Origin of the sequence: Serratia sp. CY55921 (assembly GCF_052167655.1) — a bacterium.
In the GTDB taxonomy this organism is placed as follows: Bacteria; Pseudomonadota; Gammaproteobacteria; order Enterobacterales; family Enterobacteriaceae; genus Serratia; species Serratia ureilytica.
Genome location: NZ_JBJNMU010000003.1, coordinates 1 through 57,434 on the forward strand (window position 1 = coordinate 1; position 57,434 = coordinate 57,434).

Below are 57,434 nucleotides of genomic sequence, written 5' to 3' on the forward strand. Positions count from 1 at the left end.
CGCCACAGGACTTCGGCGATGTCCGCCATGCCCATAGGGGCCCCCGGGTGGCCGGAATTTGCTTTTTGTACGGCGTCCATGCTGAGTGCGCGGATGGCGTTGGCAAGCTCTTTACGAGAGGACATGTTTTACTCCAGGTCGGATAAAAAAAGCAGTCAAGTTCCCTATTTTCTCAGACTCCACATCACAACGGCAATCCCTAATGCCAAATGAGAGCGAGTTCACCACTTATTAGCACGATTGGACGCTTTTTCGGAATAACACTATTCTCGCCCCGTCTGGCGTACACTAGGCTCTTGCGGCAAGATAGCCTCAAAGCAAAATGACTCTTTTACCTTGTTACCTTCACAGGAAGATGGCGTTATGAAGATCCGTACCTCTTTGATTGCGTTGGGCATTGCCACCTTGGCAACCGGCTGTCAAAACCTGAATACCGAAACCCTGATGCAGTCCGGCGCGCAGGCGTTCCAGGCGGCGACCCTGAGCAACAACGACGTTAAGGCCCTGAGTGATAAATCCTGCGCCGAGATGGACAGCAAGGCACAAATCGCGCCGGCCGACAGCACCTATGCCAAGCGTCTCAACAAAATCGCTGCGGCGCTGGGCGACAACATCAACGGCACCCCGGCCAACTACAAGGTCTACGTGACCAAAGACGTCAACGCCTGGGCGATGGCCAACGGCTGTATCCGCGTTTACAGCGGCCTGATGGACATCATGAACGACAACGAAGTGGAAGGCGTGCTGGGCCACGAAATGGGCCACGTGGCGCTGGGCCACACCCGTAAAGCGATGCAGGTGGCTTACGGCACCGTGGCGCTGCGCACCGCGGCGTCCTCCGCCGGCGGCGTTATCGGCTCGCTGTCGCAGTCGCAGCTGGCGGACATCGGCGAGAAGCTGGTCAGCGCCCAGTTCTCGCAGAAGCAGGAAAGCGAAGCGGATGATTACTCGTTCGATCTGCTGAAAAAGCGCGGCATCGATCCGAACGGCCTGGCCACCAGCTTCGAAAAACTGGCCCAAATGGAAGCCGGCCGTCAGAGCAGCATGTTCGACGATCACCCGTCTTCCCAAGCGCGCGCGCAGCACATTCGCGATCGCATCGCGGCAGAGAAGTAACAACGAGAACGCCCGGCAACCGCCGGGCGTTTTTTATCGTATCAATACAGGGTTTTCTGCGGCGGCCCGGCGAAGGTCAGCGGCCCGACCTGCTTCATGTCCACCTCAACCACCGACGGCCCCGGGTAGTTGATCGCTTCGGCCAGCACGCCGTTGAACTGCGCCGCCGCCTCGACCTTCCAGGCTTTCAGCCCCATCGCTTCGGCTATTTGAGTAAAGGCCGGCGTATGCAGCTCGTTGTAATACTGGCGCCCGGCGAAATACTTGTCCTGAATGCCGCGCATCACGCCATAGCCGCCGTCGTTCATGATCAGCAGGGTGATGTTCACCTGTTCCTGCGCCATGGTCGCCAGTTCCCCAAGGCCCAGCGCCAAACCGCCATCGCCCACCAGCCCCACCACCTTGCGCTGCGGGTTGGCGATCGCGGTGCCGATCGCCATCGGCAGCCCCATGCCGATAGCACCGGCCAGCGAGTGAATGTTGCACAGCGGCGAGATCGCGCGGAACAAACGGCTGCCCCAGACGCTGCCGGATACGGTGATATCGCGCACCAGCAATCCGTCCTGCGGCAGCGCGGCGTCGATGGCGTCGTTGAGTTTGGCGTATTCACCGGACTGCTGACGCAACGCGCTCTCCGCCTGCTGCACCGCCCCCGCGATCTCGACATCCCACTCGGCGTTGACCTTCTCGCCGGGGCTCAGCCGCGCCGCCAGCGCGGCCAGCAGCGCCGCACAGTCGCCATTGATCTGCTCATCGGCCAGGTAGTTGCGGTTGGCCGCCGCCGGATCGATATCAATCTGCACCAGCGGGCGCGGCAGCGGCAGCGTCCAGGTGCGGGTCTCATTACTGCGCAGCCGTGAACCGGCCACCAGCGTCAGGTCGCACTGCGTCAGGATAGCCTCGATGCTCGGCGAGTTGTGGAACGCCCGCAGGCTGCGCGGATGGCTGTCCGGCAGAATGCCACGCCCGTGGGTGCTGGAGATCACCGCCACGCCGGCGTCCGCCAGCTTGCGCACCGCATCGCCGCAGGCCAACGCGCCGCCGCCCAGCCACAGCAACGGGCGCTTGGCCTGTTTCAGCCGCTGATGCAGCCGCTCCACCGCCGCATCGTCCGCCTTCGGCAGCGGCGCCGGCGCCAACGCTTCGGTCAGCACCGAGCGGGAAACCAGGCTGCTTTGGATATCGATCGGGATCTCGACCGCCACCGGGCCGCAGGGCACGGTTTGCGCATCCAGGATCGCTCGCTGGATCACCGCCACCGCCTGTTCCGGCGAATTGACCCGGTAGGCGCGCTTGGAGCAGGCGCGCAGAAAACCGAGCTGATCCCGGGTTTCATGAATAAACCCGGCGTCGGCGTCCAGATAGGCTTTTTCTACCTGGCCGGTGATATGCAACAGCGGCGTGTTGGCGTTAAGCGCTTCAATCATCGCCCCCACCGCGTTGCCCGCGCCGGCGCCGGTGCTGGTCAACGCAACGCCCAGGCCGGAGAAGCGCCCATGCGCATCGGCCATGGTGACCGCGCCCGCTTCGCCGCGCGCCGGCACGAAACGAATTTTATCGCGCTGCCCCACCGCATCGGCGATCGGCAGATTATGAATCGAAATGATGCCGTACATCGCCGACACCGCGTACTGTTCCAGAGTCCGGGCTATCGCCTCGCCAACCGTGATTTTATCGCTCATCATCTGCCTTCTTAGGGTAGTCGTTATTAGGGTTATGCGTAGAGGTGTCGGCCTAGTCGCTCCAGCGGTTCACCTGATGGCTCAGCGCCAGATACACGCTTTTCTGCTGCATGTAGGCCTTGATGCCGTTCAGGCCCTTTTCGCGGCCCAGCCCGCTTTCCTTGAAACCGCCGAACGGCGTGGAAATCGAGAACGTTTTGTAGGTGTTGACCCAGACGGTGCCGGTTTCCAGCCGCTCCGCCAGCGCCATCGCCCGTGGGAAATCGCGGCTCCAGATGCCGGCCGCCAGGCCGTACACCGAGTCGTTGGCCTGTTCGATCAGCTGTCGCTCGTCGTCGAACGGCAGCGCCACCAGCACCGGCCCGAAGATCTCCTCTTGGCAGACGCGGGCGTCGTTGTTCAAACCTTCAATAATGGTCGGCAGGTAATAGCTGCCGCTCGCCAGTTGCGGATCGGCCGGCGCTTCACCGCCGATGACCACCCGGCCGCCCTCCTGCCGCGCCAGCGCCACGTAGTCCGCCACGCTTTGCCGATGTTTGGCGCTGATCAGCGGGCCGAGATGCACGCCCGGCACCAGCGGGTTGCCGATGCGCAGCCCCGCCGTCAGTTCGGTCAAGCGTGCCAGCAGCGGCTGATACAGCGAACGATGCACGAACAGCCGCGAACCGGCGATGCACGCCTGGCCGGCGGAGCTGAAAATGCCGTAGCAGATGCCGCGCGCCGCCTGCTCCAGATCGGCGTCCTCCAGCACGATGGTCGGCGATTTACCGCCCAGCTCCAGCGAGGTGGGGATCAGCTTGTCGGCGGCGATGTGCGCCAAATGGCGCCCGGTGCTGGTTCCGCCGGTAAAGGCGATCTTTTTCACCAACGGATGGCGTGCCAACGCCTCGCCGATCACCGAACCTTTGCCCGGCAGCACGCTGAGCAGCCCGGCAGGAAGCCCCGCCTGTTCGAACAGCTCGGCCAGCTTCAGCGCCATCAGCGGCGTGGCTTCGGCCGGTTTGAGCACCACCGCGTTGCCCGCCGCCAGCGCCGGCGCCACCTTCTGCATTTCGCTGGCGATCGGTGAGTTCCACGGCGTAATGGCGGCGATCACCCCCATCGGTTGATATTGGCTGAGCGTCATCACTTCGGCGCTGCGCGGGGTCGGCAGCTCGCCCTCCAGCACTTCGCAAGTGGCGGCGAAGTAACGCGCGGTCGCCGCCGCGCTGGCCACCAGCCCGCGGGTCTCCGCCAGCGGCTTGCCGTTGTCGCGCGTCTGCAGCTCAGCCAGCTCTTCCTGCTGCGCCAGGATCAGGTTGCTCACGCGGTAGAGAATTGAGGCGCGTTGGTGCGGCACCAGCCCACGCCATTCCGGCGCGCGCCAGGCTTTTTCCGCCGCCTCAACCGCCTCGTTGACATCCTCGACGTTAGCGGCGCGCAGCCGCGCGTTGACGCTGCCGTCGGCCGGGAATACCGAAGCCATCTCTTCGCCGCGCCCTTCACGCCAGCGCCCGGCGACAAAAATATTCAATCGTTCCATGCTCCGCTCCTGCCGTTCAGGCAATAAAACCGCCGTCCACCAGACGGCGGCAGGCTTGTACCGCGCTCAGCGCCGCCAGGGTTGATGTTTTGGGATTGCTCGCCAGCGGGGTGCCGCTCAGCTCGATGTGAAACTCGCCAAAGTCGCCGCACACCTGCAGGCGATGGGTATTGCGTCGGGTGGCGGGATCGACCTGCAGGCGTACCCGAGTGGCGTCCATCCCCAGGCCGTTGAGAGCAATGGTGGCCGCCACGTTGGCGTTGGCCGGGAATAAACGCGCCGCTTCACGCGCCGACCCTTCAAAAAATACCTGCGCTTCGCTCACCGCATCGAGATCTATCAACTGTTCCGCCGGGCTGCCGCGCCAGCTGGCCGGACTTTTGCTGGCCTGATAGGTCACGCTCTCCAGCCCGCCTTCGCGCGCCGACGCCAGCCCGTCCATGCCCGCCACCGCGCCGGACAGCACGATCAGTTGCCCGTGATGGCTGCGGCAGGCCTGCTGCAACCGCTGTTGCAATGCGGCGTCCGCCAGCGCGCCGGTCGAGATCAGCGCCAGCGGCCAGCCGCGCTGCAGCACCGCTTCGCCAAACTCCGCCACCGCCTGCTGGCTGGCGCACTCCAGCACCAGATCCGGCCGCTGCGAACACTGCTCCGGATGGGTCAGTGCCTGCACGCGCCCAGCAAAAGCCTCATCGATCGCCGCATGATGAGCTGCGCGCGCCAGGATCCAGCCGACCTCCACGCCTTCAGGCAAACGGGCGATCACTTCCTTCGCCATCGCGCCATAGCCAATCATCATGATCTTCTTCATCTTTTTCGGCCCCTGCTACACATGGCGGTTAAAGCCGCCGGAAACGTCCAGCGCCGCGCCGGTGGTAAAGGAAGCCAGCGGCGAAGCGAGGAACAGCAGCGCCTGCGCCGGTTCCTGCGGCTTGCCGAGGCGCTTCATCGGGATGCCGCGGCGTTCGGCGATCGCCGCCGTCCACTGCTCCCAGCTTTGATCTTTATCGCTGCGATCGTCGAAACGGCGGCGCCATTGGCCCGACTCCACCATCCCCAGCAAGATCGAGTTAACCCGAATGCCTTTGCCCACCAGCTCTTTCGACAGCGTCAACGTCATATTGAGCAGCGCGGCGCGCGCCGCCGAGGTGGCGATCATGTGTTCTTCCGGCTGCAGCGCCAGCAGCGAGTTCACGCAGGTGATAGACGCGATATCCGATCGTTCCAGCGCCGGTAAAAACGCCTGCACCGGGTTGATCACGCCGAACAGCTTCAGCTCTGCCTCATGCAGCCAGGCTTCGCGCGGCGTCTGGTCAAAGTGGGCGACGAAGCCCTGACCGGCGTTGTTGATCAGCAGATCCACGCCGCCGAAACGCGCCGTCACCTGAGCGGCGAACTGCGCCACCTGCTGCGCATCCAGCACGTCGCAGCGCAGCGCCAGGATCTCCGCCTGCGGGAAGTCCGCGCGCAGGCTGGCCTCCGCGCCGGCCAGTTTGTCCGGATCGCGGCCGCAGAACGCCACCTTCGCCCCTTCGGCCAGCAGCAGTTTCAGGGTTTCGAAACCGATGCCCGATGAGCCGCCGGTCACCACCGCCACCCGATCCTCAAGCTGAAAATTCATCGTTGGATTGCTCCCGTAAAATCCCGCAGATAGCGGTTGAAACACGCCGGCGCATCGAGGTAGCTGGCGTGACCGGCGGCGGCAATCAGGCGCAGCGTCGCGTCTTGCTCACGCGCCAGCTCGGCCGCCTTCTCCGGCGGCGTAATGCGATCCTGTTCACCGCACCACACTTCCAGCGGGCCGCGATAGCGCGCCAGATAGCGGCCAATATCATCGTTGGCCAGCATCCAGGCGGCACTCAGAAAACCGTCGGGATCGAGCTGCTGCATGCCGTTACGCACCCAGGCGATATCCTGCGGATCCGCACCTTCGCGCAGCAAGGCCGCCGCCCGCTGCTCGCCGTAGCCCACCGGCCCCAGCGTCTCCATCATCTGTTGGCGCTGGCCGTACACCTGTCGGCGTTTTTCCTCCGGCGCCGCGGCATAGCCCTGCGCCGGATCCGCCAACACCAGCCCACATAGCCCGTCCGGATAGCCGGCGGCGTAGGCGCTGCCGATCAGCGCTCCCAGCGAATGGCCGACGATCAGCGGCTGCGCCAGCTGCAGTTCATCAATCAGCGCCGCCAACGCCGCCGCATAACCGGCGGCGTCAGCCTGCGGATCCGCCAACGGCAGGCTGCCGCCGTAGCCCGGCGCGTCCCACGCCAACAGACGATGACCGTCCGTCAGGCCGCTGTCGTTAAACTGCTTGATCCACGAGGCGGATCCGGAACTGATGCCATGCAGCAACACCACCGGCCGCCCCTGCCCGGCCTCGCGCCAGCTCAGGGTATACGCCCCGCAGCGCGCCCGTTGGCGTTGCGACAGGCCGCTCATCAGTTACGCTTCACTTTAGACAGCGGGTGGTCCGCCGGATAAGTCGGGATCTCCGGTTTGGCGGTGCCGAGCATCACGCACATCAGCGCCTCTTCCTCGCCGTGGTTGAACAGGCCGCGATACACGCCCGCCGGCACCGAGATCAAATCGCGCTCTTTCAGCCTGGTTTCGTAATACTCTTCGCCATCCTGGATCATCAGCGTGATGCTGCCTTTCAGCATGAAGAACACTTCTTCCACGTCGTCGTGCAGGTGCAACGGGCCCTCGCACTTCGACGGCAACACCATGGTGGAGAAGGTGAAATTGCCCGCCGGAATGGTGTTGGCGTCGCTGGCCACGCCGGTGGCGCCGGTGCCGATGTAGCGCATCTGCGCGCGGCGGTATTTCGGGTCGAAATCGGCCTGGAATTTCAGCGCGTTCCAGTCGTATTTGCGGCCTTCGAAACGGGCGATGCGCGACTCCACCCAGTTTTCCATCGACAGATCCTGCGGCTTGACGCCGGCTTTGTTCTCAACCTGAGACATGTTGTCACTCCTCTGTTGAATCAAATGGTTATCCCCTTCGTCTTTCACGCTGTGGCGTTGTTGGCTGCATTCGTTCGCACCAGTCACTTACCGCAGTAAGCTCCTGGAGACTCACGAACTTGCCGCCTAGCCACAGCATGAAATCCATTGGGCTTAGCAATTGTTAATTCAGTACTTTCTCAGCAACGGCAGCAGAATGAGGCAGCCGACGAACGCCATCACCACCAGGAACAGCAGGCCGTTATCCATATTGCCGGTGGCGGCGATCAACGCCCCCATCAGCACCGGCGCCAGCGCGCCGGCAAAATTGCCCAGTCCATTGAAAATGCCGCCGGCGGTGGCGCTGACCTTGCTGCTGGTCGCCTTCGCCAACAACGCGAAAATATTCGGCGCGCCGGCGCCCCACATAAAGGTGCTGAAAGCCATGGCGGCGATCACGCTGTAAGTGCCCTGCAGGTGCAGCACCACCGCCAGGCCAAGGCCGGCGCCGCACAGCGACAGGAAGCAGGCCAGCGCACGCCGATCCAGCTTGTCCGACAGCCAGGCGCCCAGCACTTCACCGAGCAGCATGGCGATGAACGGCAGCGAAGAGAGGTAACCGGCATGTTCCAGATGAATGCCTTTGCCCTTGATCAGATAGCTCGGCAACCAGCCGTTCATGCCCCACAGGTAGGTCAGGAAGGCGATATTGAACAGGCAAATCATCCAGAAATGCGGGCTGCGCAACAGCTCGCGGCGATGCTGTTGGCGTTCGGACACCGCCGGCTTGGCCGCCGCCGCCGGACGCGACACGTTCAGGTGGCGCATGCCGAACAGCACCAGCAACATCACCGGCAGTGTCAGAAACGCCATAAAGAAGAAGGTGGCCTGCCAGTCGAAGGTATTGAGGATGTACAGGGTGACCGGGAAGCCGAGCGCGGCCCCGAGCGGCGTGCCGAGCAGCCACAGCATGGTGGCGCGCGCCTGCAGCTGCGGCGGGAAGGCCTGACGAATAATGGCGTAGGCCATCGGCAGCAGCGGCCCTTCGGCGATGCCGAGCAGAATGCGCAGCGTCATCATGGCGTGATAGGAGCGCACCAGCCCCATCAACACCATCAGCACGCCCCACACCACCATCATGCCAATCAATACTTTGACCGGATTAAGCCGATCGCCGATGCCGCTGAGCAGCATCGAGGAGATGCCGTAGGAGAACAGAAACGCGCTCATCAGCAACCCCAGCCGCGCCGGGTCAAAACCGATGCCCAGCGCCTGCTGAAACTCGGCGTCGGAAAACAGCGCCGCGATGCTGATTTTGTCGAAAAACGCCAGCAGCACGCAGGCGAACAGCGCGATCGGTACCGACCAGCGCACCCGCTGCTGCGGATTTTCGGCAACGGTTTCCCCCGCCCGTCCAGCGCGGGCGTCAATGTCTTGCGTAGTCATAAAACGCTCCCGAGGTTCGGGCGTTATTTCAACGCCATCAAAGAAAACTCCGCATCCGCCAGCTGCTGCGGATCCAGCACCCGGCCGCTCGCCAGCCAACGCTTGCCGAGTTTGATGGTGCGCGCGTCGTTGAACGCCACCATCTGCACCAGTTGCCGATCGGCGTTCAGCGTGAAGAACACCTGCGACTGCGGCGTGCGGCGCACCACATGGTGCACGCCGCCGCTCGGCACGCCGAGGATCTGGATATTGACGTCGTATTGATCCGACCAAAGCCAGGCCACGTCGTCATACGGAGCGGCGAAGGCGTCGAGCATTGCGCAGGCGGTGCTGATGGCCTGATTTTGCGCGTAGGCCCAGGACTGCAGGCACAGGCCGAGCGTCGGGTGGCGCGCCACATCGCCGGCGGCGAAGATTGCCGGATGGCTGGTGCGCCCCTGGCCGTCGACCACGATGCCGGACTCGATAGCCAGCCCGGCGCTGCGCGCCAGTTCGAGATTCAGCTCGACGCCGATCCCCACCACCACCAGATCGAAGGCCTGCGGATCGCTGACTTCGCTGCCGATCCAGGCGGCGCCGTCGCGATCTTCCAGCGAGATCTCGCCGCAGCCGCACAACACCGTCACGCCCTGCCGGCGATGCAGTTCGAGCAACGCCTGTGAGACATCGGCGCCGACGCTGCGCATGCACAGCGCAGGCTGGCGCTCAAACACCGTCACCTCAACGCCGAGACGGCGCGCAGAAGCGGCGATCTCCAGCCCGATCCAACCGCCGCCGACGATCGCCAGGCGACGGCAACTCTGCAGGCCCTGCCGCAACCGGGCCGCATCATCCCAGGAACGCAGCGTCATCACGCGCGGGTGCTGCGCCCAGGCGGCGCCCGGCAAACGCGGCCGCCCGCCGGTGGCGATCAGCAACTGCTCGAACTGCAGCCGTCGCCCGTCGCTGAGCGTGACGATTTGCTGTTCGGCGTCGATAGACTCGGCGCGCAGCGGGCGACGCCAGTCGATGTTCAGCTCCGCCACCGCCTGTTCGCTGAACAGCCGGCTCAGGGGAGCCGCGGCATCCAGCAGCGCCGCTTTCGACAGCGGCGGCCGCTCGTAAAAATCGTAGGGTTCGTCGCTTATCACCGTCAGCCGGCCGCTGTAACCCCGGTCACGCAGCGTCTTGGCCGCCCAACCGCCGGCCTGGCCGCCGCCGACGATGACAATGCCCGCCTGTTCCGGCCGGTTCATAACGCCTCCGCCTTTTTATGCTGGCGGCGCGTATCGTGATCGATGCCGCCTTCTACCGCCCATTCGGTGAAGGAGACCAGCGAATGTTCCAGCTCGCGCGGCTGCCAGTTTTCCGTCAGATAATCGTCGTTGGTGTAGTACTCGAACGCGCCGCCGGTCGGGCTGTTGACGTACCAGAAATACGCCGAGGAAATCGGGTGGCGGCCAGGGCCGATGAAGGTGCTCCACTGCTCTTTGTTCATGGCGATGCCGCCGCCGATCACTTCATGGATATCGCGCACGGTGAACGCCACATGGTTCAGGCCGCGTGGGCGGTTAGGCAGCTTCAGCAGGAACAGATTATGGTGGCCGCCGCGCGCCTGGGTGCGCAGGAAGACGGCGCGATCGATATAGCGATCGGAAACCTGGAAATCCAACAGCTCGCGGTAGAAACGCTCGGTCGCCGCCAGATCGTCAACGAAGAACACCACGTGGCCGATATTGATCGGCTGCGCCTGCGAGTAGACCGGGCTGGGTTGATCGATGCGGCGCACGTCGCCCCACTGGTTGATCGGCGTGACCGGCACTTCGACCGCCTGCTGGCGGCTGACGACGAAGCGCAGCGTCATGCCGTTGGGATCGCGGCATTCCAGCTCTTCCCCCACCTGACGAAAGCCGGGCATCAACGCCAAACGCGGCTGCAGACGCGCCAGATCCGCGGGCGATGCCACGCCCCAGGTCATGCGGCGCAGGGTGGAACCGCCTTCAAACGCCGCAGGCAGCGCCGCGCTTTGCAACGGGTGCAGAACGACCCGCGCCCCGCTCAGGGTAGTGAATTCGCGCTGCGGTTCGCCCCAATGTTGCGTGGCGGGCTGCAGGCCAAAGTCATGCATGAATTTTTCGCAGGTTGGCAGATCTTCGACGCCAAACTCCAGTTTTTCGATTCCGATTACGCTCATTGCTCAGCCTCACGTTCTCGCTGTATACGGTTTTCAGGCATGACTGAACCCCGGCCCCTGTTTGCTGTGGGCCTTATCCCTGCCTGAGTGAAAGAGTCGGTCCTGTCGGTTAGCCGACGTTGGCCTGCGGCGGCGCGCCGAGGAAGCCGGAAATTTTCTCCGCCGCATCGCGCACTTCCATGCGCAGCCGCTCGCGATCCGCTTTCGGGATCTCATCGGACGGCACCATGATGCTGACCACCGCCTCGACCCGCTGCTCACGGTTGAAGATCGGGTAGACGATCGAGGAGATGCCGTGGCGGAAGAATGATTCGCCGATCACATAGCCGCGCGCCTTGTCTTGCTGCACCATCTGCCACAGCGTTTCGCGATCCGCCGGGGTGCCCGGCGCGTTGCCCGGCAGCTGCTCGTCCGGATAGAGTTGTTCGAACTCGCTGCGGGTGGCGCTGGTCAACAACATGCGGCCAAGCGAGGTTTGGTGCACCGGCAAACGGGTGCCGACGCTGACCTGATTGATCTGAGAACCGGCGGCGCTGACGCGGGCGATATAGATCACGTCGCGCCCGTCGCGGATCGCCAGATGGCTGCTGCACTGGCTGCGATCGCGCAGCTGTTCGATCACCGGCTGGCCGGCCTGCGCGACGTCCAGCGACGCGATGTATTCGAAGCCGAGACGCAGCACCTTGATGCCCAGCGCGAAGGTATTGGTGCGCGGATTGCGCTCCAGAAAGCCCAGGTGCTCGAGCGTCTGCACCACGCGGTAGGCGGTGGCCTTCGGCATATCGACCAGGCGATGCAACTCGGCAAAGGTCATTTCCTTATGCTGCTCGCCAAACGCCAGCAGCAACTGCAATCCGCGATCCAGTCCCGGGATCAGATACTTACATGCTTGCTCGTCCGCCATCTTTCGCTCCTGCGCTGTGCGCCTGCCCTGCGGGCCGTCAGTTGAATACGAAGCCGCCGTTGACCGGCAGCAGTTGGCCGGTGACGAAATCCGCCAGCGGCGACAGCAGATAAAGCACCGTGCCGTTCACATCGTCCGGATGCTGCGCCCCGGCCAGCGCGCGCCCCTGCTCATACAGCTGATGGCGCTCGGCGGGCACATACTCGGTGGCTTCCACCCGCGTCAGGCCCGGCGCAATAGCGTTGACGCAGATGCCCTGCGGGCCCAGCTCGCGCGCCATCGATCTCGTCATCGCGATCACCGCGCCTTTGCTGGCGACATAGGCCATCAGGCGCGGCGCGCCCCACAGCGCGGTGTCCGACGCCACGTTGACGATCTTGGCGTGCGGGTTGCGCGCCAGCAGCGGCACCGCCGCCTGGCTCACCAACCAGGTGCCGCGCACGTTGACCTGCATTACCCGATCCCACAGATCGATGTCGTATTCCATCATGGTTTTACCGCCGACGCCGGTCGCCAGCGCCGCGTTGTTCACCAGCCCGTCGATCCCGCCGCCTGTGGCGATCTTCTCGAACGCCGAACGGATCGAATCCGGTGAGGCCAGATCGATGATTTGCGTTTCCACCTGAGCGCCCTGCTCACGCAGCGCAGCGCCGCTCGCCGCCAGCTCATCCGCCAAAATGTCGCACATCACCACCTGCGCGCCGGCAGCGGCAATGGCGGCGGCGAAGCTGTAGCCCAGACCGCGCGCCGCGCCGGTGACCATGATGCGCTTGCCGTTCAGCAGACCGTTCACTGCGCCGCCTCCCGCTCGTGCAGCGTCGCCAGCTGTTTCTGCGCCTCTTTCTGCATCAGGCGGCGCAGGCGCGACAGACCGACGTCGTGCTGGTACAGGTATTCGCGGCCACGGGCGTTAGGCGCCATGTTTTCAAGCACGATGCGATCCTGCTCGAGGACGTCCCAATGCAATGATTCCAAGCGATTGCGATACATGAAGCGCCACATGTCGCGCTGCCAGTCTTTGACCTTACGGATGCGCCAGAAGAATACCCGGCAGTGATCCTTGTCTTCCGGCACCACCATGCCGATGATCCAGAAGTGGCCGCCCGGCCCGAAACGTTTTTTGTACGGGATCGACAGACGCATCCAATACGCGCCGCTGTTGCCGAACTCCACCCAGTCGAAGTTGACGCCGATCTGGCCGTTTTTCTTGAAGATAAACCCGCTGTCGGTCGGCTCCAGCCCCATGTCCGCCTTGCGATCCCCTTCCGCCATCGAGTGCGAGGAAGAGTGCAGGTAGGTGCCGTGCATCGGATCCATCACGTTTTCCAGGGCGTATTGGTAGTTGCAGTTCCAACTGGCGGTACACAAGAAGTGGCTGTACGACGCTTCGTCCGCCAGCTCTTGCGGGAAAGTCAGCTCCGCCGGCGCTTCATCCGCCGTCACGCCAAAATAGAGGAACACCGCGCCGTAGGCTTCTTTGGCCGGGTAAGCGCGCAGGCATTTTTGCCCCACCAGCGGGCAGCGATCCACCGCCGGCACGTCTTTCACCGTCCCGTCGCCGCCGACTTCCACCCCGTGATACCAACAGGCGATGCGATCGCCGAGGTTCCACCCCATGGAAAGCCGCGCGCCGCGGTGCGGGCAGCGATCTTCCAACGCGTGTATCTGGCCTTCACCGTCGCGCCACACCACGATTTGTTGCTCAAGGCGGGTGATGCCGACCGGGTTGTTGCCTACTTCCCAACTGGCCAGCACCGGATACCACATGCCGCGCAGCCCCTGGTCAAGATAGTCCTGCAAGCTCTGTTCGGAGGATGTTGTGTTTGCTGTCATTGTCTTCTCCCGGGTGTCGATCAGAAACCGTTAACGTGAAGGAATTCGCGGAACGTCGCCTCATTCCACGGCTGGCCGCTGCGATCGAACAGGCGGCGCTGATTCAACGCGCTGACGATCTGTTCCAGCTCTTCCGCGCCCTGATCGAAAATCGTTTCCAGCGCCGCCACCAGCGCGGTTTCGAAACCGTCCGGCACCCGGGCACGGTTTTGCCACACAACGTTGCGGAACTGGCCCGGCTGATGGATTTGACCGTTGCCGCCTTCGCGGGCCGGCGTCACCTGTTGGGTGTCCGGCAGCCAGGGATTGAAATCGGTGATGTGCTGCATGATTACTCCTCCGCGATAAAGGTGATCTGGATTTGGTTGTCGACCACCCGGGTGGGATAGGTTTGCAGATCGCGGCCGCCCGGCTCGCGCAGGCACTGGCCGGTGCGCACGTCAAACAGCGCTTCGTGCAGTGGGCACTCAACCTTGCCGTCGTCTACAAACCCCTGGCTGAGCAAGGCGTAAGCATGCGGACAGACGTCTTCCAGCGCATAGTAGTTACCGTCGAGCAGGTAAACCCCGATCTCTTTGCCTTCCACTTTGCCGGAGAAAGGAAAATCTTCTTTCACCTGAGACACTTCGCACACATTCTTCCAGCTCATTGCTTTTATCCTCTATCTGATTGTTTCATATATGAAACTCAGTTTCTTATTTAATACAGTCACTATAAGTCTGGCGAAACTTTCGTCAAGCGAGCGGCGCGGCAAATGTTAATGAAAGGTTGTTTAAAAATGACAAATGCGGGAAGGATCACGAAATAATTCACCGATATGAAAAACCTATGTCAGTTGTGCGCTCTTCAGCTAATTTATGGCAAAAATTGCGTTGATCCTGGCGGCGCATTGCGCGTAAAAGAGTGCTCTCGCTGTCTTTTACACCCAATTTTATAACAATAAATTTACATAAATCGGCCTCATCCCCGCGTTTGCGCGTAATGGCATCCGCAGGTGAGTTTACTGCTGCCTGAATTCGTCAACCGCTCGCACTGAGGAACGCGCCGTGCAACAACGTCAACGCTGGTTTGGGGTGATTGCCCTGTTGTTTCTGATCGTTATCGCCTATGCGGATCGGGTTAATATCGCCGTGATGTTGGTCAATCCCGACTTCCTGCAACACTTTCAACTCGGCGGTGACCGCGCCCATCAGGGCACGCTGATGACGGTGTTTTTACTCGGTTACGGCCTGTCCGCCATGTTGCTGACACCGTTTCTGGAAACGCTGATGGGTTACCGCCGCGCGCTGACGCTGAGCGTCGTGCTGTGGGCGCTGTTCACCGCCGCGTCGCCGCTGGCGGGATCGCTGCTGTTGCTGTGCGCGGTGCGCGCGCTGCTTGGCGTCAGCGAAGGACCGCTGTTCTCGCTCAAGACCATGTACATCAGCGATCATTTCGCCGCCGACGAACGCGGCAAACCCAACGCGGTCAGCGCGCTGGGCGTCTCGTTGGGGCTGGTGATCGGCTTTCCGCTGGTGAGTTTTCTGATGGCGCACTTCGGGTGGGCGATGTCGTTTCACCTGCTGGCGCTGCTCAACCTGCTGTTGGGCCTGGCGCTGGTGCGGCTGTTCGTTCATCCGCTAGCCTTATCCTCATCTTCACGCCCCGCCGATCCTCAGCCGGTGTTGAGCCGCGTCTGGCATACCTTCGCGCTGGCCTGGCGCACGCCGATGCTCGGTTGGATCCTGCTGATCGAGATCGCCACGCTCAGCTATCTGTGGGGGTCCAGCGCCTGGTTGCCGGCCTACCTGACCGATGAAAAAGGATTCTCCATCAAGCAGATGGGATGGATGGCCGCACTGCCTTTCATCGTCAGCATCGCCTCAAAATACCTCGGCGGCGTGCTGCTCGATCGTATCCGCCCCTATCAGGCGCCGCTGATCTTCGTCTTTGGCGGCGCGGCGACCGCGCTGTGCATCTATGGCGTAATGAACAGCCATCAGCTTGGCTGGATCGCGTTCTTCCTGCTGGCGGCCAACGCCTGTTGGGGCGCGCAAGGCGCGGCGATCCCCACGCTGCTGCAGCATTATGCGCGGCCGGAGGCGGTCGGCAGCGCCTATGGGCTGATCAACGGCATCGGCAATCTGTTCTCGGCGTTCGTGCCGATGGCGATGGGCATGGTGATGGCCAGCCAGGGCAAGGTATCCTCGGGCTTTGCGGTACTGATCGCCTCGCAGCTGCTGACGCTGCTGGCGGGCGGCGCACTGTTTGGCCGCATGTTGCTGGCGCGCCAGGTGAAGCGGGCATAGCCTGTTCCCGCACCGTTGCGGCAGAGAAAGCCAATGGCCTTGAGAGGGTGCTCATGGATCTGGACGCCAACAACCAGCAGACGGGGGACATCCCCCGTCGCCGGGTTGCCTTACCGTTCGGATTCGTAAGCCAAAATGGCCGCAACCTCCGTAGTGCCCGATCGGATCCGCAGCTCGCACAGCGTGCTACGGGTTATCCATGCCAGTGATATTACCGTGGCACAAATAACCACCAGTTTTAACAGGCTCCGTTTGTTCGGCATCATGCCTTCTTCTCCTTGCCTCGCGGCGGGTAAGAGGCTAACTTAACGTTGCTGGCGTTAGAGTAGGCCTCGGGTTGATGAATATCGACTCGGGGCTTTTCTCTTTGTACCTTTCACGCAGGCTCCAGATACAAAGATCCAGAGCACCCGCCCGCAGTATATTCATCCTCTCCATTGTCCCGGTTCCTTTTCTCCGACTCAGTTTCATTTCTGCGCAAAATTGCGCAAAGGCGTTGCAACAGACTGAAAATCACAGTGCGGATGGCGACAAATGAAATAAAAAAAGCGGCCCCCATACAATGGAAGCCGCTTTTTCAGCGAGGCGTGGTCTGGCGTCAGGCGTGTTTCTTGGCCGCCTGCAGGTACAGCATCTCCAGGCCCAGGGTCGCCGCGGCCAGCGCGGTGATCTCGGACTGGTCATAGGCCGGCGCCACTTCCACTACGTCCATGCCGACGATGTTCAGCGACTGCATGCCGCGCACCAGTTTCAGCGCGCGATCGGAAGTCAGACCGCCGATCACCGGCGTGCCGGTGCCCGGTGCGAACGCCGGATCCAGGCAGTCGATGTCGAAGGTCAGGTACACCGGCATATCGCCGACGATGCCTTTGATCTGGGTCAGCAGGTCGTCCACGCTGCGATCGTTCACCTGCGCGGCGTCCAGTACGGTAAAGCCATTGTCGTGATCGAACTCGGTGCGAATGCCGATCTGCACCGAGTGGTGCGGATCGATCAGGCCTTCGTTCGGCGCATGATAGAACATGGTGCCGTGGTCGAACTTGCTGCCGTTGGCGTAGGTATCGGTATGGGCGTCAAAGTGCACCAGCGCCAGCTTGCCGAAATGCTTGGCGTGCGCACGCAGCAGCGGCAGGGTGACGAAGTGGTCGCCGCCGAACGAGAGCATGCGCTTACCGGCCTTCAGCAGTTTCTCCGCGTGCGCCTGCAGCTTGTCGCTCATGTCCTGCGCATCGCCGAAGTTGAACACGATGTCGCCGCAGTCAACCACGTTCAGGCGATCGCGCAGATCGAAGCTCCACGGCCAACGGTTGCCTTCCCAGGCCAGGTTGGTGGACACCTGGCGGATGGCCGCCGGGCCGTGACGGCCGCCGGCGCGACCGGAGGTCGCCATGTCAAACGGAATGCCGGTGATGACCCACTCTGCATCGCTGTCGTAAGGCATGAAGTTCAGCGGAAAGCGCAGGAAACCAAAGGCGTTGGACACTAATGAATTATCGGACTGATGGCCTAAGGTGCTCATAGTAAACCCTCGTAGTTCAACAAGTTGCCGGGCGCAGACGCCGGGCCGTGACAAAAAAAAATCCCTCCCGCGTCGTTAGCCCGACGAGAAAGGGATTTATTCGATGTGTGTTTCGGTGCTACCGATACGGCAGATTATGGCCGCATTTTGTTCATGCTTCAAGGGGGCCGATATCGCCCCCCTGAAGAAGGCGGTTACTCGTCTTCCAGATACGTGTAGCCGTACAAGCCAGCTTCAAACTCTTCCAGGAACTGCGCCTGCAGCTCGCTGTCCAGATCGGTTTCTTTGACTTGATCGCGGAACTTGGACAGCAGCGCGCTCGGATCGAGCTGCACGTACTCCAGCATGTCCGCCACGGTATCGCCCTCGTCGGACAGCTCGGTCTCGACGCTGCCGTCCGGGAACACGTACACGTCAACCGAGGCGGTGTCGCCGAACAGGTTGTGCATGTTGCCGAGGATCTCCTGGTACGCACCGACCATGAAGAAGCCCAACGCCGGCGGGTTCTCCGGATCGTATGGCGGCATCGGCATGGTGGTCGCCACGCCGTCGCCGTCGACGTAATGGTCGATGGTGCCGTCGGAATCGCAGGTGATGTCGAGCAGCACCGCACGGCCTTCCGGCGGCTTATCCAACCCTTCCAGCGGCAGCACCGGGAACAGCTGATCGATGCCCCAGGCATCCGGCATCGACTGGAACAGCGAGAAGTTGACGTAGAACTTGTCCGCCATGCGCTCTTGCAGTTCGTCGATGATAGGACGGTGCGCGCGGTTGCTCGGATCGAGCTGCTGCTGGATCTTGTTGCAGATGTTCAGATACAGCTGCTCGGCCCAGGCGCGCTTGGTCAGGTCCAGCATGCCGTGCGCGTATTGGGTATGCACGTCGTGCAGATCCATCTGGCTGTCGTGCAGCCATTCGCGCAGCGAGCGGCGGTTTTCCGGCTCGTTCATTTCCAGCCAGGTTTCCCACATGCTTTCCAGCGCGCGCGGCGCGTCGGCTTCCGGCGGCTGCGGTTCGCTGAACTCGTTGCGCTCTACGCCGATCACGTTGGAGACCAGCACCGTGTGGTGCGCGGTCACGGCGCGACCGGACTCGGTGATCACCGTCGGGTGCGGCAGGCCGTGTTCGTTACAGGCGTCGCCGATGCCCCAAATCACGTTGTTGGCGTATTCGTTCAGGCCGTAGTTGACCGAGCAATCGGACTGCGAACGGGTGCCTTCGTAGTCGACGCCCAAGCCGCCGCCCACGTCGAAGCACTGAATGTTGACGCCCAGCTTGTGCAGCTCAACGTAGAAGCGCGCCGATTCGCGTACACCGGTGGCGATGTCGCGAATATTGGCCAGCTGCGAGCCCAAATGGAAGTGCAGCAGCTGCAGGCTGTCGAGGCGGCCCGCTTCACGCAGGGTTTCCACCAGCTTCAGCACCTGCACCGCCGCCAGACCGAACTTGGATTTTTCGCCGCCGCTCGACTGCCATTTGCCGGAGCCTTGCGATGCCAGACGCGCACGCACGCCCAGGCGCGGTATGACGTTCAGCCGTTCGGCTTCTTCCAGCACCAGATTGATCTCGGACATCTTCTCGATCACCAGGTACACCTTGTGCCCCAGCTTTTCCCCGATCAGCGCCAGACGAATATATTCACGATCTTTATAACCATTACAGACGATCACCGAGCGGGTCATGCCGGCATGCGCCAGCACCGCCATCAGTTCGGCCTTTGAGCCGGCTTCCAGCCCCAGCGGTTCGCCGGAGTTCACCAGCGATTCAATCACGCGGCGATGTTGGTTCACCTTGATCGGATACACCAGGAAATAGCCGCCCTGGTAACCGAAGGACTCACGCGCGCGTTTGAACGCGGCGTTGATAGAGCGCAGGCGATGCTGAAGGATCTGCGGGAAGCAGAACAGTGCCGGCAGACGTTGGCCGTCTTTCTGGCGCGTTTTCACCAGTTCTGCCAGATCGACGCGCGCCTGCGGGACATCCGGATCCGGGCACACGCTGATATGGCCCAGCTCGTTGACGTCATAGTAATTGTTGCCCCAGTAGGCGACGTTATAAGTACGCAGCATCTTGCTGGCATTACGATCATTCATGGCAACCTCCTGCATGGAGCGCAAAGATAAAGACTCGCCCGCAACCGGCGGACGGTGAATCAACAGATCATCAGACATGGTTCGCCTCACATTCCGTACTGACGAAACCGTCAGCCACTATCGCAGCTACAACCCGCGAGAACAACCCAACAAGCCGCGCCGGCGGCAGCGAAGAGAACTGCCGTTCGCGGTCAGCGATCGGTTTATCACTCATATAATTGTAAGACACCCTGTTCAAACCTCGTGAATCGGGCCAAGAAACATCCCACAGGAAGGCTGCAGGCTACCCTTGTTCAGTTCTTCAGACGACCGTTAGCCGGCCCGAGAATCCTGAGTAGCGGCCAAGTGTTTATCGCACCTGGTAAGTGACAGAGAGACAAGACGGGAAATAGCAGAAGAATGTGCGCCAGAACGGCACTGCTGTTGAGAACCAACAACCGGTAGACAACGGATCATTAATCCAACCACCTCCACGCGCGCCGTTCGGAGTGAACGACCCAGCCTCTAAAATAGTGTAAGAACGTGACCGTTCGATGAAGCGGCGGCGCCACGGCGAACGCCCGCGACGGATAATAGCGCAATGCCGACGAATGCAAAGCGGAAGTTTACCGTACCTTCCCCCACGCCAGACCGCCGTACTGTGCAGCAAATGAACCGCGCGCGCAGTTTATACCGGTAAGCAGGTTAAAAAGCAAAATGAAAATTCGCCGAAAACTGTTTCAAGCGATGAAAATGGCGCCAACCCGTTTGCGCAAAAGAGCGAAAGCGCAAAAAATTACTGGCAATCTGGCTAAACCCTGACCTAAAATAGACGTCCAGATGTTAATCCATCTATACTGGTTAACTGATAAACTGCTTAACGGCTTTGCCTGAGGGGCGTTGCAGGATGCATCTCGCGCCATCAGCGGAAGACCCTTCGCTTCGATGCCGGATCTCCAGCGCTGTGCAGTAATTTCTAACCCGTCTTATGCAAGGTAAAGAACACAATGGCTAAACACCTCTTCACGTCCGAATCCGTCTCCGAAGGACATCCAGATAAAATCGCCGATCAGATCTCCGATGCCGTCCTCGACGCCATCCTGGAACAAGATCCGAAAGCGCGCGTCGCCTGCGAAACTTACGTGAAAACCGGTATGGTGCTGGTCGGCGGTGAAATCACCACCAGCGCCTGGGTCGATATCGAAGAGATCACCCGCAAGACCGTGCGCGAGATCGGCTACGTTCATTCGGACATGGGCTTTGACGCCAACTCCTGCGCAGTGTTGAGCGCCATCGGCAAGCAATCCCCGGATATCAATCAGGGCGTTGACCGTACCGATCCTCTCGAGCAGGGCGCCGGCGATCAGGGCTTGATGTTTGGCTACGCCACCAATGAAACCGACGTGCTGATGCCTGCGCCTGTCACCTACGCGCACCGTCTGGTGCAGCGCCAATCCGAAGTGCGTAAGAACGGCACCCTGCCGTGGCTGCGCCCGGACGCGAAGAGCCAGGTGACCTTCCAATACGACGACGGCAAAATCGTCGGCATCGACGCCGTCGTTCTGTCCACCCAGCACTCAGAAGACATTTCGCTGAAAGATCTGCAAGAAGCGGTGATGGAAGAGATCATCAAGCCGGTACTGCCGGCGGAATGGCTGACGGCGGGCACCAAATACCACATCAACCCGACCGGCCGTTTCGTTATCGGCGGCCCGATGGGCGACTGCGGCCTGACCGGCCGTAAGATCATCGTCGACACCTACGGCGGCATGGCTCGCCACGGCGGCGGTGCCTTCTCCGGTAAGGACCCGTCCAAGGTTGACCGTTCCGCGGCATACGCGGCGCGCTACGTGGCGAAAAACATCGTCGCCGCCGGCCTGGCCGATCGCTGCGAGATCCAGGTGTCTTACGCTATCGGCGTAGCGGAACCGACCTCCATCATGGTGGAAACCTTCGGTACCGAGAAAGTGCCAACCGAACAACTGACGCTGCTGGTGCGCGAATTCTTCGATCTGCGCCCATACGGCCTGATCCAGATGATGGATCTGCTGCAGCCGATCTACCGCGAAACCGCCGCCTACGGCCACTTCGGCCGCGAACACTTCCCATGGGAAGCGACCGACAAAGCTGCACAGCTGCGCGATGCCGCCGGCCTGAAATAAGCCCCGACATCAACATGAAAAACGGCGAGCCAAGGCTCGCCGTTTTTATTGAACGGATGGGTGCTCATGGATCAACGCATCGACTGCCGGCCGGCGGAGGCAAAGCCCCCGCAGCCGGGTTGCCTTACCGTTCGGATTCGTAAGCCAAAATGGCCGCAACCTCCGTAGTGCCCGATCGGATACGCAGCTCGCACAGCGAGCTGCGGGTTATCCATGCCAGTGATATTACCGTGGCACAAATAACCACCAATTTTAACAGGCTCCGTTTGTTCGGCATCATGCCTTCTTCTCCTTGCCTCGCGGCGGGTAAGAGGCTAACTTAACGTTGTCGTGCGTTAGAGTAGGCCTCGGGTTGATGGATATCGACTCGGGGCTTTTCTCTTTGTACCTTTCACGCAAGCTCCAGAGACAAAGATCCAGAGCACCCGCCCGCAGTATATTCACCTCCCCCTCTCTTCCCGCGTTCCTTTTCACGTTAAATGTCTTTCTTGCGCAGCGACACGCAACGCCTTGCAAGGCGTTGAAAAAAGGCCCAGCAACGCTGGGCCCTTGATGGTGAAGAAGGCAAAGTAGGGGTGAAGCTTACGACGTCTGCTTACGCAACAGATAAACGAAGTACGGCGCGCCGATAAAGGTCGCCAGTAACCCCGCGGGGATCTGATACGGAAACAGCAGCATCCGCCCGCACCAGTCGGCAAATACCATCAGCAAACCGCCCAACAGCGCGGCGATCACCATTTGCGGCAGCGCGCGGCGGAAGCCCAACATGCGCGCCATGTGCGGCGCCATCAGCCCGACAAAGCTCAGCGGCCCCACGGTCAGGGTCGCCATGGCGGTCAGCGTGGCGGCCAACAACAGGATGGTCAATCGCGCAGGCGTCAACGCAATCCCCACCGAACGGGCGGTGGCCCCGCCGAGCGGCAGAATGGTCAGCCAGCGGCGGCACAGCGGCGCCAATATCATCAATCCGGCGGCGATCAGCGCGGTGCGCAGCGCCTGCGCCGGCTCCACCGAATAGGTTGAACCGGAGAGCCAGGTCAGCAAGCCCCCCATACGCGGATCGCCGCTGGCCAGCAGCAGGAAGATGACGGTGGTAAAGGCGGTGCTGAGCGCGATGCCGGCGAGCAACATGCGTTCGGTCGAGAAACCGCCGCGGCCGGCGGCAATCATGATGATCAGCAGCGTAACGGCCGCCCCCAGACTGCCGGCGGGCAACAGCCAAACGAAGGCATCGCCCGGCACCATAAACAGCATCATCACGACGCCAAAAGCGGCGCCGGAGCTGATGCCCAGCACTTCCGGGCTGGCCATCGGGTTGCCGGTCAGCTTCTGGATCAGCGTGCCGGCGACCGCCAACATCATGCCCGCAGCCAACGCCGACAGCACCCGCGGCCAGCGCCACGGCAGCAAGGCGTCCAGCTCCTCGCCCAGGCTCCAGTGCCAGCCGCCGGCGTTTTTGCCCAGCATCAGCGCCAACGTCAGGCCGATCAACAGCACGACGCCGGCCAGCGCTGCCCAGCCAGGCAGATTCCTGCGCTCGGCAGGCACCTTGTCGCCAAGGTTCATCGGTGGCGGCGTGGCGGCGCTGCGCAAACGCGGCAGCAACCACAGCAGCAGCGGCGCGCCGAACAGCGCGGTGGCCGCCCCGGTCGGGATCTCACGCCACACCTGCGCCACCCCAATCATCACCTGATCGGTCAGCCACAGCAGCAACGCCCCCAGCAACGGCGCCAACATCATGCGATGCGCCAGGCGGCGAGCGCCCAGCATCTTCGCCATCAGCGGCGCAAACAGGCCGATAAAGCCGATAACGCCCACCGCGCTCACCAACATGGCGCTGAAAATGATGGCCAGCCCCAGGGCGCAGAAGCGCGCCATCGACAGCCCCAACCCCAGGTTGCGCGCCACGCCGTCGTCCAGCCCCAGCAGCGTCAGCGGGCGCAGCAATAGCGCCGCCAGCGCACCGGCCACCAGCAAACGCGGCAGGATAAACTGCACCGCGCTCCAGTCCTGTTGGTTCAACGCGCCGGTGCCCCACAGGAACATGCCCTGCAGCTGATCGTAATTAAACAGCGCCAACAGGCTGTTGACTGCGCCGCAGTAAAGCCCCAGCACCAGCCCGGCCAGAATCAGCGTCACCGGCGACATCCGCTTGCCCCAGGCGACGCCGAACACCAGCCCGCCCACCGCGATCGCCCCCACCATAGCGGCCAGCTGACGAGTGAACTCGCCCCCCGGCAGCACCCACAGCGTGGCGATGGTCAGGCCGAGCTGCGCGCCGGCGGCCACGCCGAGCGTCGACGGTTCCGCCAACGGATTGCGCAACACCTGCTGGAACAATACGCCGACCAATCCCAGACCGGCCCCGGCCAACAGCGACACCGTCAACCGCGGCAGCAGGCTGTAATGGAACAGCATTTGCCGCACGTCGTCGATGTCCGGCGCGCTGAGCGCCCGCGCCCATTGCGCCGGCGGCAGTTGCTGCGTCAGGTTGTATATCGTCAAACCGCCTGCCGCCGCCAGCAACAGCAGGATCAGCGTCAGCGGCAATTTCCGAATGCCCGCATTCATGCCGCACTCTCCTGAGCCTGCGCCAACAGGCGGCAAAACCGCATCGTCGACAGCGTGGCACCGTAGAACCACACCGCCGGCACCTGCCGCAGCTGGTTTTGCCGCACGAAGGGCAATGACTGCCACAGCGGCGTCGCGCTGACCTTGTCCATCATCGCCTGATTGCCGTGATCGAGATAAATGACACGGGCGTTACGCACCGTGGCCAACCGTTCAATCCCCACCACCGCCGTGCCCCAAAAGTCGGTTGGCTCCTGCCAGGCATTGCGGATGCCCAGTTGGTCCATCGCTTCCTGGAACAGGCTTTTCTGGCCGATGATCAACGCATGGCGGGTGTCGATCAGGGAAAACAGCAGCAACGGTTGCCGGGTGTAGCTTTGCAGGCGCTGACGCGCATCCTGCATAAAGCTGTCGAACTGCGCCAGGTGGTTTATCGCCCGGCTTTCTATGCCTAATCGTTGCCCCAGCACCAGCAGCGACTGGCGGGCGACGGTCAGCGGTTTGCCGCTGCCGTCGTTGAAGCCGAAGCTCATGGTTGGCGCGATGGGTTGGATTTTTCGCGGCGTCGGGCCATAGCCTTGCGACAGCAACACCAGCGAAGGCTGGAGCTGCTGCAGCAGTTCGAGGTTAGGTTCGGTGCGCTGACCGACGTCGACCACCGTCGCCGGCAGCTTCGGCTCCGCCACCCACAGGTTGTAGTTATGCACATCGGCCACCGCCAGCGGCGTCACGCCCAATGCCAACAGCAGTTCGATCGGCAGCCATTCCAGCGCCGCAACGCGCGCGATATCCGGCGGCGCATCCGCCGCTCGGCCGGGCAACGAGCCCAACAGCGGCGACAGCGCCAGCGCCATCAACAAACGGCGGCGCAGCGGATCGTGAGAAGAAGTGAATGCAGAAGACATCAGTAGACAAAACTCACCGGCGCGCCGCCGCTCGGGTGCGGCAACGTGCCCATAGGAATACCGTAAATTTGCTCCAGCACCGGCCCCTGCATCAGTTCCAGCGGGCCGCCCTGAGCGATCATTTCACCGCCGCGCAGCGCCACCAGATGATCGCAGTAGCGCGCCGCCATGTTGATGTCGTGCAGCACGGCGATCACCGTGAGATCGCGTTCGCGGCTCAGGCGCTGAATGAGCGCCAGCACCTCAACCTGGTGCGCGATGTCCAGCGCCGACGTCGGTTCGTCAAGCAGCAGGCAGCGGCTGTCCTGCGCCACCATCATCGCCAGCCAGGCGCGTTGGCGCTCACCGCCGGACAGGCTGTCCACCAGGCGGTTGGCGAACGGCTTGAGCCCCACCAGTGAAATGGCCTCTTCGACCAATTGGCGATCGTTGGCGCCAAAACGCCCCAGCGCGCCGTGCCACGGATAGCGGCCGACGGCCACCAGCTCGCGCACCGTCATGCCTTCCGCCGCCGGCAACTGCTGCGGCAGGTAGGCCACCTGGCGGGCGAAGGATTTGCTGTCCCACTGCGCCAACGGCTGCCGATTGAGCAAGACCTGACCGCCGCTGGGCGCATGGTGCCGCCCGAGCAGTTTCAACAGGGTGGATTTACCGGAACCGTTATGGCCGATCAGGCCGCAGACTTTGCCCTGAGGAAAACGGAGCGACAGCGGTTGCAACAGCACCCGGCCGGGAACGGCGAAGCTGGCGTTATCCAGTGCGAACGTCGCGCCGGGATTAAGAAGTTTGTCCTGCATAGATCCTGCTTTTTCCGGGGCGACGCGCCGCCGCCCCGGCTATCCGGTTAGAAACGGAAGGTTGCGGTGGCGACCACCTGGCGTTCTGCGCCCCAGTAGCAGGCGTAGTCGCGGTAGCAGCTCGATACGTAAGTCTTGTCGAACAGGTTGTTGATGTTGACGCCCACGGACGAGCCCGGCAGGCCAAAGCGCGCCAGATCGTATTTAATGGTGGCGTCCACCAGCGTGTAGTCCGGCACCTTGAAGGTGGTGTTATCGCTGTTGAAGCTCGAGCTGGAGCCAACGTAACGCACGCCGGAACCCAGCGTCAAACCGCTCACCGCTGTTTCGTGGAAGGTGTAATCCGCCCACAGCGAAGCCATGTGTTTCGGCACCTCGACGGTCGGTTTGCCCTGATAGGTGTTGTCCTTGGTGTACTTCGCATCGGTGTAGGTATAGGAGGCGATCAGGTTGACGTTGGCATTCAACGCCGCCTTGGCTTCCAGCTCCACGCCGCGCGAACGGATCTCGCCGCTCTGCACGCTGAACTGCGCATTGCTCGGGTCCGGCGTCAGGTTGTTGTTCTTGGTCAGCTGATACAGGGCGCCGGTCAGCACGATTGGGCGATCCTTCGGCACGTATTTCACGCCGGCTTCATACTGCTTGCCGATCGACGGCTTGAAGGTGCTCCCCCCTTGCGTCGTGCCCAGATTCGGTTCAAACGATTCGCTGTAGCTGAAATACGGCGTCACGCCGTTGTCGAACAAGTAGTTGAGGCCGCCGCGCCAGGTGAACTGGCGATCGGTCTGCTGGCTCGTCGAACTCGCATCGCGGTTATAAGCGGAAGTCTTCGCCCAGTCATAGCGCCCGCCCAGCGTCAACAGCCACTGGTTCCACTCCCCTTGCTCCTGCACATACAGGCCGGTTTGTTCCTGACGGTTCAGGTAATGGTAGGGGAAGTTGATATTGACCGCGTCATTCCCGTATTGCGGATTGGTCATGCTCAGACCGTCCGCAGAGCCAAATGCGGCATTGATATCGTTACGCATGCGCATGTAGTCCACGCCGAACAACAGCGTGTGGTCGATATCGCCGGTTTTCACCTTCGCCTGCGCCTGGGTATCCACAGAGAAATTGTTCAGGTGTTCTTTCGACTGGACATAGGCGCGATTAATCGTCGTCGGCGTCGCCGCAGAAACGCCGCTGCCATAGATGCTCTTCATGTCGGTTTCCAGCTGCATATAGCGCAGATTCTGGCGCACCGCCCAGGTATCGTTGAAGGCATGTTCGAAGCTGTAGCCGATCATCCGCTGTTTGCGGGAGGTGTAGTTGCTGGCTTCGCCTTCGTTGAAATCGGTCGGCAGCTTACCGCCGTTCGGCAGCGGAATCAGCGTGCCCTGCTTCGGCAGCCAGCCGTAATAACCGGTATAGGGATCGTTTTGAATGTTGGCCAACAGCGTGAAGTTGGTTTTGTCATCCGGACGCCAGCTAAAGGACGGCGCGATCGCATAGCGCTTCTCTTTGCTCATGTTCTGCTGCGAATCGCTGTCTTTCGCCAGGCCGGTCAGGCGGTAAGAATAGATACCCTGATCGTCCAGCGCGTCGCTGAAATCGAAACCGGTCTGGAACAGGTTATCGGTGCCCATTTTGAACTGGATTTCGCGCAGCGGCTCGGTGGTTGGCCGCTTGCTGACCATCGAGACCAAACCACCCGGGTTGCTTTTGCCGTACAGCACCGAGACCGGGCCGCGCAGCAGCTCGGCGCGCTCGAGGAAATAAGGATCGATGGACGCTTCGCTGTAGTTGTCGCCCAGCAACCGCAACCCATCCAGATACTGGGTGGTGTTGGTGGCCGGGAAGCCGCGGATCGCCACCGCATCATAGGTCGTGGAGCTGCCGCGGCTGGCAAATACGCCCGGCGCATAGGCCAGCGCGCCCTTCACCGTATCCGGCTGACGCATATCCATCTCTTCACGCGTCACCACGGAAACAGACTGCGGGTTCTTCTCGATCGGCGTATCGGTTTTGGTCCCGGTGGCGCTGCGTTTGGCGACATAGGTGCCGACCGGCCCCCAGGCGCTTTCCTGCTGGGCGGTATTGCTACCGCCCACAACGGTAATCGTGTCTTCCTTGGCGGCCGGCTTGGCGTCGGCGGAAAAAGCCGGCATCGCCAGCGTGCCCAACGCCGCAGCGACGGTGATCGCTAACGCGCTGACGGGGGTGCGGCCCTGCTTGGCCACGGATGATGAAAGACGCTTGGTCGGCATAGTTGATTTCTCTGATGAATAATTAAATGACGAATGTAAACGATAATAATTATTATAAGCGTCGCATTTTATGCAGAAGCCAAATTAAACTGCAAGCCGAATTCATAAGGCAAATAGGTTAAGGATTAGGCGCTTAGCCATGCGGTTAACAGGGAAATAAAACGAGCGGAAAAATAAAAAAGCCCGCAACCAAGGTTACGGGCTTAATAACAAAGCAAAAATTTTCGCCGGGGCCGACGCCCCGGCAGCGATTACTGACCGAACATATCCTTGATCCAGCCGGCGACGCCATCGCCATCTTTTTGCTCACCCGCCGCCGGTTGCTGCTGTTGCTGCACCGCCGCCTGGCTGGCCTGACACAGTCCCTGCGGATTGTCGGTCCAGACCGGGATGGTGCGCCAGCTGCCGCCGCCGCAGATAAAGTTGCCGGCGGAGTCAATGCTCATCTGGTTAATGCCTTCCGGCGGCTGCAGCATCAGCGGCAGCGGCGTCTGGTTTTCCAGATAGCGGCGATACAGGGTCAACGCGCCGTTGGCGCCGGTCAGCTTGGCCGGGCCGTTGTTATCGCGCCCGACCCAGGCGATCGCCACTTCCTTGCCGTCGATGCCGGCGAACCAGCTGTCGCGCAGATCGTTGGTGGTACCGGTTTTCGCCGCCAGGTTGTAGTTCGGGAACTTCACCGACAGCGAGCGGGAGGTCCCGCGCGCCACGCCCTGCTGCATCGCGTACAGCGTCAGGTAAGCGGCCTGCGCCGGCACCATGCGCTCCGCCTGCGGGAAGCTCTGGTACAGCACCGTGCCGTCTTCGGCGATCACCGAACGCACCGCCGACAGCGGCGCACGGTTACCGCCGCTGGCGATGGTCTGGTATTCCTGCGCCACTTCCATCGGCGTCAGGCCGATCGCCCCCAGCAGCATCGAAGGCACCGGATTGATCTCCGCTTTCGGGATCCCCAGGCGTTGCAGCGTGGCGCTGATCTGATCCAGCCCGACCGACAGGCCGAGGTTCACCGTCGGCACGTTCAGCGAGTTGGCCAACGCATCCACCAGCATCACCTGACCGCGGAATTTGCGATCGTAGTTGTTCGGCTGCCAGACGGCGCCGTTCGGCTGTTTCAGCGACAGCGGCGCATCCGCCAGCCAGGTGTTGAGGCGGTATTTGTCCGGCTCGGACAGCGCGGTCAGGTACGTTGGCGGTTTGGCCAGCGAGCCGACCAGGCGTCGCGCCTGCATGGCGCGGTTGAAACCGGCGAACTGCGGGTTGGCGCCGCCGACCATGGCGCGTACTTCACCGCTGAAGCGATCGACGATCACCATCGCCGCTTCCAGATCCTGCAGGTGACGCGCAGCGCGCAGCGCCGGGATGCCGTCTTCGACCGCTTTTTCCGCCGCGTCTTGCGACACCGGATCCAGCGTGGTGAAGATCTTCACGCCGGACAGGTCATTCACCTTATCGCCCAGCTTGGTCTGCAGTTCCTGACGCACCATCTGCATAAACGCCGGCTGCGGCGTAATGACGCCGCCTTTCGGCTGCACGCCCAGCGGACGCGCGCTCAGCATGTCATACAGCTCGCCGTCGATCACGCCCTGGTTCTGCAGCAGTTTGAGAACCAGATTGCGGCGTTCCAACGCCAGTTTCGGGTTACGCCACGGGTTATACAGCGACGCGCCCTTGACCATGCCGACCAGCAACGCCTGTTGATCGAGGCTCAGCTCATCCACCGGGCGACCGAAGTAATACAGGCTGGCCAGCGGGAAGCCGCGGATCTGGTCGCTGCCGCTCTGGCCGAGGTATACCTCGTTCAGATACAGCTCCAGGATGCGGTCTTTGCTGTAACGGTAATCCACCAACAGCGCCATATAGGCTTCGTTGGCCTTACGCCAAAGCGAACGTTCGTTGGTCAGGAACAGGTTCTTCACCAGCTGCTGCGTCAGGGTGCTGCCGCCCTGCACCGCGCGGCCGGCGGTCAGGTTGGCCAGCACCGCGCGGCCGATGGAGTACGGGCTGATGCCGTCATGCTCATAGAAGTGGCGGTCTTCCGTGGCGATCAACGTATCCACCAACAGATCCGGGAAACCGGAGCGCGGCACGAACAGCCGCTGTTCGCCGTTCGGCGACTGCAGCATGGTGATCAGACGCGGGTCGAGGCGGAAGAAGCCGAAGCTGCGGCCGCTGTCCAGGTTTTCGATCTTCGCCAGGCGGTTATTCTGGAAATCGAGGCGGGCGCGGATCTGCCCTTCTTTACCATCCGGGAAATCGAACGGGCGGCGCAGCATCTCGATGCTGTTGGCCTGCACGGTAAACTCGCCCGGACGCGTCATGCGGCTGACCTGGCGGTACTGCATGCCTTCCAGCAGGTTAACCATCTCCTTCTTGCTGTACGGCATGCCCGGTTCCAGGTTGACCATGCGGCCGTACACCGCCGCCGGCAGCTGCCAGACTTTGCCGTCGATGCGGCTGCGGATCTGCGAGTCCAGGTAGACGCCATAGATCGCCAACAGGACGGCGAGCACCAGGATCAGTTTGATAAACAGGCCGAGCCAGCGGCGTTTTTTACGCGGCGGAGTCGCTTTCACCTTACGCGGCATGCGTTCCTCCTCCTCTTCATACTCGTCATCGTCATACTCGTCTTCTTCGTAATCGTCATAATCGTCGTCTCGGCGACGGCGCGGCGGCTTGCGCGACGCGGTGCTTTTTGGTTGTTTTCCTTTGCGCCCGATGGGCTCGCGGTCATCCCCAGCCATGGCTGTTGTTCTCCGAGCTTGCCGACACTGCCGGCCATAATGAGTCGCTTAATCTGTGCCGACGCCGTGGCGCTGAACAGAAGAAACATCTGAATTCCAAACCTTAAACGATCGCGGCCTACTGATATTTCTTCGTTCGGCGCGTCGGGGCCGCCGTGGCCGGATCGTCCGGCCACACGTGTTTCGGGTAGCGGCCCTTCATCTCTTTTTGCACCTCGCGGTAGGCGCCTTGCCAGAAGGCCGCCAGATCGCCGGTGATTTGCAACGGCCTGTGCGCCGGTGAGAGTAACTCAAGCACTACCGGGATGCGACCCTCCGCCAACATCGGGCTGCGCTGCTCGCCGAACATTTCCTGCAAACGCACCGCCAGCGCCGGCGGTTTGCCGGCCTCATAACGGATCGGCAGGCGGCTGCCGGTCGGCACAGTGTAATGAGTGGGTAATGCATTATCCAGCCGCTGTTTTTGCTGCCAGTCCAACAGCCGGGACAACGCCTCGGCGAGGTTGACCTGCTTCAATCCGCGCAGATCGCGCACGCCGTTCAGCGACGGCAGCAGCCACTGCTCCAGCGCCGCCAGCAGCGGTTCTTCGTCCATCGCCGGCCACTCCGCCTCCGGCAACCAGGCTTGCGCGCACTGCAGGCGCACCCGCAGTTGTTCAGCTGCGCCCTCCCAGTTGAGCACCGACAGCCCCTGTGCGCGCACCCAATCGAGCAGCGCCTGCTGCAGCTCTTCGTCCGCCGGCTTAGCCAGCGGCTGCGCGCGCAGCGTCAGACGGCCGATCTGTTGGCGCTTCCAGGCGCGCAGCGTCCCCTTCTCTTCATCCCACTCCACCGCCGTGCGCTGCATAACCATCGCCGGCAGCTGCGCCGCCAACGCCTCGATATCGACCGGCAACGCCAACAAAATACGCGCATCCGGGCTGTTGTGGCCCTGCAACAGGCTGGGAACGATGAGCCAGGACGCGCGCGACAGCGCCTCGTCCTGGTTCATTGCCGCCCCCAGACCGTTGGCCAGCAGGTAACGGCCGTCCTGGCCTCGGCGCTGGGCGATGCGATCGGTAAATGCCTGCGCCAACAGGCGCGGCGCCAGATCGACGTCGACTTGCCCCGCACGTTGCGGCAGGCGTTTGGTCAACTGCGCGGCGCGCTGCCGCCAGTTCGCCTGCGGGCGGCTCAGCCAATAACCGATATCCATCTGCCCGCCGCGCGGCGGTTCTTCCAGCAATGCCGCCAGCAACGCGGCCGTCGCCTGGTCGTCGGCGCTCAGCGCCGAGCCGGCGACCAGCATCGCCGCCAGCCGCGGTTCACATCCCAGAGCGGCCATTTGGCGCCCCGGCGCGGTGAGTTTGTCGCCGTCATCCGTGGCTCCCAGTCGGTGCAGCAACGCCCTGGCCGCCGCCAATGCCGCTGCCGGAGGCGCGTCAAGCCAGGTCAGCTGCGCCGGATCATGGCACCCCCACTGCAGCAGCTCGAGCCAGAAGCCGGTGAGATCGCTCTGTAAAATTTCCGGCTCAGCATGTTCCACCGCGCGCTCCGCCTGCTCTTTGGCGAACAGATGCCAGCAAATGCCCGGTTCCAGACGCCCGGCGCGCCCGGCGCGCTGCACCATCGAGGCCTGACTGATGCGCTGTGTCGCCAGCCGCGTCAGACCGTTGCGCACGTCGTAGCGCGCTACGCGTTCCAGGCCGCTGTCAACCACCAGCCGAATGCCCTCGATCGTCAGGCTGGTCTCGGCGATGTTGGTCGCCAACACCACTTTGCGGCGGCCCGGCGCCGCCGGCTGAATCGCTTTTTGCTGTTGCGCCAGAGGCAGAGCGCCATACAGCGGGCAAAGATCGGTATCACTCGCCATTTCGCCGGTCAAACGCTCCAGCACCCGGTTGATCTCCGCTACGCCCGGCAGGAACAGCAGCAAAGACCCCGGCTGTTCGGCCAGCATGCGCTTCACCGCCGCCGCTATGCCATCCTCCAGCCGCTGATGACTGGCCAACGGCTGATACAGGCGTTCAACCGGGAAACTGCGCCCCTCGGACACCACCACCGGTGCCTGCGGCAGCAGCTGCGTCATACGAGCGTTATCCAGCGTGGCCGACATGATCAGCAGTTTCAGATCGTCGCGCAGCCCTTGCTGCACATCGAGCAGCAACGCCAGCGCCAGATCGGCCTGCAGGCTGCGTTCGTGGAATTCGTCGAGGATCACCAACGACACGCCCTGCAGCTCGGCATCCTGCTGCAACATGCGGGTGAGAATGCCTTCCGTCACCACTTCCAGCCGGGTCTGCGGCCCGCTTTTACTTTCGGCGCGCATGCGATAACCCACGGTCTGGCCAGGCTCCTCCCCCAGTTGCTGCGCCAGGCGATAGGCGACGTTCTTCGCCGCCAGCCGCCGCGGCTCCAGCATGATAATGCGCCCCGGCAACCCGGCCTTAGCCATGATCTGCAGCGGCAGCCAGGTGGATTTACCGGCGCCGGTCGGGGCGTGCAACAGCACCTGCGGGGCAGACTGCAGCGCAGCCAGCAACTCATTGAGCACTGCGCTGACGGGCAATGAAGACACTGAATTCTCCGTAGTGATTAGCGTTAAACGGCGTACAGTGTAGCATTAGCTTTATCCCCGTAACCTTTCAAACTGTTGCGGCGTTAGCTATAGTACGGAGCTCATTCGTGCGCCGCGCCCCTCGCGGGGCCGCTGCCAGTAACGTTTACCGCTGTTCCCGACCGCATTGCCATGCATTTGCCGAGCCCTTATGTCCAATTCGCGCCGCCTATTTTTCGCCCTGTCCTTGCCTGACGCCCTGCAACAGCAGGTGGTCCGCTGGCGCGCCGAGGCGTTTGCACCGGAGGCCGGTCGGCCAGTGGCGGCGGCCAATTTGCACCTGACGCTGGCGTTTCTCGGTGAAGTCAGCGCACAGAAAGAACTGGCGCTGCGTAAGTTGGCCGGCCGCATCGCCCAACCCGGCTTCAGCATGCGGCTCGACGATCTCGGCCATTGGCCGCGGCCCGGCGTGGTCTGGCTCGGTACCCGCCGCGCGCCGCGCGGATTGCTGCAGCTGGCCGAGCTGCTGCGTTCGCAGGCCGCACGCAGCGGTTGCCATCAAAGCGCGCTGCCGTTCCATCCGCACATCACGCTGCTGCGCGCCGCTACCCAGCCGGTGGCGATCCCGCCGGCGACGCCGGGCTGGGCGTTCAGCGCCGACGCCTTTTCCTTGTATGAGTCGGTGTTCGAAAACGGCCGCACCCGTTACCAACACCTTGAACAGTGGCCGCTGGCCAAGCAGGCATCCCCATGATTTTTTCTCCACCGCTGCGCTCCGCCACGCTGATCAAACGTTACAAACGCTTTCTGGCTGACGTGATCACCCCGGAAGGGGAAACCTTTACGCTGCACTGCGCCAATACCGGCGCCATGACCGGCTGCGCCACGCCCGGCGACACCGTGTGGTACTCCACGTCGGACAACCCCAAACGCAAATACGCCCACAGCTGGGAGCTGACCCATACCCAACAGGGGCACTGGATCTGCGTCAACACCCTGCGCGCCAACGCGCTGGTACGCGAGGCGATCGAACACAATTTAATCAATGAATTATCCGGTTACAGTAAAATTAGCGGCGAAGTGAAATACGGCGGTGAAAACAGCCGTATCGATTTGTTATTACAGGCAGAAAATCGGGTTAACTGCTATATTGAAGTTAAGTCAGTCACATTACTGCAACAACAACGTGGTTACTTTCCTGATGCGGTAACGCTCAGAGGGCAAAAGCACCTGCGTGAGTTGCTCAGCGTGGTTGAAAGCGGGCAACGGGCGGTATTGTTCTTTGCCGTGTTACACAGCGGTATTGAGCAGGTCGCACCGGCACATCATATAGATGAGCGCTATGCGGCGCTGTTGGCACAGGTCCGGCAGTTGGGAGTGGAAGTGGTTTGCTATGGGGCAAAATTATCACCTGACGGTATTTATCTCTGCGATAAGCTGCCGTTTTTTATCGATTAGCGCAGCCGGGTCCCTATAAATAGACAACCGGACAGCACGATCGCCAAATACGCCTTCCTTCACACGATTGTCAAGCGGGCGACAGGAATAATTGCCAACCTACCTTCCTTCTGTTATTTATAGCGGCCTGTTTTTCCCCCGCATTGGGGATTCGATAGTGCGTGTGTATGTAGGAGAAGCAACATGCAAGAAGGGCAAAACCGTAAAACCTCGTCCTTGAGCATTCTCGCCATCGCTGGGGTGGAGCCGTACCAAGAGAAGCCGGGCGAAGAGTACATGAACGACGCCCAGTTGTCGCATTTCAAGCGCATTCTTGAAGCGTGGCGCAACCAGCTCAGGGACGAAGTGGACCGTACTGTATCGCATATGCAAGAAGAGGCAGCCAACTTCCCTGATCCGGCCGACCGCGCTACTCAGGAAGAAGAGTTCAGCCTTGAACTGCGTAACCGTGACCGTGAACGCAAACTGATCAAAAAGATCGAGAAAACGCTGAAGAAAGTGGAAGACGATGATTTCGGCTACTGCGAATCTTGTGGCGTGGAGATCGGTATTCGTCGCCTCGAAGCGCGTCCGACCGCCGATCTGTGCATCGACTGCAAGACGCTGGCTGAGATCCGCGAAAAGCAGATGGCCGGCTAATACCGCTACTCTACATGATTGGAGCTGCATCAAGGCGGCAAGAATGCGCATCCCGATGAGCTTACTCAAGTAAGTGATTCGGGTAAGCAGGCGCAGCTAACACAGATGCAGTTTCAAGCATAACGAGTATGTTACCGCTGCGGCGTGCGCATCCGCGTGCGCCGCACAGAGAAAAGGGAACCCCTCCCCTCTGATATGCAAGAAAGTCATTATGTGGGGCGCTTTGCCCCATCGCCTTCCGGGGATCTGCATTTCGGCTCGCTGATTGCCGCTCTGGGAAGCTACCTTCAGGCTCGCGCCCAACGCGGGCAGTGGCTGGTTCGCATCGAAGATATCGACCCGCCGCGCGAAGTCCCCGGCGCCGCCGCTCGCATCCTGTCCGCGCTGGAACATTATGGTCTCCACTGGGACGGCCAGGTCATCTATCAATCCCAACGTCACGACGCCTATCGCGCCGCGCTGGATCTGTTGCAGCGCCAGGGGCTCAGCTATTACTGCACCTGCACCCGCAGCCGCATCCAGCAAATCGGCGGATTGTACGACGGCCACTGCCGCGATTTGCAGCTCGGCCCGCAGGGCGCCGCCATCCGCTTGCGTCAGACCGCCCCCGTTTACCGGTTCCACGATCGCCTGCAGGGAGAATTGCACGCCGATCCGGCGCTGGCGGGAGAAGACTTTATCATTCGCCGCCGCGACGGGCTGTTCGCTTACAACCTGGCGGTGGTGATCGACGACCATTTTCAGGGCGTGACCGAGATTGTCCGCGGCGCCGATCTGATCGAACCGACGGTGCGCCAAATTGCCCTTTACCGCCAGCTGCAGGCGCCGGTGCCCGCCTATGTGCATCTGCCGCTGGCGCTGGGTGCCAACGGCATCAAACTGTCGAAGCAAAACCATGCGCCGGCGTTGCCCGCTGGCGATCCGCGACCGGTGCTGATCGCCGCGCTGAAATTTCTGCGCCAACCGCTGCCGGAAAGCTGGCAAGATCTTGACCTGCCATTATTATTGAGCTGGGCGATCGAACACTGGCGGTTGGAAAACGTGCCGCGTCAGGAGGCTATCCCTCTGGATGAAAACACGCCGGCATTCTCAAAGGAGCCATGGTGAGCTATGATTAGCCGCTATTTTTTGTTAGCTCCATTTTTATCAGTCACTATCGAGGTGTACCATTTTTACCCGAGTAGCCAACTTCTGTCGTAAGGTACTGACCCGCGATGACAAGCTGCCCCGCGACGACGCGGCGGCCGGCGATAAAAACGTAGTCCGCGAAGAGCGTGCCGCGGCGCCAAGCCGCCCTGCGCCGCAGCCGCGCGCCGCCGATAACGGCAGCAACGCCCCTGCCCGCCGCTCAACGCCGCGCAAGCGTCCGCCTTTCCCCCTCGCCGAGAGCAACGACTCGATGACCGTGATCCCGCGCGAACAGCACTCGATTTCGCGCAAAGACATCAGCGAGAATGCGCTGAAAGTGCTTTATCGCCTGAACAAGTCAGGCTACGAGGCTTATCTGGTCGGCGGCGGGGTGCGCGATCTGTTGCTCGGCAAAAAGCCGAAAGACTTCGACATCACCACCAACGCCACGCCGGAGCAAGTGCGCAAGCTGTTCCGCAACTGCCGCCTGGTCGGCCGCCGCTTCCGTCTGGCGCACGTGATGTTCGGGCCGGAGATCATCGAAGTGGCCACCTTCCGCGGTCACCACGAACAGAATCAGGAATCCGACAAGAATTCCTCCCAGCAGGCGCAAAACGGCATGCTGCTGCGCGACAACATCTTCGGTTCGATCGAGGAAGACGCCCAGCGCCGTGATTTCACCATCAACAGCCTGTACTACGGCGTGGCGGATTTCACCCTGCGCGATTACGTCGGCGGCCTGAACGACCTGAAACAGGGCGTGATTCGCCTGATCGGCGATCCGGAAACCCGTTACCGCGAAGATCCGGTGCGCATGCTGCGCGCGGTGCGCTTCGCCGCCAAGCTGGATATGCGCATCAGTGAAGAGACCGCCGAGCCGATCCCGCGTCTGGCTTCGCTGCTGCATGAGATCCCACCGGCGCGTCTGTTCGAAGAATCCCTCAAGCTGCTGCAGGCGGGTTACGGTTTCCAGACCTATCTGAAGCTGTGCGAATATCAGCTGTTCCAACCGCTGTTCCCGCTGATCGCCCGCAACTTCACGCCGAACCACGATACGCCGATGGAGCGCATTCTGGTGCAGGTGCTGAAGAACACCGATCATCGCCTGCAGAACGACATGCGCGTCAATCCGGCCTTCCTGTTTGCCGCCATGCTGTGGTACCCGCTGCTGGAGCACGCGCAGAAACTGGCGCAGGAAAGCGGCCTGGCGTACTACGACGCCTTCGCGCTGGCGATGAACGATGTGCTCGACGAGCAGTGCCGCTCGCTGGCGATCCCGAAACGCATTACCACGCTGGTGCGCGATATCTGGCAGCTTCAGCTGCGCCTGTCTCGTCGTCAGGGCAAACGCGCGCACAAACTGATGGAACATCCGAAATTCCGTGCCGCCTATGATTTGCTGGCGCTGCGTGCGGAAGTGGAAGACAATCAGGAGATGCTGCGTCTGGCCGAGTGGTGGGGTGAGTTCCAGGACGCCACGCCGGCGCGGCAGAAAGCCATGCTGAGCACCCTGGGTGACGATCCGGCGCCGCGTCGCGCGCGTCAACGCCGTCCTCGTCGCCGGGCACCGCGTAAAGAAGGGGCATAATGATCCGCGTTTATATCGCGCTGGGCAGCAACCTGGCGCAGCCGCTGCAACAGGTTAACGCCGCGCTGGAGGCGCTGGAGCATCTCCCGCGCACCCGGCTGGTCACCTGTTCTTCGTTTTACCGCACCAAGCCGCTGGGGCCGCAAAACCAGCCGGACTTTCTCAACGCGGTGGTGGCGCTGGATACCCTGTTGCCGCCCGAACAGCTGCTCGACCATACCCAGGCGATAGAACGCAATCAGGGGCGCGTGCGCAAGGATGAACGCTGGGGGCCGCGCACGCTCGATCTGGATATCATGCTGTACGGCGACAAAGTGATCCATACCGATCGCCTGACCGTACCGCATTATGGCCTGAAAGAGCGCGAATTCATGCTCTACCCGCTGGCGGAAATCGCCCCCGATCTGATTTTCCCCGATGGCGAACCGCTCGCCAGCTGCCTCAAGCGCGTGCCGGAAAACGGCATGGCGCTGTGGCACTCGCCAAAACCGAAATCCTGACCCGCCTACAGCGCCAGCCGCGCGACGAACCCGCCTGTCGGGCGATTGGCGAAACTGACCTGTAAACCATGCAAGCCGGCGATACGCTGCACGATCGATAACCCCAGCCCGCTGCCGGTTTGCTCCTGTCCCGGCGGGCGATAGAAGCGTTCCCCCAACCGCGCCAGATGCTCTGTCGTCACCCCCGGCCCCTCATCCTCTACCGTCAGCGAGCGCTCGCTCAACGTCACGGTGACCGCGCCGCCCTGCGGGGTGTAACGCACCGCGTTGTCCAGCAAGTTGCGCAATAACAGTGACAGCAGCAGAGTCTGCCCCTGACGCACCGGCGGCGTTCCCTGCTGTTCATAACGCAGCGTCACGCCCGCCGCATGAGCCAGCCGATCCTGTTCCGCCAGGGTCATCATCACCAGTTCGTTCCAGTCAATGGTCGCCAGCTCGGCCAGATCCGACAGCGAATCCAGCCGCGACAACGTCAACAGCTGATCCACCAGCCGGGTGGCGCGATCGATGCCGACCGTCAGATTGTCCAGCGCGTGCTCGCGCATCGGCGCATCCTCCCCCGCCAACTGTACCACTTCGGTCTGCACCCGCAATGCCGCCAGCGGGCTGCGCAATTCGTGCGCGGCATCGGAGGTGAAACGCCGCTCCCGCACCAGCAACGCATTGATGCGGGCGAACAGCGCGTTGAGCGCATCCACCAGCGGGCGCACCTCGGTTGGCACCTGGCGCGCATCCAGCGGCGTGGCGTCATCGGGTGCGCGCCGACGCAAACCGGCGGCCACCGCACGCAGCGGCCGCAGCTCGCGCCCGACCATCAGCGCAATCAGCAACATCAGCACCGGCAGCGTCGCCAGCCAGGGCACCAATTGGCCGGTCACCATGCCCAGCGCCATATCGCGCCGGTAATCCCACTCCTGGCCGACCACGATGCGGTAGCGCCCGTCCGGGCTGGTCAACCATACCAGGCGCCAACTGTCGTCATCGCCTTTGCGTTCGCCGTCGGTAAAACCTTCACGCTCCCCGTCAAACAGGAAGTCGGTACCGTTCTCGCCGTCGTTGAGCAGCATCTTGCCTTGGCGATCGAAGATGGCGAACGCCAGCGCGTCATCATCTTGCTCGCCCCGTTTGCCATGATGCACCAGCTTCTTGGTTTTCGGCAGGCTGCGCGCGCTTTCATCGGCCAGCAGATCGCCGAGGTTGGCGGTCGCCAGCCGCTTGGCGAACAGCATCTGCTGGGTGTCGAACACTTCGTTGATGGTATTGCGCGACATCACCCAGGCCACCACGCTGGCAGTGCACCAGGTCAGCAGCGCCAGCAGGCTGAAAATCAGGATCAGACGCAGCCGCAGGCTGAGGCGCTTCATGGAGCATCCCCCAGCGTATAGCCCACGCCATGGATGGTGCGAATGAAGCCGTTGCCCAGCTTGCGCCGCAGGTGGTGAATATGCACCTCCACCGCGTTGCTGCTCACCTCGTCGTCCCAGTTGTACAGCTTCTCCTGGATCAACGGCCGCGCCAACACGCGCCCTTTGTTGTGCAGAAACAGCTCCAGCACCGCCAATTCGCGCGGCGTCAGCGTCACCGGTTCGCCGTTGCAACTCACGCTGCGGGTGGCGCTGTCGAACACCACGTTGCCGTGCGTCAGCTGTGGCATCAGTTGGCCGTGACGACGGCGGATCAGCGCCTGCAGGCGCGCCGCCACTTCGGCCAGCGCGAACGGTTTGCACAGATAGTCGTCGGCGCCGCTTTGCAACCCGCTGACCCGTTGCTCCAACGCATCGCGGGCGGTAAGGATCAGCACCGGCACATCCTGCCCGGCCTGGCGCCACTGGCGCAGGAGATCCAGTCCATCGAGGCCCGGCAGGCTGAGATCGAGGATCACCGCGTCATACGGCGCGCTGCCCAGGGCGTTTTTACCAACCGCGCCGTCGGTGAACCAGTCCAGATTGAAGCCGAGTTTGGTCAGCCCGGCCTTGATGCCGTCCCCGATCAGTTTGTCATCTTCGATCAGCAGAATTCGCATGAGTATCCCTTTTGAGTCATGACGCCATTGCACCACAAGGTTCTTAAGAACCGCTTAAGCATGGCGATCCGCGCTACCCACCCCGATCGGGTTACAGTAGAATGGCTGCACTTTTTTGCAGTCTGGGCCTGCGTAAGCCGCACGGCCCGTTTCAGGAGACGTTGTGATGAAACCCACCACCGTGACCCATTTGCGCCAGTGGAAACAGGAGCAACGCAAGTTTGCTACCCTTACCGCCTACGATGCCAGCTTTGCCAAGCTGTTTGAAGAGCAAGGCATTAAAGTCCTGTTGGTGGGCGATTCGCTGGGCATGACGCTGCAGGGCCACGACTCCACGCTGCCGGTCACCGTCGCCGACGTCGCCTATCACACGCGCGCCGTGCGCCGCGGCGCGCCGGCCTGCCTGCTGCTGGCCGATCTGCCATTCATGAGTTACGCCACCCCGGAACAGACCTTCGCCAACGCCGCCGAGCTGATGCGCGCCGGCGCCAACATGGTGAAACTGGAAGGCGGCAGCTGGCTGTGCGACACGGTGAAAATGCTCGCCGAACGCGCGGTGCCGGTATGCGGCCACCTGGGGCTGACGCCGCAGTCGGTCAACGTGTTCGGCGGTTATAAGGTGCAAGGGCGCGACGAACTGGCCGCCAAACAGCTGCTGCAGGACGCGCAGAATCTGGAGCTGGCCGGCATTCAGCTGCTGGTGCTGGAGTGCGTGCCGACCGAGCTGGCACGCCAGATCACCGAAGCGCTCTCCATTCCGGTCATCGGCATCGGCGCCGGCAACGGCACCGACGGCCAAATCCTGGTGATGCACGACGCCTTCGGCATCACCGGCGGCCACACGCCGAAATTCGCCAAGAACTTCCTGGCGCAAAGCGGCGATATCCGCACGGCGGTGCAACACTACATTCAGGAAGTGGAGCAAGGCCTCTATCCGGCGGCTGAACACTCTTTTAACTAAGCGATGGTTCCAGGAGTCACCCAATGATTATTATCGAAACCCTGCCGCTGCTGCGTCAGCAGATCCGCCGCTGGCGCCAGGAAGGCAAGCGCATCGCACTGGTGCCGACCATGGGCAACCTGCACGACGGCCATATGACGCTGGTCGATGAAGCGCGCGCCCGCGCCGACGTGGTGGTGGTGAGCGTCTTCGTCAACCCGATGCAGTTCGATCGCCCGGACGATCTGGCGCGCTACCCGCGCACGCTGCAGGAAGACAGCGAGAAGCTGACCCGCCGCGGCGTCGATCTGGTGTTCGCGCCGGCCCCGGCCGCGGTCTATCCGCAGGGGCTGGAGCAGCAAACCTATGTCGACGTGCCGGGCATCTCCACCATTCTGGAAGGCGCAAGCCGGCCGGGCCACTTCCGCGGCGTTTCCACCATCGTCAGCAAGCTGTTCAACCTGGTGCAGCCTGATTTGGCCTGTTTCGGCGAGAAGGACTACCAACAATTGGCGCTGATCCGCAAAATGGTGGCGGACATGGGTTACGACATCGACATCGTCGGCGTGCCGACCGTGCGCGCCAAAGACGGCCTGGCCCTCAGTTCACGCAACGGTTACCTGACCGCCGAGGAACGCAAGGTTGCGCCGCAGCTGAGCAAAATCATGAACGCGCTGGCGCAGCAGCTGGCCAATGGCGAGCGCCATGTCGAAACGCTGTTGGAACAGACCGCCGAGCAACTGCGCGCCGCCGGCTTTACGCCGGATGAGCTGTTTATTCGCGATGCCGACAGCCTGCAGCCGCTGACGGTGGACAGCCAACGGGCGGTGGTGCTGATGGCCGCCTGGCTGGGCAAAGCGCGGCTTATCGACAACCAGCAGGTTGACCTGACGCTGTAAGTCATTTTTTATACTGTCGTCATCCTGCCGCCCTGACCATAGGTAGACAATGGCGGAACGATCGGTGACGATAGAGATTGCAGGGATGCAGGAGAGATGTTCAACCCCAACGCCTGTGAAGGCCGATATTCAGTTAGGTAAAGCTATGATACGTACTATGCTGCAAGGCAAGCTGCATCGCGTCAAAGTCACTCAGGCTGACTTGCACTATGAAGGATCCTGCGCCATCGATCAGGATTTCCTGGAAGCGGCCGGCATTCTGGAATATGAAGCGATCGATATCTACAACGTGGATAACGGCCAGCGCTTCTCCACCTACGCCATCGCCGCCGAGCGCGGTTCGCGCATCATTTCGGTCAACGGCGCCGCCGCGCGCTGCGCCTGCGTGGGCGACAAACTGATCATCTGCTCCTATGTGCAAATGACCGACGCCGACGCCCGCCAACATCACCCGAAGGTCGCCTATTTCGAGGGTGACAACAACCTGCAGCGCAAGGCGAAAGCCGTGCCGGTTCAGGTCGCCTGACGGTAAAACGGGCGCCTCGCGCGCCCGTTCTTTTCCTTACTGCACCACCGTGCCCGGCTTGTTGGCTATCCGATCCGCCATGGTCTGGATCGAGTCGGTGCGCAGAATATACAGCCGCTTCAACGTATAGGGATTATCCCCCGGCTTCACCTTGCCCTGCACCGTGGTCACCGCCAGATGGAAACCGGCGTCCTGTGCCGCCTGGATAGCCCGCTGGTTATAGCCGCCGAACGGGTAGGACAGATACAGCACGTGCGGGTTGAACTGCGACAGCGCGCGGCGCGAGCGCTCAAAATCGAACTCGATATTATGCAGCGAACGGCTCAGCAAAATCGGCTGGCGATTGCCGTCGGTGCGATGCAGGAAGTGGGTGTGCGACTGCACGTCGAACACGTCCTGAATCTGCTTAAGCTCCGAGACGCTCATAAACTGCAGCGAGTCCGGGTTCCATTTCTGCGGATGACGCTTGATGCGCGAAGAGATGATGAACGCCGTTGCGCGGAAACCGTAATCCTTCAATACCGGGTAAGCGTAGCGATAAACCGATTTCAGCCCGTCGTCGAAGGTCAGCACGATCGCCTTGCCCGGCAGGTTGATCTGATTCTTCAGGTAGGCTTCCAGCTGATACAGCGAAATGGTGTCGTAGCCCGCCTGCTTGAGGTAGGTCATCTGGTTGCTGAACGCCACGTCTGAGGTGGTGGTCGAAGTATGGCGGAAGCGCTTGTTCTCTTCGTTTTTCAGCAGGTGATGGTAAGTCAGCACCGGTATGCCGTTATCGATCTCGCAGTCCAGCTCATTGACGAACCCCAGCCGATCGCCGATGTTGACCTCGTACCAGGTATTGTTCAGCCGATCCTTCAGCTTGCCGATGATCGGATAACGCAGATTGCCTTCCAGCGTGCCGAAGACCTCGCTGTCCTTGTCCGCCGCGGTGTATACGTCGATCGCCTTTTGGGTGATCAGATTCTGGTTGGTCAGCGGCTTGTTCAGCTCGCCCAGATCGTCTTGCACCTTGCGCGACTTCTTCAGCTCGCGCACGTCGTCTTTATCGATAAAGCCGGTGCCGTGCCCGAATTTGAATTCGTAGTATTCCGCATCCGCCGGGAACACCTGGATCAGTTGCCCGCGCTTCACTTCCCCTACCGGGATCACATGCTCGCCCACCAGCGAATAGACTTCGCTGTCGCGCTGCGCTTCCATGTATTCAGATTTAACCGCGCCGTCTTCCGACAGCAGATTCGCCAGGCTCACAGGGGAAACCAACGACATCAGAATGCCGAGTAACCCAGTCGCCAACTTGTATTGAGGCCGCATGATGATGTTCTGCTTACGAGTGCGTAATGACAAAAATGAAGGAAATGTGGAGCGCCAGCATAGCACGATTTGAACAGCGGGGAACTAGCGGTTATTTGAGCGATTCTATTGATTTACGCGCCGCCTGCGCCAAATCGGGAAAAGCGCCCCCGCCGGGAAAACGAGGGCGCATCAGGATCAGCTGCGCAGGCCGCGGCCGCGTTCGATCAGGTACCAGGACAGCAGGTAGAACACCGTGATAAACGCCACCAGCACCGCCATGGTGAACGCCAGCGGCACGTCGTTGATGCCGAGGAAACCGTAGCGGAAACCGCTGATCATATAGACGATCGGGTTCAGCTTTGACACCGCCTGCCAGAACGGCGGCAGCAGCGACAGCGAGTAGAACACCCCACCCAGGTAAGTCAGCGGCGTCAGCACGAAGGTCGGGATCAGGCTGATGTCGTCGAAAGTGGTGGCGAACACCGCGTTGATCAGCCCCGCCAGCGAGAACAGGATCGCCGTCAGCAACAGCGTCAGCGCAATCACCCACCAGGCGTGCACCTGCAGCGGCACGAAGAACAGCGAGATGATGGTCACCAGCACGCCGACGCAGATACCGCGCGCCACGCCGCCGCCGACATAGCCGGCGATCACCACGTGGGTCGGCACCGGCGCCACCAGCAGTTCCTCAATGTTGCGCTGGAATTTGGCGCTGAAGAACGACGACGCGACGTTGGCGTAAGAGTTGGTGATCACCGCCATCATGATAAGGCCGGGCACGATGAACTGCATGTAGCTGAAGCCGTGCATATCGCCGATGCGCGAACCGATCAGGTTGCCGAAGATGATGAAGTACAGCGTCATGGTGATCACCGGCGGCACCAGGGTCTGGATCCAGATGCGCGCGAAGCGGTTCACCTCTTTGGCCCAGATGCTCTGTAAGGCCACCCAATACAAACGCGTCATGCTTTCTCTCCATTGCCGTTAACCAGGGTGACAAACAGCTCTTCCAGGCGGTTCGCCTTGTTGCGCATGCTCAGCACCTGCACGCCCTGCGCGCTCAGCTGGGCGAACAGGCCGTTCAGCCCCTGTTCACGCATCACCTCCACTTCCAGCGTCGAGGTATCCGTCAGGCGGCTGCGGTAACCGTCCAGCTTCGGCAGCGGGCTTTTCGCCGCCAGATCGAGGATAAAGGTTTCCGACTTGAGCTTGGCCAGCAGCCCCTTCATCGAGGTGTTTTCCACCAGCTCCCCGTTCTGGATGATGCCGATGTTGCGGCACAGCATCTCCGCCTCTTCCAAATAGTGGGTGGTGAGGATGATGGTGGTGCCCTGGGCGTTCAGCTCTTTCAGGAAGCCCCACATCGAGCGGCGCAGCTCGATATCCACCCCGGCGGTCGGTTCATCGAGGATCAGCAGCTTTGGTTGGTGCATCAACGCGCGGGCGATCATCAGACGGCGCTTCATGCCGCCGGACAGCATGCGAGCACGCTCGTTGCGCTTGCCCCACAGGTCCAGCTGATTGAGGTACTTTTCGGCGCGCGCCATCGCTTCACGCCGCGTGACGCCATAGTAACCCGCCTGGTTCACCACGATCTGCAATACGGTCTCAAACGGGTTGAAGTTGAACTCCTGCGGCACCAGGCCAAGCTGGCGCTTGGCGTTGACGATGTCTTTATCGATGTCGTAACCGAACACCCGCACGCTGCCGGCGGTTTTATTCACCAGCGAGCTGATGATGCCGATGGTGGTGGACTTTCCGGCGCCGTTTGGCCCCAGCAGGGCATAAAAATCCCCCGCCTCGACGCTCAGGTCGATGCCGCGCAGCGCCTTGACGCCACCGGCGTAAGTCTTGGTCAGCTGCGCTAATTCCAGTGCATAATTCATATGTAAAATAGTACCTTATAACGATGAGTATGCCGCCGCGCCCCCTGTTTGCGAGGCTTGAAACAATAACAATAATCCTAGCATCGACGGCGTTTTCACTGCGTCGAATCCGTGCGGTAAATGAGGTTGCACCACTGTTCCGATTTCCAAATTGTGACGCTTACCCTATATTACCCCAACGCAATCTGTTCGTTACGGGTCAATCACCTCCATGAAAGAAATCGAAGAGCTTATCGCCAACAACCAGGCCTGGTCGGCCAATATCAGTCAGGAAGACCCGGATTTTTTTGAACGTTTAGCCCAGGCGCAAAAGCCCCGCTTCTTATGGATTGGTTGCTCTGACAGCCGCGTTCCCGCAGAACGCCTGACCGGCCTCGAGCCGGGTGAACTGTTCGTCCATCGCAACGTGGCGAACCTCGTTATCCACACCGATCTTAACTGCCTGTCGGTGGTGCAGTATGCGGTAGATGTGCTGGAGGTCGAACACATCATCATCTGCGGCCACCTGGGCTGCGGCGGCGTGCAGGCCGCGGTGGAAAACCCGGAGCTGGGGCTGATCGACAACTGGCTGCTGCACATTCGCGATCTGTGGTACAAGCACAGTTCGCTGCTGGGCGAGCTGCCGCCGGAACAGCGTTTCGACATGCTGTGCGAGATCAACGTCATTGAGCAGGTATACAACCTGGGCCACTCCACCATCATGCAATCGGCCTGGAAACGCGGCCAGAAGGTGATGATCCACGGCTGGGTGTACGGCATTCAGGACGGCCGTCTGCGCGATATGGAAGTGCTGGCGACCAGCCGCGAGAGCCTGGAGATGGGCTACCGCAAAGCGATAGCCAAACTGAAGCAGGATAAAGGCGTATAATCCCGCCGCGGGCGCGGCAGGCCGCGCCCCACATCAATTACTCGTCCAGCAGCACCACTTTGCCGACGTACGGCAGGTGACGGTAGCGCTGGGCGTAGTCGATGCCATACCCCACCACGAACTCATCCGGGATCGAGAAGCCGACGTATTCGACCGGCACCTGCACTTCACGGCGCTCAGGCTTGTCCAGCAAGGTGCAAATCGCCAGCGATTTCGGCCCACGCAGCGCCAAAATCTCGCGCACTTTGTTCAGCGTGTTGCCGGAATCGATGATGTCTTCCACGATCAGCACGTCTTTGCCGCGAATGTCTTCGTCCAGATCCTTGAGGATCTTCACGTCGCGAGTGGTGGACATGCCGCTGCCGTAGCTGGAAGCCGTCATGAAGTCGACTTCATGCGGCACGTCAATCGCGCGGCACAGATCGGCCATGAACATGAAGGAGCCGCGCAGCAGCCCGACCAGCACCATGTCACTGCCGCTGTCGCGGTAATGTTCGGTGATCTGGCGGCCAAGTTCGGCGATACGGGTCTTAACTTCCTGCTCGGAAATCATTACGTCTACAGTGTGTTTCATAGTATTCAGGTCAGTTGCCGGAAGAAAGGCGCAGAGTTTAGCATAGCCTTTCGCCGGTGGCGACGCGAGCGCACCGCCACCTGAGCGACGGGCCGCGATCATTCGCCGACGGTAAAGCCCATCATCATGCCGGTATCTTCGTGTTCCAACAGGTGGCAGTGGGCCATATACGCATGTTCGCTGCTTGCCGGATGGTCGAAGCGCACCAGCACTTCGCTGCGCCAACCTTCGACGCGCACCGTGTCCTTCCAGCCGCTGCGATGCGCCGCCGGTGGTTTGCCGTTTTCCGACAGGATACGGAACTGGGTGCCGTGAATGTGGAACGGGTGCAGCATCATGTCGCCCTCGCCGGAAATGGTCCATTTTTCATACTGGCCCCGTTTGGCGGCAAACATCGGTTTGTTCATGTCGAAGGCCTTGCCGTTGATCATGTTGCCATGGCTGAAGTCGAACGGTTTGGCGTTGCCCTGCGCGCCGCCATGATCCATCCCTGCCATCTTGCCATGATCCATGCCTTTCATGCTGCTCATGTCGCCGTGGTCCATGCCCTGCATGCCGCCCTTCTCCATGCCCTCCATGTTACCGTGGTCCATACCTTTCATGTCTCCAGCGCCCGTCGCGCCATGATTCATGCTCATGCCGGCCATCGCCTGATGACCATAACGATCCATCAGCGCCTGCATGCCGAGCATATCCAGCTGCGGATCCATCATCAGCTGCAGCCAACGCTCCTGGATGCCGGTGGTGGCAGGCAATGTCGGCAGCTTCACCAGGCTGTCCGGCATGGTTTTGATGCCCTGCGCCAACGACGGCTGAATGCGCAACACCGGCAGCGGCCGATCGAACGGCGCCAGCGTCATGCCCATCTGTTTCACCGGCAACGTCACGATGTCGAACGCTTTCCCGTCGGAGGCATCGACCAGCACTTCAAAGCGTTCGCCCATCAGCATCGGCAGCTCGGTCAGCTTCACCGGTTCCGCCAGGAAACCGCCGTCGCTGGCGATGACGTACAGCGGACGGTTGTCACTGGCCGCCAGATTCAGCGAGCGGGCGTTGCAACCGTTGAGGAAACGCAAACGCAGCCAACCGCGCGGCGCCAGATGTTGCGGGTACTGCGCGCCGTTGGTAAACATGCGATCGCCAAACCAACCCACCGCAGCGCTCATCACGTCCAGGCGATATTCGATCTGGGCATCTTTGCCCAAGCGCTTATCCTGCAGGATCACCGGAACGTCATCCTGCCCCCAGGTTTTCGGCAGCGGCAGTTTGGCGCTTTCATCGTCTTCCAGCAGCACCAGCCCCGCCAGCCCCATCATCACCTGGCTGCCGGTTTTACCGTGGGTATGCGGGTGGAACCAGCAGGTGGCCGCCGGTTGATCGACGGTGAAATTCACCGTGCGCGTTGCGCCGGGATGGATCAACGCCTGCGGGCCGCCATCGACGTCGCCGGGGATTTCCAGGCCGTGCCAGTGGACGGTACTGGCTTCCGCCAGGCTGTTTTTGATATCGACCGTCACCGGCTGACCCCGCTGCAGCTTCACCGCCGGCCCGAGCAGCGCGCCGTTGAATCCCCAGGTTTTGGTGGCGGCGCCGGGCAACCAGCGGGTTTCCCCCGCCTGCAGCGCCAGCGCAATCTTTCCCTGCGCGTCGGGCGTTAACAACGGGGGCACCGGCAGGGCCGGCCGCTCGGCCGCTAAGGCGGCCCGGCTCCATAACGGCAATGCGCTCGCGGCGCCCAATGCAGCGGTCAATTTAATAAAATCACGGCGTAACATCGCTGACTCCCTTTTCTCAGTGACATAACTCAACGCAGCCAGCCTAAACCTTCCCCCAGGCGGAAGGTCAAGCCTTTCCTGGCGGTATTTTAAGCTATGCCTCACAATCAAGAGCGCGCCGTGGGTGAGCGCTATGGCAGCGCCCGTCAGCAATAAAATTTGGTGCCTTTACAGACAAGTGTGGTAACGTCTGCAGACGACAAACAGGCCTATTTCATGATGAAAAAAACAACGTTAACGATGCTGTTGCTGGCGATGCTGGGCTTCTCCAACGCCAGTCTGGCGCTGAATGAATCCGAGGCGGAAGATCTGGCCGATCTGACGGCGGTATTTATTTATTTGAAAAATGATTGCGGCTACAACGATTTGCCAAATGCGCAAATCAAACGCGCCATCGTCTATTTCGCGCAACAAAACCGCTGGGATTTGAGCAACTACAACAGCTTTAACATGAAGGCGCTGGGCGAAGACAGCTATCGCGATCTGAGCGGCATCGCCATTCCAACGCCCAAGAAGTGCAAATCGCTGGCGCGCGACTCCCTGAGCCTGCTGGCCTACGCCAATTAATCTTCCCCCTCGCCCGTCCGCCCTCCGCTCTCTCTGTCTGAAATTCAACCGTGCATCGCCAGGCAGAGTTAGCTATGATGTTGCGCCGATTTTTCATGGCTGTTATTACGGAGTTTCCCGCACATGACCCAGAAAGAAATTTGGTACGAAACGCTGCATACGGGCTTCGGCCAGTACTTTTCGGTAGAGAAGGTGCTATACCGCGAGAAGACCGATCATCAGGATCTGGTGATCTTCGAGAACCCGGTGCTGGGGCGCGTGATGGCGCTCGACGGCGTGGTGCAAACCACCGAGCGTGACGAGTTCATCTATCACGAAATGCTGACCCACGTGCCGCTGTTGGCGCACGGCCAGGCGAAGAAAGTGCTGATCATCGGCGGCGGCGACGGCGGTATGCTGCGCGAAGTCAGCCGGCATCCTGGCGTTGAGCAAATCACCATGGTCGAAATCGACGCCGGCGTCATCGAGTTCTGCCGCCAATACCTGCCCAACCACAGCGCCGGCGCCTATGACGATCCGCGCTTCAAGCTGGTGATCGACGACGGCGTCAACTTCGTGAATCAAACCGGCGAAACGTTCGATGTGATCATCTCCGACTGCACCGATCCGATCGGCCCCGGCGAAAGCCTGTTCACCTCGGCGTTTTATGAAGGCTGCGCCCGCTGCCTGAATGAGGGCGGCATTTTCGTCGCGCAAAACGGCGTCTGCTTCCTGCAACAGGACGAGGCGGTCAACAGCCACGCTAAACTGAGCCGCTACTTTACCGACGTCAGCTTCTATCAGGCGGCGATCCCGACCTATTACGGCGGCATCATGACCTTTGCCTGGGCGAGCCAGAACCCGGCGCTGCGCCAGCGCGATCTGCCAACCCTGCAACAGCGCTTTAACCAAAGCGGCCTACACTGCCGTTATTACAACCCGGCAATTCACGTCGGCAGCTTTGCCCTGCCGCAATATTTGCTCAATGCCCTGAACGTAACACGTTAAGCGAGAAGATAAAGGAGGTGGCCCAAATTGCATAAGCTAAAACTGCACGGCTTCAACAACCTGACCAAGAGCCTGAGTTTTTGTATTTACGATATTTGTTACGCCAAAACCGCGGACGATCGCGATGGCTATATCGCCTACATAGACGAACAATATAACGCCAACCGGCTGACCGAGATCCTGAGCGAAACCTGCTCGATCATCGGCGCCAATATTCTGAACATCGCGCGTCAGGACTACGAGCCGCAGGGCGCCAGCGTCACCATCCTGGTCAGCGAAGAGCCGATCGATCCGAAAGACGTCGATACGTCGGAACACCCCGGTCCGCTGCCGAATACGGTCGTCGCGCACCTGGACAAGAGCCATATCTGCGTGCACACCTACCCGGAAAGCCATCCGGAAGGCGGGCTGTGCACCTTCCGCGCCGATATCGAGGTCTCGACCTGCGGCGTCATTTCGCCCCTCAAGGCGCTGAACTACTTAATTCACCAGCTGGAATCCGACATCGTCACCATGGACTATCGCGTGCGCGGTTTTACCCGCGACGTGAACGGCGTGAAACATTACATCGATCATGAGATCAATTCGATCCAGAACTTTATGTCGGAAGACATCAAGGCGCTGTACCACATGATGGACGTGAACGTTTACCAGGAAAATATCTTCCATACCAAGATGTTGCTGAAAGATTTCGATCTGAAGCACTACCTGTTTAACGCGGAGCCGGAGGCGTTGAGCGCAGCCGAACGCAAGCAGATCACCGATCTGTTATGGAAAGAGATGCAGGAAATCTATTACGGCCGCAATATTCCGCATCTGTGATGGAAAGGGCGCGGCACGCCGCGCCCTGATGCTTAGTACTTCAGCATGAAAGAACGATAGGCCTTCAACACCAGCAGGAAGTCCTCAACGCCGCAGAATGAGAGGCTTTCTTCGTCGTAGTAGTTCATCCCCTCTTCCATTTCATCACCCTCGAACTCCAGCTGATTGGCGCGGATCATCACTTCTTCACCATCCATCAGCAGCGTATATTCATGGCCTTCCAGCTGCCATTGGCGCTCGCTGCCTTTGACCTCGGCCGCGCCGGCTTCAATCCGATCCAGCAGGTTGAAATCGCCTTTAACTTCTTCGTTGATCCAGTGGCCAATCGCTTCATGCCCCATCGAAAATCTGACGATCACCTGACCGGTGACGTCACGCAGAAATTCGTAATCCATAGCATGCCCTCCTGAGCCCTTTTTCTTAGTGTAAACATAAATGGCGGACTAACTCAGTGAGCGCTCGCAAAGTTGGCAACTGAGCAAAATAAAACGGGAGGCCAAGGCCTCCCGTTAAACAGTTGCGCAATATAGCGGCTTACACGGCGGTTTGGAAGATCACGCCGTCGGCTTTTTCGGTGTACTGACCCAGTTGGTCAAAGTTCAGGTAGCGGTAGGTATCCGCCGCCGTCTTATCGACCTGCGCCATATAGGTCTGGTACTCGTCCGGCGTCGGCAGGCGGCCCAGCAGGGACGCTACCGCGGCCAGTTCGGCAGACGCCAGATAGACGTTGGCGCCGGTGCCCAGACGGTTCGGGAAGTTACGGGTTGAGGTGGAAACCACCGTCGCGCCGTCCGCCACGCGCGCCTGGTTGCCCATGCACAGCGAGCAGCCCGGGATCTCGATACGCGCGCCGCTCTTGCCGAAGACGCTGTAGTAGCCTTCTTCGGTCAGCTGAGCCGCATCCATCTTGGTTGGCGGCGCCACCCACAGACGGGTCGGCAGCTGGCCCTTGTGCTGATCCAGCAGCTTGCCCGCCGCGCGGAAGTGGCCGATGTTAGTCATGCAAGAACCGATGAACACTTCATCGATTTTGCTGTTGGCCACGTCAGACAGCAGGCGCGCATCGTCAGGATCGTTCGGCGCACACAGGATCGGCTCTTTGATCTCGTTCAGATCGATGTCGATCACCGCTGCGTATTCCGCATCCGCATCGCCTTCCAGCAGTTGCGGATCCGCCAGCCATTTTTCCATGCCCTGAATACGGCGCTCCAGCGTACGGCGATCGCCGTAGCCTTCGGAGATCATCCACTTCAGCAGCACGATGTTGGAGTTCAGGTACTCTTCAATCGGCGCCTTGTCCAGCTTGATGGTACAACCGGCGGCGGAACGTTCGGCGGACGCATCGGTCAGCTCAAACGCCTGCTCGACCTTCAGATCCGGCAGGCCTTCGATCTCCAGAATGCGGCCGGAGAAGATGTTTTTCTTGCCCTTCTTCTCGACGGTCAGCAGCCCTTGCTGGATCGCGTAGTAAGGGATGGCGTGCACCAGATCGCGCAGGGTGATGCCCGGCTGCATTTTGCCTTTGAAGCGCACCAGCACCGACTCAGGCATATCCAGCGGCATCACGCCGGTCGCGGCGGCAAACGCCACCAGGCCGGAACCGGCCGGGAAGGAGATGCCGATCGGGAAGCGGGTGTGGGAATCGCCGCCGGTGCCGACGGTGTCAGGCAGCAGCATGCGGTTCAGCCAGGAGTGGATCACGCCGTCGCCCGGGCGCAGCGAGACGCCGCCGCGGTTCATGATGAAGTCAGGCAGCGTGTGGTGCGTGGTCACGTCGACCGGTTTCGGGTACGCGGCGGTGTGGCAGAACGACTGCATGACCAGATCGGCGGAGAAGCCGAGGCAGGCCAGGTCTTTCAGCTCATCGCGGGTCATCGGGCCGGTGGTGTCCTGAGAGCCGACGGAGGTCATCTTCGGCTCGCAGTATTCGCCAGGGCGAATGCCGGCGACGCCGCAGGCGCGGCCGACCATTTTCTGCGCCAGCGAGAAGCCTTTGTTGCTGGCGGCTACCGGTTTGGCGATGCGGAACACGTCGCTGTGCGGCAGACCCAGCGCTTCGCGCGCCTTGGTGGTCAGGCCACGGCCGATGATCAGCGGGATACGGCCGCCGGCGCGCACTTCATCCAGCAGCACGTCGGTTTTCAGCTCGAAGTTGGCGATCAGCGCGCCGGTTTCGTGGTTGCGCACTTCACCTTTGTACGGGTAAACGTCGATCACGTCGCCCATGTTCAGCTCGGACACGTCCACTTCGATCGGCAAGGCGCCAGCATCTTCCATGGTGTTGAAGAAGATAGGCGCAATCTTGCCGCCCAGCACCACGCCACCGCCGCGCTTGTTCGGCACGTGCGGGATGTCGTCGCCCATGAACCACAGCACCGAGTTGGTGGCGGATTTACGGGAGGAACCGGTGCCGACCACGTCGCCGACGTAGGCCAGCGGGAAGCCTTTCTTGTTCAGCAGCTCGATCTGTTTGATCGGGCCGACGCTGCCCGGCTGATCCGGCACGATGCCTTCACGTTCGTTTTTCAGCATCGCCAGCGCGTGCAGCGGGATATCCGGGCGCGACCAGGCGTCCGGCGCCGGGGACAGGTCATCGGTGTTGGTTTCGCCGGTCACTTTGAACACGGTGACGGTGATCTTTTCCGCCAGCTCCGGGCGCGACAGGTACCATTCGGCATCGGCCCAGGACTGCATGATCTGCTTGGCGTGCGCGTTGCCAGCTTTCGCCTTCTCTTCCACATCGTAGAAGTTGTCGAACATCAGCAGCGTGTGGGACAGCGCTTTGGCGGCGATCGGCGCCAGCTTTTCGTTGTCCAGGGCTTCGATCAGCGGATGAATGTTATAGCCGCCCTGCATGGTGCCTAACAGTTCAATGGCTTTCTCGGGGGTAACCAGGGGGGATGTCGCTTCACCTTTGGCGATGGCCGCCAGGAAACCTGCTTTGACGTAGGCGGCTTCGTCGACGCCCGGTGGAACACGGTTAATCAGCAGGTCTAACAGGAATTCTTCTTCGCCTTTTGGCGGATTCTTCAGTAGTTCGACCAGCGCGGCCATTTGGGTGGCGTCTAGCGGCTTAGGGGCGATGCCCTCAGCAGCACGCTCGGCTACGTGCTTACGGTATTCTTCTAGCACGACGTTCTCCTCGCTCTCATTGTCATTTATTGTGCCTGGCGTATATGCAAACCGGGTTTATACCCTTTGGGTTTCACTCTGTGGCTAGGCGATCGGCCCGTAAAGGCCCCGAAACGGTGATTGGGGCAAACAAGCACGGTCAAACAGCGTTACAGCATGAAAGACTGATGGGTAGAGCGCACGGCGATATTGATGCCATCTATCCTGACGGGGCACTGCTGTCGATGTCCTGGACTGTAAGGTACAGTGCCCGGTTCCGCTCAGCCAGCATATCAGGATTTGAAACGGTTGTTAATTCGTTCACATAAAAGCAACATTAAATCTTTGCTGAATCGTTGAGCGCAGCGTAATCGGCTGCCGGACAAACAGGGCATTATATCCACATAATTAAAACGGATATAAGCATGAGGATCGGAATTTGGCGCAGCGGCCACAAAAAACCGCGTTCTGCATCTGAGCAAAAAAAAACGGCCCCTTCTCAGGAGCCGCTTGTTAACCGGTCAAACCAGCAGAATTACTTCTTCTTGGCTTTCGGGTTAGGCAGATCGGTGATGCTGCCTTCGTAGATTTCCGCCGCCAGGCCCACGGATTCGTGCAGGGTCGGGTGAGCGTGGATGGTCAGCGCGATGTCTTCCGCGTCGCAGCCCATCTCGATAGCCAGACCGATTTCACCCAGCAGCTCGCCGCCGTTGGTGCCGACAATCGCGCCACCGATGATGCGGTGAGTTTCTTTGTCGAAGATCAGTTTGGTCATGCCGTCTGCACAGTCGGAAGCGATCGCACGGCCGGAAGCCGCCCACGGGAAGGTGGAGGTTTCGTAGCTGATGCCTTTCTCTTTCGCTTCTTTCTCGGTCAGACCCACCCACGCCACTTCCGGCTCGGTGTAAGCGATGGATGGGATCACTTTCGGATCGAAGTAGTGCTTCATGCCGGCGATAACTTCTGCGGCGACGTGGCCTTCGTGCACGCCTTTGTGCGCCAGCATCGGCTGGCCGACGATGTCGCCGATGGCGAAGATGTGCGGCACGTTGGTGCGCAGCTGTTTGTCGACGTTGATGAAGCCACGCTCGTCAACTTCAACACCGGCTTTGCCGGCATCCAGCAGTTTGCCGTTCGGCACGCGGCCGATCGCCACCAGCACCGCGTCGTAACGCTGTGGTTCTGCCGGCGCTTTTTTACCTTCCATCGTGACGTAGATGCCGTCTTCTTTGGCTTCTACCGCGGTCACTTTGGTTTCCAGCATCAGGTTGAACTGCTTGCTGATACGTTTGGTGAAGACTTTCACCACGTCTTTATCTGCCGCCGGGATAACCTGATCGAACATTTCAACGACGTCGATCTGTGAACCCAGCGCATGGTATACGGTGCCCATTTCCAGGCCGATGATGCCGCCGCCCATAACCAGCAGACGCTCTGGGACGGTTTTCAGCGCCAGCGCATCGGTAGAATCCCACACGCGTGGATCTTCATGAGGAATGAATGGCAGTTGGATCGGACGAGAACCTGCAGCGATGATGGCGTTGTCGAAGTTGATGGTGGTTGGGCCGTTTTCGCCTTCAACAACCAGGGTGTTAGCGCCGGTGAACTTGCCCAGGCCGTTGACCACTTTCACTTTACGGCCTTTCGCCATGCCAGCCAGACCGCCGGTCAGCTGAGTGATGACTTTTTCTTTCCAGACGCGCACTTTGTCGATGTCGGTTTTCGGCTCGCCGAAAACGATGCCGTGTTCGGCCAGCGCTTTGGCTTCTTCGATCACTTTGGCAACGTGCAGCAGTGCTTTGGAAGGGATACATCCCACGTTCAGGCAAACCCCGCCCAGAGTGGAATAACGTTCAACCAGAACGGTTTCAAGACCTAAGTCAGCGCAACGAAAGGCTGCAGAGTAACCTGCCGGGCCCGCCCCAAGTACCACGACCTGAGTTTTAATTTCAGTACTCATCATGACCTCTTAATTGATTGTCCGGCGGGTCAGACGTCATTTTTATTGCTAATCGATCTCATAACGCCCTTCATCCACCGGGACGCTTACACCGCGAGCAGTTTACAGAATTGTTAATAATCTGCAAAGCGTGTTCGAGTGACCCGTGTCTCAACAATTTTGTCGAGTTATGCAAAATCCGACAAAACTGCTACAGAATCGTCAGGGGCGCAGCATGCTGCGCCCCTTTTGCATTACATCACCAGACGGCGAATGTCGGACAACATGTTGTTGATGATGGTGATGAAGCGCGCACCATCGGCACCGTCGATAACGCGGTGGTCGAAGGACAGCGACATCGGCATCATCAGGCGCGGCATGAACTCTTTACCGTTCCAGACCGGCTCCATCGCAGACTTGGAGACACCCAGGATAGCCACTTCCGGCGCGTTG

General features: G+C 61.1%; 52 protein-coding genes (1 of these 52 running past the window's edge). 16 read left to right on the forward strand and 36 right to left on the reverse strand.

The window, feature by feature from the left end; all coding sequences use genetic code 11:
• The coding region (locus tag ACJ8M3_RS16540; RefSeq protein WP_144334738.1) for a hypothetical protein at positions 1-125 on the reverse strand (125 nt) is incomplete at its 3' end.
• A 238-nt stretch (positions 126-363) separates the two neighbouring features.
• Between ACJ8M3_RS16540 and ACJ8M3_RS16545 the strand changes: the two genes are divergently transcribed.
• On the forward strand, positions 364-1,116 hold the full coding sequence (locus tag ACJ8M3_RS16545) for a M48 family metallopeptidase (RefSeq protein WP_004937650.1): 753 nt from the start codon (positions 364-366) through the stop codon (positions 1,114-1,116).
• Between the two features lie 41 nt (positions 1,117-1,157).
• On the opposite strand, the gene ACJ8M3_RS16550 is transcribed toward ACJ8M3_RS16545, so the two are convergent.
• The 14 genes from ACJ8M3_RS16550 to ACJ8M3_RS16615 all read right to left on the reverse strand — a co-directional run bounded on the left by ACJ8M3_RS16550 (position 1,158) and on the right by ACJ8M3_RS16615 (position 14,264).
• Positions 1,158-2,798, reverse strand: coding sequence for a thiamine pyrophosphate-binding protein (locus tag ACJ8M3_RS16550; protein ID WP_033644932.1), 1,641 nt, complete (start codon positions 2,796-2,798; stop codon positions 1,158-1,160).
• A gap of 52 nt (positions 2,799-2,850) precedes the next feature.
• Entirely contained in the window at positions 2,851-4,320 is a 1,470-nt protein-coding gene (locus ACJ8M3_RS16555; RefSeq protein ID WP_089197411.1) for an aldehyde dehydrogenase, read from the reverse strand.
• Positions 4,321-4,336: 16 nt separating this feature from the next.
• The gene (locus ACJ8M3_RS16560; protein WP_033644723.1) at positions 4,337-5,131 is read right to left on the reverse strand and encodes an aspartate dehydrogenase; all 795 of its coding nucleotides are present in this window, start codon (positions 5,129-5,131) and stop codon (positions 4,337-4,339) included.
• A 15-nt stretch (positions 5,132-5,146) separates the two neighbouring features.
• Positions 5,147-5,941, reverse strand: a complete 795-nt coding sequence (locus ACJ8M3_RS16565) for an SDR family oxidoreductase (protein WP_033644722.1) — start codon at positions 5,939-5,941, stop codon at positions 5,147-5,149.
• Positions 5,938-6,756, reverse strand: a complete 819-nt coding sequence (locus tag ACJ8M3_RS16570) for an alpha/beta fold hydrolase (protein ID WP_033644720.1) — start codon at positions 6,754-6,756, stop codon at positions 5,938-5,940. Before ACJ8M3_RS16570 ends, ACJ8M3_RS16565 begins: the two co-directional genes overlap by 4 nt.
• Entirely contained in the window at positions 6,756-7,280 is a 525-nt protein-coding gene (locus ACJ8M3_RS16575; protein ID WP_004937634.1) for a cupin domain-containing protein, read from the reverse strand. The genes ACJ8M3_RS16570 and ACJ8M3_RS16575 overlap by 1 nt, the downstream gene beginning before the upstream one ends.
• Before the next feature lie 168 nt (positions 7,281-7,448).
• Positions 7,449-8,705, reverse strand: coding sequence for an MFS transporter (locus tag ACJ8M3_RS16580; RefSeq protein ID WP_033652738.1), 1,257 nt, complete (start codon positions 8,703-8,705; stop codon positions 7,449-7,451).
• Between the two features lie 23 nt (positions 8,706-8,728).
• The gene (locus ACJ8M3_RS16585) at positions 8,729-9,940 is read right to left on the reverse strand and encodes an NAD(P)/FAD-dependent oxidoreductase (protein ID WP_042785343.1); all 1,212 of its coding nucleotides are present in this window, start codon (positions 9,938-9,940) and stop codon (positions 8,729-8,731) included.
• The gene (locus ACJ8M3_RS16590) at positions 9,937-10,878 is read right to left on the reverse strand and encodes a VOC family protein (RefSeq protein ID WP_033644717.1); all 942 of its coding nucleotides are present in this window, start codon (positions 10,876-10,878) and stop codon (positions 9,937-9,939) included. The genes ACJ8M3_RS16585 and ACJ8M3_RS16590 overlap by 4 nt, the downstream gene beginning before the upstream one ends.
• A gap of 109 nt (positions 10,879-10,987) precedes the next feature.
• Entirely contained in the window at positions 10,988-11,782 is a 795-nt protein-coding gene (locus ACJ8M3_RS16595) for an IclR family transcriptional regulator (RefSeq protein WP_033639418.1), read from the reverse strand.
• Between the two features lie 37 nt (positions 11,783-11,819).
• The gene (locus tag ACJ8M3_RS16600; protein WP_089197412.1) at positions 11,820-12,575 is read right to left on the reverse strand and encodes an SDR family oxidoreductase; all 756 of its coding nucleotides are present in this window, start codon (positions 12,573-12,575) and stop codon (positions 11,820-11,822) included.
• Complete coding sequence (locus ACJ8M3_RS16605) at positions 12,572-13,615, reverse strand: aromatic ring-hydroxylating oxygenase subunit alpha (RefSeq protein ID WP_089197413.1); 1,044 nt, start codon at positions 13,613-13,615, stop codon at positions 12,572-12,574. Before ACJ8M3_RS16605 ends, ACJ8M3_RS16600 begins: the two co-directional genes overlap by 4 nt.
• Positions 13,616-13,635: 20 nt before the next feature.
• Positions 13,636-13,944 carry a recombinase-like helix-turn-helix domain-containing protein gene (locus ACJ8M3_RS16610; protein WP_019456046.1) on the reverse strand — a complete coding sequence of 103 codons (309 nt, stop codon included), beginning with the start codon at positions 13,942-13,944 and terminating at the stop codon, positions 13,636-13,638.
• A 2-nt stretch (positions 13,945-13,946) separates the two neighbouring features.
• Positions 13,947-14,264, reverse strand: a complete 318-nt coding sequence (locus ACJ8M3_RS16615; RefSeq protein ID WP_004937614.1) for a non-heme iron oxygenase ferredoxin subunit — start codon at positions 14,262-14,264, stop codon at positions 13,947-13,949.
• Positions 14,265-14,661: 397 nt separating this feature from the next.
• Here ACJ8M3_RS16615 and ACJ8M3_RS16620 point away from each other — a divergent pair, with 397 nt between their 5' ends.
• Positions 14,662-15,903: an MFS transporter gene (locus ACJ8M3_RS16620; protein ID WP_089197414.1), complete on the forward strand. Its 1,242-nt coding sequence runs from the start codon at positions 14,662-14,664 to the stop codon at positions 15,901-15,903.
• Positions 15,904-16,013: 110 nt separating this feature from the next.
• Here the strand turns inward: ACJ8M3_RS16620 and ACJ8M3_RS16625 are convergent, their stop codons facing one another.
• The 3 genes from ACJ8M3_RS16625 to speA form a co-directional block, all read right to left on the reverse strand.
• Positions 16,014-16,166 (reverse strand): Hok/Gef family protein, encoded by a 153-nt coding sequence (locus ACJ8M3_RS16625; protein ID WP_004937610.1) that lies wholly within the window; start codon positions 16,164-16,166, stop codon positions 16,014-16,016.
• A gap of 335 nt (positions 16,167-16,501) precedes the next feature.
• The gene (gene speB / locus ACJ8M3_RS16630; protein WP_004937606.1) at positions 16,502-17,422 is read right to left on the reverse strand and encodes an agmatinase; all 921 of its coding nucleotides are present in this window, start codon (positions 17,420-17,422) and stop codon (positions 16,502-16,504) included.
• Positions 17,423-17,616: 194 nt separating this feature from the next.
• The gene (speA, locus tag ACJ8M3_RS16635) at positions 17,617-19,593 is read right to left on the reverse strand and encodes a biosynthetic arginine decarboxylase (RefSeq protein WP_028127388.1); all 1,977 of its coding nucleotides are present in this window, start codon (positions 19,591-19,593) and stop codon (positions 17,617-17,619) included.
• 908 nt (positions 19,594-20,501) lie between these two features.
• Between speA and metK the strand changes: the two genes are divergently transcribed.
• The gene (gene metK, locus ACJ8M3_RS16640) at positions 20,502-21,656 is read left to right on the forward strand and encodes a methionine adenosyltransferase (protein WP_033644710.1); all 1,155 of its coding nucleotides are present in this window, start codon (positions 20,502-20,504) and stop codon (positions 21,654-21,656) included.
• 124 nt (positions 21,657-21,780) lie between these two features.
• Here metK and ACJ8M3_RS16645 read toward each other — a convergent pair whose 3' ends face one another.
• The 7 genes from ACJ8M3_RS16645 to hrpB all read right to left on the reverse strand — a co-directional run bounded on the left by ACJ8M3_RS16645 (position 21,781) and on the right by hrpB (position 33,476).
• A complete protein-coding gene (locus ACJ8M3_RS16645; RefSeq protein WP_004937594.1) occupies positions 21,781-21,933 on the reverse strand; it encodes a Hok/Gef family protein in 153 nt (50 codons plus the stop codon).
• Between the two features lie 305 nt (positions 21,934-22,238).
• Complete coding sequence (gene fhuB / locus ACJ8M3_RS16650) at positions 22,239-24,227, reverse strand: Fe(3+)-hydroxamate ABC transporter permease FhuB (RefSeq protein WP_089197415.1); 1,989 nt, start codon at positions 24,225-24,227, stop codon at positions 22,239-22,241.
• Complete coding sequence (gene fhuD / locus ACJ8M3_RS16655; protein WP_089197416.1) at positions 24,224-25,132, reverse strand: Fe(3+)-hydroxamate ABC transporter substrate-binding protein FhuD; 909 nt, start codon at positions 25,130-25,132, stop codon at positions 24,224-24,226. Before fhuD ends, fhuB begins: the two co-directional genes overlap by 4 nt.
• Entirely contained in the window at positions 25,132-25,929 is a 798-nt protein-coding gene (fhuC, locus tag ACJ8M3_RS16660; protein ID WP_089197417.1) for a Fe3+-hydroxamate ABC transporter ATP-binding protein FhuC, read from the reverse strand. Before fhuC ends, fhuD begins: the two co-directional genes overlap by 1 nt.
• 47 nt (positions 25,930-25,976) lie before the next feature.
• Positions 25,977-28,175, reverse strand: a complete 2,199-nt coding sequence (gene fhuA / locus ACJ8M3_RS16665) for a ferrichrome porin FhuA (RefSeq protein ID WP_089197418.1) — start codon at positions 28,173-28,175, stop codon at positions 25,977-25,979.
• A gap of 251 nt (positions 28,176-28,426) precedes the next feature.
• Positions 28,427-30,919, reverse strand: a complete 2,493-nt coding sequence (gene mrcB, locus ACJ8M3_RS16670; RefSeq protein WP_033644705.1) for a bifunctional glycosyl transferase/transpeptidase — start codon at positions 30,917-30,919, stop codon at positions 28,427-28,429.
• A 118-nt stretch (positions 30,920-31,037) separates the two neighbouring features.
• Positions 31,038-33,476, reverse strand: coding sequence for an ATP-dependent helicase HrpB (gene hrpB / locus ACJ8M3_RS16675; RefSeq protein WP_199560474.1), 2,439 nt, complete (start codon positions 33,474-33,476; stop codon positions 31,038-31,040).
• 190 nt (positions 33,477-33,666) lie between these two features.
• On the opposite strand from hrpB, the gene thpR reads away from it, so the two are divergent.
• From thpR to folK, 6 genes are all read left to right on the forward strand, one after another.
• Positions 33,667-34,209 (forward strand): RNA 2',3'-cyclic phosphodiesterase, encoded by a 543-nt coding sequence (thpR, locus tag ACJ8M3_RS16680; protein WP_042785353.1) that lies wholly within the window; start codon positions 33,667-33,669, stop codon positions 34,207-34,209.
• Complete coding sequence (sfsA, locus tag ACJ8M3_RS16685; protein WP_004937572.1) at positions 34,206-34,913, forward strand: DNA/RNA nuclease SfsA; 708 nt, start codon at positions 34,206-34,208, stop codon at positions 34,911-34,913. The genes thpR and sfsA overlap by 4 nt, the downstream gene beginning before the upstream one ends.
• Positions 34,914-35,096: 183 nt before the next feature.
• A complete protein-coding gene (gene dksA, locus ACJ8M3_RS16690) occupies positions 35,097-35,552 on the forward strand; it encodes an RNA polymerase-binding protein DksA (protein ID WP_004937569.1) in 456 nt (151 codons plus the stop codon).
• 195 nt (positions 35,553-35,747) lie between these two features.
• Complete coding sequence (gene gluQRS, locus ACJ8M3_RS16695; RefSeq protein WP_033644703.1) at positions 35,748-36,659, forward strand: tRNA glutamyl-Q(34) synthetase GluQRS; 912 nt, start codon at positions 35,748-35,750, stop codon at positions 36,657-36,659.
• Between the two features lie 61 nt (positions 36,660-36,720).
• Entirely contained in the window at positions 36,721-38,268 is a 1,548-nt protein-coding gene (gene pcnB / locus ACJ8M3_RS16700) for a polynucleotide adenylyltransferase PcnB (RefSeq protein ID WP_071883579.1), read from the forward strand.
• Positions 38,268-38,768: a 2-amino-4-hydroxy-6-hydroxymethyldihydropteridine diphosphokinase gene (folK, locus tag ACJ8M3_RS16705; protein WP_004937558.1), complete on the forward strand. Its 501-nt coding sequence runs from the start codon at positions 38,268-38,270 to the stop codon at positions 38,766-38,768. Before pcnB ends, folK begins: the two co-directional genes overlap by 1 nt.
• Before the next feature lie 5 nt (positions 38,769-38,773).
• On the opposite strand, the gene qseC is transcribed toward folK, so the two are convergent.
• Positions 38,774-40,132: a quorum sensing histidine kinase QseC gene (gene qseC / locus ACJ8M3_RS16710; RefSeq protein ID WP_046687789.1), complete on the reverse strand. Its 1,359-nt coding sequence runs from the start codon at positions 40,130-40,132 to the stop codon at positions 38,774-38,776.
• A complete protein-coding gene (qseB, locus tag ACJ8M3_RS16715; protein WP_033651337.1) occupies positions 40,129-40,791 on the reverse strand; it encodes a quorum sensing response regulator transcription factor QseB in 663 nt (220 codons plus the stop codon). The genes qseC and qseB overlap by 4 nt, the downstream gene beginning before the upstream one ends.
• A gap of 166 nt (positions 40,792-40,957) precedes the next feature.
• Between qseB and panB the strand changes: the two genes are divergently transcribed.
• The 3 genes from panB to panD all read left to right on the forward strand — a co-directional run bounded on the left by panB (position 40,958) and on the right by panD (position 43,156).
• On the forward strand, positions 40,958-41,752 hold the full coding sequence (panB, locus tag ACJ8M3_RS16720; RefSeq protein ID WP_004937548.1) for a 3-methyl-2-oxobutanoate hydroxymethyltransferase: 795 nt from the start codon (positions 40,958-40,960) through the stop codon (positions 41,750-41,752).
• A gap of 23 nt (positions 41,753-41,775) precedes the next feature.
• Complete coding sequence (gene panC, locus ACJ8M3_RS16725) at positions 41,776-42,630, forward strand: pantoate--beta-alanine ligase (protein ID WP_033644699.1); 855 nt, start codon at positions 41,776-41,778, stop codon at positions 42,628-42,630.
• Between the two features lie 145 nt (positions 42,631-42,775).
• Positions 42,776-43,156, forward strand: a complete 381-nt coding sequence (panD, locus tag ACJ8M3_RS16730; protein WP_004937544.1) for an aspartate 1-decarboxylase — start codon at positions 42,776-42,778, stop codon at positions 43,154-43,156.
• A 36-nt stretch (positions 43,157-43,192) separates the two neighbouring features.
• Here panD and ACJ8M3_RS16735 read toward each other — a convergent pair whose 3' ends face one another.
• The 3 genes from ACJ8M3_RS16735 to ACJ8M3_RS16745 form a co-directional block, all read right to left on the reverse strand.
• Positions 43,193-44,470, reverse strand: coding sequence for a polysaccharide deacetylase family protein (locus ACJ8M3_RS16735; RefSeq protein WP_033644697.1), 1,278 nt, complete (start codon positions 44,468-44,470; stop codon positions 43,193-43,195).
• A gap of 177 nt (positions 44,471-44,647) precedes the next feature.
• Positions 44,648-45,418: an ABC transporter permease gene (locus ACJ8M3_RS16740; RefSeq protein WP_033644696.1), complete on the reverse strand. Its 771-nt coding sequence runs from the start codon at positions 45,416-45,418 to the stop codon at positions 44,648-44,650.
• Positions 45,415-46,338, reverse strand: a complete 924-nt coding sequence (locus ACJ8M3_RS16745) for an ABC transporter ATP-binding protein (protein WP_033644695.1) — start codon at positions 46,336-46,338, stop codon at positions 45,415-45,417. Before ACJ8M3_RS16745 ends, ACJ8M3_RS16740 begins: the two co-directional genes overlap by 4 nt.
• Positions 46,339-46,549: 211 nt before the next feature.
• On the opposite strand from ACJ8M3_RS16745, the gene can reads away from it, so the two are divergent.
• Positions 46,550-47,206: a carbonate dehydratase gene (gene can / locus ACJ8M3_RS16750; protein ID WP_015379031.1), complete on the forward strand. Its 657-nt coding sequence runs from the start codon at positions 46,550-46,552 to the stop codon at positions 47,204-47,206.
• Between the two features lie 37 nt (positions 47,207-47,243).
• Here the strand turns inward: can and hpt are convergent, their stop codons facing one another.
• Positions 47,244-47,780, reverse strand: coding sequence for a hypoxanthine phosphoribosyltransferase (gene hpt / locus ACJ8M3_RS16755; RefSeq protein ID WP_048234659.1), 537 nt, complete (start codon positions 47,778-47,780; stop codon positions 47,244-47,246).
• Positions 47,781-47,878: 98 nt separating this feature from the next.
• On the reverse strand, positions 47,879-49,555 hold the full coding sequence (gene cueO / locus ACJ8M3_RS16760; RefSeq protein WP_089197419.1) for a multicopper oxidase CueO: 1,677 nt from the start codon (positions 49,553-49,555) through the stop codon (positions 47,879-47,881).
• 219 nt (positions 49,556-49,774) lie between these two features.
• On the opposite strand from cueO, the gene ACJ8M3_RS16765 reads away from it, so the two are divergent.
• From ACJ8M3_RS16765 to speD, 3 genes are all read left to right on the forward strand, one after another.
• On the forward strand, positions 49,775-50,122 hold the full coding sequence (locus ACJ8M3_RS16765) for a YacC family pilotin-like protein (protein WP_033644927.1): 348 nt from the start codon (positions 49,775-49,777) through the stop codon (positions 50,120-50,122).
• Positions 50,123-50,245: 123 nt separating this feature from the next.
• A complete protein-coding gene (speE, locus tag ACJ8M3_RS16770; protein WP_089197420.1) occupies positions 50,246-51,109 on the forward strand; it encodes a polyamine aminopropyltransferase in 864 nt (287 codons plus the stop codon).
• Positions 51,110-51,136: 27 nt separating this feature from the next.
• Positions 51,137-51,931, forward strand: coding sequence for an adenosylmethionine decarboxylase (speD, locus tag ACJ8M3_RS16775; protein WP_004937510.1), 795 nt, complete (start codon positions 51,137-51,139; stop codon positions 51,929-51,931).
• Positions 51,932-51,963: 32 nt separating this feature from the next.
• On the opposite strand, the gene yacL is transcribed toward speD, so the two are convergent.
• From yacL to aceF, 4 genes are all read right to left on the reverse strand, one after another.
• The gene (gene yacL / locus ACJ8M3_RS16780) at positions 51,964-52,326 is read right to left on the reverse strand and encodes a protein YacL (protein WP_004937507.1); all 363 of its coding nucleotides are present in this window, start codon (positions 52,324-52,326) and stop codon (positions 51,964-51,966) included.
• 139 nt (positions 52,327-52,465) lie between these two features.
• Positions 52,466-55,063 (reverse strand): bifunctional aconitate hydratase 2/2-methylisocitrate dehydratase, encoded by a 2,598-nt coding sequence (gene acnB, locus ACJ8M3_RS16785; protein ID WP_033644692.1) that lies wholly within the window; start codon positions 55,061-55,063, stop codon positions 52,466-52,468.
• 514 nt (positions 55,064-55,577) lie between these two features.
• Complete coding sequence (gene lpdA, locus ACJ8M3_RS16790; protein ID WP_033644926.1) at positions 55,578-57,002, reverse strand: dihydrolipoyl dehydrogenase; 1,425 nt, start codon at positions 57,000-57,002, stop codon at positions 55,578-55,580.
• 233 nt (positions 57,003-57,235) lie between these two features.
• On the reverse strand, positions 57,236-57,434 hold the end of the coding sequence (aceF, locus tag ACJ8M3_RS16795; protein ID WP_033644691.1) for a pyruvate dehydrogenase complex dihydrolipoyllysine-residue acetyltransferase. 1,682 nt of this gene lie beyond the right edge of the window; only the last 199 of its 1,881 coding nucleotides appear in the window; the start codon falls outside the window, past its right edge; its stop codon occupies positions 57,236-57,238.

Bases quoted from the DNA above. Each gene is read 5' to 3' on its own strand.
- ACJ8M3_RS16545 (WP_004937650.1), top strand. From the start codon at position 364: ATGAAGATCCGTACCTCTTTGATTGCGTTGGGCATTGCCACCTTGGCA.
- ACJ8M3_RS16550 (WP_033644932.1), bottom strand. From the start codon at position 2,798: ATGAGCGATAAAATCACGGTTGGCGAGGCGATAGCCCGGACTCTGGAA.
- ACJ8M3_RS16555 (WP_089197411.1), bottom strand. From the start codon at position 4,320: ATGGAACGATTGAATATTTTTGTCGCCGGGCGCTGGCGTGAAGGGCGC.
- ACJ8M3_RS16560 (WP_033644723.1), bottom strand. From the start codon at position 5,131: ATGAAGAAGATCATGATGATTGGCTATGGCGCGATGGCGAAGGAAGTG.
- ACJ8M3_RS16565 (WP_033644722.1), bottom strand. From the start codon at position 5,941: ATGAATTTTCAGCTTGAGGATCGGGTGGCGGTGGTGACCGGCGGCTCA.
- ACJ8M3_RS16570 (WP_033644720.1), bottom strand. From the start codon at position 6,756: ATGAGCGGCCTGTCGCAACGCCAACGGGCGCGCTGCGGGGCGTATACC.
- ACJ8M3_RS16575 (WP_004937634.1), bottom strand. From the start codon at position 7,280: ATGTCTCAGGTTGAGAACAAAGCCGGCGTCAAGCCGCAGGATCTGTCG.
- ACJ8M3_RS16580 (WP_033652738.1), bottom strand. From the start codon at position 8,705: ATGACTACGCAAGACATTGACGCCCGCGCTGGACGGGCGGGGGAAACC.
- ACJ8M3_RS16585 (WP_042785343.1), bottom strand. From the start codon at position 9,940: ATGAACCGGCCGGAACAGGCGGGCATTGTCATCGTCGGCGGCGGCCAG.
- ACJ8M3_RS16590 (WP_033644717.1), bottom strand. From the start codon at position 10,878: ATGAGCGTAATCGGAATCGAAAAACTGGAGTTTGGCGTCGAAGATCTG.
- ACJ8M3_RS16595 (WP_033639418.1), bottom strand. From the start codon at position 11,782: ATGGCGGACGAGCAAGCATGTAAGTATCTGATCCCGGGACTGGATCGC.
- ACJ8M3_RS16605 (WP_089197413.1), bottom strand. From the start codon at position 13,615: ATGACAGCAAACACAACATCCTCCGAACAGAGCTTGCAGGACTATCTT.
- ACJ8M3_RS16610 (WP_019456046.1), bottom strand. From the start codon at position 13,944: ATGCAGCACATCACCGATTTCAATCCCTGGCTGCCGGACACCCAACAG.
- ACJ8M3_RS16615 (WP_004937614.1), bottom strand. From the start codon at position 14,264: ATGAGCTGGAAGAATGTGTGCGAAGTGTCTCAGGTGAAAGAAGATTTT.
- ACJ8M3_RS16625 (WP_004937610.1), bottom strand. From the start codon at position 16,166: ATGCCGAACAAACGGAGCCTGTTAAAACTGGTGGTTATTTGTGCCACG.
- speB (WP_004937606.1), bottom strand. From the start codon at position 17,422: ATGAGCACCTTAGGCCATCAGTCCGATAATTCATTAGTGTCCAACGCC.
- speA (WP_028127388.1), bottom strand. From the start codon at position 19,593: ATGTCTGATGATCTGTTGATTCACCGTCCGCCGGTTGCGGGCGAGTCT.
- metK (WP_033644710.1), top strand. From the start codon at position 20,502: ATGGCTAAACACCTCTTCACGTCCGAATCCGTCTCCGAAGGACATCCA.
- ACJ8M3_RS16645 (WP_004937594.1), bottom strand. From the start codon at position 21,933: ATGCCGAACAAACGGAGCCTGTTAAAATTGGTGGTTATTTGTGCCACG.
- fhuB (WP_089197415.1), bottom strand. From the start codon at position 24,227: ATGAATGCGGGCATTCGGAAATTGCCGCTGACGCTGATCCTGCTGTTG.
- fhuD (WP_089197416.1), bottom strand. From the start codon at position 25,132: ATGTCTTCTGCATTCACTTCTTCTCACGATCCGCTGCGCCGCCGTTTG.
- fhuC (WP_089197417.1), bottom strand. From the start codon at position 25,929: ATGCAGGACAAACTTCTTAATCCCGGCGCGACGTTCGCACTGGATAAC.
- fhuA (WP_089197418.1), bottom strand. From the start codon at position 28,175: ATGCCGACCAAGCGTCTTTCATCATCCGTGGCCAAGCAGGGCCGCACC.
- mrcB (WP_033644705.1), bottom strand. From the start codon at position 30,919: ATGGCTGGGGATGACCGCGAGCCCATCGGGCGCAAAGGAAAACAACCA.
- thpR (WP_042785353.1), top strand. From the start codon at position 33,667: ATGTCCAATTCGCGCCGCCTATTTTTCGCCCTGTCCTTGCCTGACGCC.
- sfsA (WP_004937572.1), top strand. From the start codon at position 34,206: ATGATTTTTTCTCCACCGCTGCGCTCCGCCACGCTGATCAAACGTTAC.
- dksA (WP_004937569.1), top strand. From the start codon at position 35,097: ATGCAAGAAGGGCAAAACCGTAAAACCTCGTCCTTGAGCATTCTCGCC.
- gluQRS (WP_033644703.1), top strand. From the start codon at position 35,748: ATGCAAGAAAGTCATTATGTGGGGCGCTTTGCCCCATCGCCTTCCGGG.
- folK (WP_004937558.1), top strand. From the start codon at position 38,268: ATGATCCGCGTTTATATCGCGCTGGGCAGCAACCTGGCGCAGCCGCTG.
- qseC (WP_046687789.1), bottom strand. From the start codon at position 40,132: ATGAAGCGCCTCAGCCTGCGGCTGCGTCTGATCCTGATTTTCAGCCTG.
- qseB (WP_033651337.1), bottom strand. From the start codon at position 40,791: ATGCGAATTCTGCTGATCGAAGATGACAAACTGATCGGGGACGGCATC.
- panB (WP_004937548.1), top strand. From the start codon at position 40,958: ATGAAACCCACCACCGTGACCCATTTGCGCCAGTGGAAACAGGAGCAA.
- panC (WP_033644699.1), top strand. From the start codon at position 41,776: ATGATTATTATCGAAACCCTGCCGCTGCTGCGTCAGCAGATCCGCCGC.
- panD (WP_004937544.1), top strand. From the start codon at position 42,776: ATGATACGTACTATGCTGCAAGGCAAGCTGCATCGCGTCAAAGTCACT.
- ACJ8M3_RS16735 (WP_033644697.1), bottom strand. From the start codon at position 44,470: ATGCGGCCTCAATACAAGTTGGCGACTGGGTTACTCGGCATTCTGATG.
- ACJ8M3_RS16740 (WP_033644696.1), bottom strand. From the start codon at position 45,418: ATGACGCGTTTGTATTGGGTGGCCTTACAGAGCATCTGGGCCAAAGAG.
- ACJ8M3_RS16745 (WP_033644695.1), bottom strand. From the start codon at position 46,338: ATGAATTATGCACTGGAATTAGCGCAGCTGACCAAGACTTACGCCGGT.
- can (WP_015379031.1), top strand. From the start codon at position 46,550: ATGAAAGAAATCGAAGAGCTTATCGCCAACAACCAGGCCTGGTCGGCC.
- hpt (WP_048234659.1), bottom strand. From the start codon at position 47,780: ATGAAACACACTGTAGACGTAATGATTTCCGAGCAGGAAGTTAAGACC.
- cueO (WP_089197419.1), bottom strand. From the start codon at position 49,555: ATGTTACGCCGTGATTTTATTAAATTGACCGCTGCATTGGGCGCCGCG.
- ACJ8M3_RS16765 (WP_033644927.1), top strand. From the start codon at position 49,775: ATGAAAAAAACAACGTTAACGATGCTGTTGCTGGCGATGCTGGGCTTC.
- speE (WP_089197420.1), top strand. From the start codon at position 50,246: ATGACCCAGAAAGAAATTTGGTACGAAACGCTGCATACGGGCTTCGGC.
- yacL (WP_004937507.1), bottom strand. From the start codon at position 52,326: ATGGATTACGAATTTCTGCGTGACGTCACCGGTCAGGTGATCGTCAGA.
- lpdA (WP_033644926.1), bottom strand. From the start codon at position 57,002: ATGAGTACTGAAATTAAAACTCAGGTCGTGGTACTTGGGGCGGGCCCG.